The organism is Synechococcus sp. A18-25c (assembly GCF_014280035.1).
Taxonomy (GTDB): domain Bacteria; phylum Cyanobacteriota; class Cyanobacteriia; order PCC-6307; family Cyanobiaceae; genus Synechococcus_C.
The window spans coordinates 767,662-818,393 of sequence record NZ_CP047957.1; the positions used below are offsets into that span (position 1 = coordinate 767,662).

77 protein-coding genes, 3 tRNA genes and 1 pseudogene (2 of these 81 only partly in view) are annotated in these 50,732 nt (G+C 56.7%); 26 read left to right on the plus strand and 55 right to left on the minus strand.

Going from position 1 to position 50,732, the window contains the following annotated elements; all coding sequences use genetic code 11:
- A protein-coding gene (locus tag SynA1825c_RS04030; RefSeq protein ID WP_186471010.1) for an MFS transporter crosses the window boundary here: on the minus strand, positions 1 to 704 show its 5' portion. It extends 613 nt beyond the left edge of the window; 704 of the gene's 1,317 nt are visible here — the first part of the coding sequence; the start codon lies at positions 702 to 704; its stop codon lies beyond the left edge, outside the window.
- Positions 705 to 833: 129 nt separating this feature from the next.
- Between SynA1825c_RS04030 and SynA1825c_RS04035 the strand changes: the two genes are divergently transcribed.
- Positions 834 to 904: transfer RNA gene (locus SynA1825c_RS04035), tRNA-Gly, on the plus strand.
- 16 nt (positions 905 to 920) lie between these two features.
- Here the strand turns inward: SynA1825c_RS04035 and SynA1825c_RS04040 are convergent.
- Entirely contained in the window at positions 921 to 3,047 is a 2,127-nt protein-coding gene (locus tag SynA1825c_RS04040) for a glycogen-debranching protein (RefSeq protein ID WP_186470386.1), read from the minus strand.
- Between the two features lie 72 nt (positions 3,048 to 3,119).
- Between SynA1825c_RS04040 and SynA1825c_RS04045 the strand changes: the two genes are divergently transcribed.
- The 6 genes from SynA1825c_RS04045 (at position 3,120) to SynA1825c_RS04070 (ending at position 6,687) form a co-directional block, all read left to right on the plus strand.
- Positions 3,120 to 3,785, plus strand: a complete 666-nt coding sequence (locus tag SynA1825c_RS04045; protein ID WP_186470387.1) for an MBL fold metallo-hydrolase — start codon at positions 3,120 to 3,122, stop codon at positions 3,783 to 3,785.
- A gap of 153 nt (positions 3,786 to 3,938) precedes the next feature.
- Positions 3,939 to 4,214 carry an HU family DNA-binding protein gene (locus tag SynA1825c_RS04050; protein WP_006043393.1) on the plus strand — a complete coding sequence of 92 codons (276 nt, stop codon included), beginning with the start codon at positions 3,939 to 3,941 and terminating at the stop codon, positions 4,212 to 4,214.
- Positions 4,215 to 4,267: 53 nt separating this feature from the next.
- The gene (gluQRS, locus tag SynA1825c_RS04055; RefSeq protein ID WP_186471011.1) at positions 4,268 to 5,164 is read left to right on the plus strand and encodes a tRNA glutamyl-Q(34) synthetase GluQRS; all 897 of its coding nucleotides are present in this window, start codon (positions 4,268 to 4,270) and stop codon (positions 5,162 to 5,164) included.
- A 430-nt stretch (positions 5,165 to 5,594) separates the two neighbouring features.
- Positions 5,595 to 5,939 (plus strand): hypothetical protein, encoded by a 345-nt coding sequence (locus SynA1825c_RS04060; RefSeq protein ID WP_255478447.1) that lies wholly within the window; start codon positions 5,595 to 5,597, stop codon positions 5,937 to 5,939.
- A 52-nt stretch (positions 5,940 to 5,991) separates the two neighbouring features.
- Complete coding sequence (locus SynA1825c_RS04065) at positions 5,992 to 6,252, plus strand: lactate dehydrogenase (protein WP_255477058.1); 261 nt, start codon at positions 5,992 to 5,994, stop codon at positions 6,250 to 6,252.
- A gap of 84 nt (positions 6,253 to 6,336) precedes the next feature.
- Positions 6,337 to 6,687 carry a hypothetical protein gene (locus SynA1825c_RS04070; RefSeq protein ID WP_186470388.1) on the plus strand — a complete coding sequence of 117 codons (351 nt, stop codon included), beginning with the start codon at positions 6,337 to 6,339 and terminating at the stop codon, positions 6,685 to 6,687.
- Positions 6,688 to 6,692: 5 nt separating this feature from the next.
- Here the strand turns inward: SynA1825c_RS04070 and SynA1825c_RS04075 are convergent, their stop codons facing one another.
- From SynA1825c_RS04075 to SynA1825c_RS04090, 4 genes are all read right to left on the minus strand, one after another.
- A complete protein-coding gene (locus SynA1825c_RS04075; protein WP_186470389.1) occupies positions 6,693 to 7,358 on the minus strand; it encodes an alpha/beta fold hydrolase in 666 nt (221 codons plus the stop codon).
- Between the two features lie 130 nt (positions 7,359 to 7,488).
- Complete coding sequence (locus tag SynA1825c_RS04080) at positions 7,489 to 7,695, minus strand: hypothetical protein (RefSeq protein ID WP_186470390.1); 207 nt, start codon at positions 7,693 to 7,695, stop codon at positions 7,489 to 7,491.
- Between the two features lie 507 nt (positions 7,696 to 8,202).
- Positions 8,203 to 8,388 carry a chlorophyll a/b-binding protein gene (locus SynA1825c_RS04085; RefSeq protein ID WP_186470391.1) on the minus strand — a complete coding sequence of 62 codons (186 nt, stop codon included), beginning with the start codon at positions 8,386 to 8,388 and terminating at the stop codon, positions 8,203 to 8,205.
- 697 nt (positions 8,389 to 9,085) lie between these two features.
- Complete coding sequence (locus SynA1825c_RS04090; protein WP_255477059.1) at positions 9,086 to 9,364, minus strand: DUF3104 domain-containing protein; 279 nt, start codon at positions 9,362 to 9,364, stop codon at positions 9,086 to 9,088.
- Between the two features lie 305 nt (positions 9,365 to 9,669).
- Here SynA1825c_RS04090 and SynA1825c_RS04095 point away from each other — a divergent pair, with 305 nt between their 5' ends.
- The 4 genes from SynA1825c_RS04095 (at position 9,670) to SynA1825c_RS04110 (ending at position 10,641) form a co-directional block, all read left to right on the plus strand.
- Positions 9,670 to 9,858: a hypothetical protein gene (locus SynA1825c_RS04095; protein ID WP_186470392.1), complete on the plus strand. Its 189-nt coding sequence runs from the start codon at positions 9,670 to 9,672 to the stop codon at positions 9,856 to 9,858.
- Positions 9,859 to 9,933: 75 nt separating this feature from the next.
- Entirely contained in the window at positions 9,934 to 10,206 is a 273-nt protein-coding gene (locus tag SynA1825c_RS04100) for a DUF1651 domain-containing protein (protein ID WP_186470393.1), read from the plus strand.
- Positions 10,206 to 10,376 (plus strand): hypothetical protein, encoded by a 171-nt coding sequence (locus tag SynA1825c_RS04105; RefSeq protein ID WP_186470394.1) that lies wholly within the window; start codon positions 10,206 to 10,208, stop codon positions 10,374 to 10,376. The genes SynA1825c_RS04100 and SynA1825c_RS04105 overlap by 1 nt, the downstream gene beginning before the upstream one ends.
- Positions 10,377 to 10,494: 118 nt before the next feature.
- Positions 10,495 to 10,641 carry a hypothetical protein gene (locus tag SynA1825c_RS04110; RefSeq protein ID WP_186470395.1) on the plus strand — a complete coding sequence of 49 codons (147 nt, stop codon included), beginning with the start codon at positions 10,495 to 10,497 and terminating at the stop codon, positions 10,639 to 10,641.
- A 72-nt stretch (positions 10,642 to 10,713) separates the two neighbouring features.
- Here the strand turns inward: SynA1825c_RS04110 and SynA1825c_RS04115 are convergent, their stop codons facing one another.
- Positions 10,714 to 11,139, minus strand: coding sequence for a hypothetical protein (locus SynA1825c_RS04115; RefSeq protein ID WP_222930026.1), 426 nt, complete (start codon positions 11,137 to 11,139; stop codon positions 10,714 to 10,716).
- A gap of 367 nt (positions 11,140 to 11,506) precedes the next feature.
- Between SynA1825c_RS04115 and SynA1825c_RS04120 the strand changes: the two genes are divergently transcribed.
- Complete coding sequence (locus SynA1825c_RS04120; RefSeq protein ID WP_186470397.1) at positions 11,507 to 11,779, plus strand: DUF3764 family protein; 273 nt, start codon at positions 11,507 to 11,509, stop codon at positions 11,777 to 11,779.
- Positions 11,780 to 11,873: 94 nt separating this feature from the next.
- Here the strand turns inward: SynA1825c_RS04120 and SynA1825c_RS04125 are convergent, their stop codons facing one another.
- From SynA1825c_RS04125 to SynA1825c_RS04135, 3 genes are all read right to left on the minus strand, one after another.
- Entirely contained in the window at positions 11,874 to 12,191 is a 318-nt protein-coding gene (locus SynA1825c_RS04125) for a hypothetical protein (RefSeq protein ID WP_186470398.1), read from the minus strand.
- Between the two features lie 403 nt (positions 12,192 to 12,594).
- Positions 12,595 to 12,744: a hypothetical protein gene (locus SynA1825c_RS04130; RefSeq protein WP_186470399.1), complete on the minus strand. Its 150-nt coding sequence runs from the start codon at positions 12,742 to 12,744 to the stop codon at positions 12,595 to 12,597.
- 123 nt (positions 12,745 to 12,867) lie between these two features.
- Positions 12,868 to 13,098 (minus strand): hypothetical protein, encoded by a 231-nt coding sequence (locus SynA1825c_RS04135; protein ID WP_186470400.1) that lies wholly within the window; start codon positions 13,096 to 13,098, stop codon positions 12,868 to 12,870.
- A 175-nt stretch (positions 13,099 to 13,273) separates the two neighbouring features.
- Here SynA1825c_RS04135 and SynA1825c_RS13750 point away from each other — a divergent pair, with 175 nt between their 5' ends.
- From SynA1825c_RS13750 to SynA1825c_RS04155, 4 genes are all read left to right on the plus strand, one after another.
- Positions 13,274 to 13,537, plus strand: a complete 264-nt coding sequence (locus SynA1825c_RS13750) for a hypothetical protein (protein WP_370593779.1) — start codon at positions 13,274 to 13,276, stop codon at positions 13,535 to 13,537.
- Positions 13,538 to 14,149: 612 nt separating this feature from the next.
- Entirely contained in the window at positions 14,150 to 14,524 is a 375-nt protein-coding gene (locus SynA1825c_RS04145; protein WP_186470401.1) for an AbrB family transcriptional regulator, read from the plus strand.
- 656 nt (positions 14,525 to 15,180) lie between these two features.
- Positions 15,181 to 16,461 carry a hypothetical protein gene (locus tag SynA1825c_RS04150; RefSeq protein ID WP_186470402.1) on the plus strand — a complete coding sequence of 427 codons (1,281 nt, stop codon included), beginning with the start codon at positions 15,181 to 15,183 and terminating at the stop codon, positions 16,459 to 16,461.
- 282 nt (positions 16,462 to 16,743) lie between these two features.
- Positions 16,744 to 17,091: a hypothetical protein gene (locus tag SynA1825c_RS04155; RefSeq protein ID WP_186470403.1), complete on the plus strand. Its 348-nt coding sequence runs from the start codon at positions 16,744 to 16,746 to the stop codon at positions 17,089 to 17,091.
- A 97-nt stretch (positions 17,092 to 17,188) separates the two neighbouring features.
- Here SynA1825c_RS04155 and SynA1825c_RS04160 read toward each other — a convergent pair whose 3' ends face one another.
- Entirely contained in the window at positions 17,189 to 17,629 is a 441-nt protein-coding gene (locus SynA1825c_RS04160) for a hypothetical protein (RefSeq protein ID WP_186470404.1), read from the minus strand.
- Between the two features lie 161 nt (positions 17,630 to 17,790).
- Between SynA1825c_RS04160 and SynA1825c_RS04165 the strand changes: the two genes are divergently transcribed.
- A complete protein-coding gene (locus tag SynA1825c_RS04165; protein WP_186470405.1) occupies positions 17,791 to 18,036 on the plus strand; it encodes a hypothetical protein in 246 nt (81 codons plus the stop codon).
- A 133-nt stretch (positions 18,037 to 18,169) separates the two neighbouring features.
- Here the strand turns inward: SynA1825c_RS04165 and SynA1825c_RS04170 are convergent, their stop codons facing one another.
- Positions 18,170 to 18,592: a hypothetical protein gene (locus SynA1825c_RS04170; protein ID WP_186470406.1), complete on the minus strand. Its 423-nt coding sequence runs from the start codon at positions 18,590 to 18,592 to the stop codon at positions 18,170 to 18,172.
- A gap of 99 nt (positions 18,593 to 18,691) precedes the next feature.
- On the opposite strand from SynA1825c_RS04170, the gene SynA1825c_RS04175 reads away from it, so the two are divergent.
- Both SynA1825c_RS04175 and SynA1825c_RS04180 read left to right on the plus strand, forming a co-directional pair.
- Positions 18,692 to 19,042, plus strand: coding sequence for a hypothetical protein (locus SynA1825c_RS04175; protein ID WP_222930027.1), 351 nt, complete (start codon positions 18,692 to 18,694; stop codon positions 19,040 to 19,042).
- Positions 19,043 to 19,958: 916 nt separating this feature from the next.
- Positions 19,959 to 20,189: a hypothetical protein gene (locus SynA1825c_RS04180; protein ID WP_186470408.1), complete on the plus strand. Its 231-nt coding sequence runs from the start codon at positions 19,959 to 19,961 to the stop codon at positions 20,187 to 20,189.
- Positions 20,190 to 21,702: 1,513 nt separating this feature from the next.
- Here the strand turns inward: SynA1825c_RS04180 and SynA1825c_RS04185 are convergent.
- From SynA1825c_RS04185 to SynA1825c_RS04225, 9 genes are all read right to left on the minus strand, one after another.
- Entirely contained in the window at positions 21,703 to 21,996 is a 294-nt protein-coding gene (locus SynA1825c_RS04185; protein WP_186470409.1) for a Nif11-like leader peptide family natural product precursor, read from the minus strand.
- 201 nt (positions 21,997 to 22,197) lie between these two features.
- The gene (locus tag SynA1825c_RS04190; RefSeq protein ID WP_186471015.1) at positions 22,198 to 22,461 is read right to left on the minus strand and encodes a Nif11-like leader peptide family natural product precursor; all 264 of its coding nucleotides are present in this window, start codon (positions 22,459 to 22,461) and stop codon (positions 22,198 to 22,200) included.
- Positions 22,462 to 22,700: 239 nt separating this feature from the next.
- Positions 22,701 to 22,811, minus strand: a complete 111-nt coding sequence (locus SynA1825c_RS04195; RefSeq protein WP_186471016.1) for a hypothetical protein — start codon at positions 22,809 to 22,811, stop codon at positions 22,701 to 22,703.
- Positions 22,812 to 22,836: 25 nt separating this feature from the next.
- Positions 22,837 to 23,112, minus strand: coding sequence for a Nif11-like leader peptide family natural product precursor (locus SynA1825c_RS04200; RefSeq protein WP_186470410.1), 276 nt, complete (start codon positions 23,110 to 23,112; stop codon positions 22,837 to 22,839).
- A 219-nt stretch (positions 23,113 to 23,331) separates the two neighbouring features.
- Complete coding sequence (locus tag SynA1825c_RS04205) at positions 23,332 to 23,592, minus strand: Nif11-like leader peptide family natural product precursor (RefSeq protein WP_186470411.1); 261 nt, start codon at positions 23,590 to 23,592, stop codon at positions 23,332 to 23,334.
- 202 nt (positions 23,593 to 23,794) lie between these two features.
- Complete coding sequence (locus tag SynA1825c_RS04210) at positions 23,795 to 24,055, minus strand: Nif11-like leader peptide family natural product precursor (RefSeq protein WP_186470412.1); 261 nt, start codon at positions 24,053 to 24,055, stop codon at positions 23,795 to 23,797.
- A gap of 217 nt (positions 24,056 to 24,272) precedes the next feature.
- Positions 24,273 to 24,566, minus strand: coding sequence for a Nif11-like leader peptide family natural product precursor (locus tag SynA1825c_RS04215; RefSeq protein WP_186470413.1), 294 nt, complete (start codon positions 24,564 to 24,566; stop codon positions 24,273 to 24,275).
- A gap of 160 nt (positions 24,567 to 24,726) precedes the next feature.
- The gene (locus SynA1825c_RS04220; protein WP_186470414.1) at positions 24,727 to 25,041 is read right to left on the minus strand and encodes a Nif11-like leader peptide family natural product precursor; all 315 of its coding nucleotides are present in this window, start codon (positions 25,039 to 25,041) and stop codon (positions 24,727 to 24,729) included.
- A 278-nt stretch (positions 25,042 to 25,319) separates the two neighbouring features.
- A tRNA-Cys gene (locus SynA1825c_RS04225) sits at positions 25,320 to 25,393 on the minus strand.
- Here SynA1825c_RS04225 and SynA1825c_RS13755 point away from each other — a divergent pair.
- A complete protein-coding gene (locus SynA1825c_RS13755; RefSeq protein ID WP_370593780.1) occupies positions 25,363 to 25,839 on the plus strand; it encodes a DUF1651 domain-containing protein in 477 nt (158 codons plus the stop codon). The two genes, SynA1825c_RS04225 and SynA1825c_RS13755, sit on opposite strands and share 31 nt — an antisense overlap.
- Positions 25,840 to 25,972: 133 nt before the next feature.
- Here the strand turns inward: SynA1825c_RS13755 and SynA1825c_RS04235 are convergent, their stop codons facing one another.
- The 6 genes from SynA1825c_RS04235 to SynA1825c_RS04260 form a co-directional block, all read right to left on the minus strand.
- Positions 25,973 to 26,227, minus strand: coding sequence for a Nif11-like leader peptide family natural product precursor (locus SynA1825c_RS04235; RefSeq protein ID WP_186470415.1), 255 nt, complete (start codon positions 26,225 to 26,227; stop codon positions 25,973 to 25,975).
- A 197-nt stretch (positions 26,228 to 26,424) separates the two neighbouring features.
- Complete coding sequence (locus tag SynA1825c_RS04240; protein WP_186471018.1) at positions 26,425 to 26,676, minus strand: Nif11-like leader peptide family natural product precursor; 252 nt, start codon at positions 26,674 to 26,676, stop codon at positions 26,425 to 26,427.
- Positions 26,677 to 26,885: 209 nt separating this feature from the next.
- A complete protein-coding gene (locus SynA1825c_RS04245; RefSeq protein ID WP_186470416.1) occupies positions 26,886 to 27,179 on the minus strand; it encodes a Nif11-like leader peptide family natural product precursor in 294 nt (97 codons plus the stop codon).
- A 152-nt stretch (positions 27,180 to 27,331) separates the two neighbouring features.
- The gene (locus tag SynA1825c_RS04250) at positions 27,332 to 27,604 is read right to left on the minus strand and encodes a hypothetical protein (protein WP_186470417.1); all 273 of its coding nucleotides are present in this window, start codon (positions 27,602 to 27,604) and stop codon (positions 27,332 to 27,334) included.
- Between the two features lie 424 nt (positions 27,605 to 28,028).
- Positions 28,029 to 28,286 (minus strand): hypothetical protein, encoded by a 258-nt coding sequence (locus tag SynA1825c_RS04255; protein WP_186470418.1) that lies wholly within the window; start codon positions 28,284 to 28,286, stop codon positions 28,029 to 28,031.
- Entirely contained in the window at positions 28,286 to 28,702 is a 417-nt protein-coding gene (locus tag SynA1825c_RS04260) for a hypothetical protein (protein ID WP_186470419.1), read from the minus strand. Before SynA1825c_RS04260 ends, SynA1825c_RS04255 begins: the two co-directional genes overlap by 1 nt.
- 118 nt (positions 28,703 to 28,820) lie before the next feature.
- On the opposite strand from SynA1825c_RS04260, the gene SynA1825c_RS04265 reads away from it, so the two are divergent.
- Positions 28,821 to 29,294, plus strand: coding sequence for a hypothetical protein (locus SynA1825c_RS04265; RefSeq protein WP_186470420.1), 474 nt, complete (start codon positions 28,821 to 28,823; stop codon positions 29,292 to 29,294).
- Between the two features lie 172 nt (positions 29,295 to 29,466).
- Here the strand turns inward: SynA1825c_RS04265 and SynA1825c_RS04270 are convergent, their stop codons facing one another.
- On the minus strand, positions 29,467 to 30,870 hold the full coding sequence (locus tag SynA1825c_RS04270; RefSeq protein ID WP_186470421.1) for an FAD-dependent oxidoreductase: 1,404 nt from the start codon (positions 30,868 to 30,870) through the stop codon (positions 29,467 to 29,469).
- Positions 30,871 to 31,140: 270 nt separating this feature from the next.
- Entirely contained in the window at positions 31,141 to 31,380 is a 240-nt protein-coding gene (locus tag SynA1825c_RS04275) for a hypothetical protein (RefSeq protein ID WP_186470422.1), read from the minus strand.
- A gap of 73 nt (positions 31,381 to 31,453) precedes the next feature.
- Here SynA1825c_RS04275 and SynA1825c_RS13605 point away from each other — a divergent pair, with 73 nt between their 5' ends.
- Positions 31,454 to 31,585, plus strand: a complete 132-nt coding sequence (locus SynA1825c_RS13605; RefSeq protein WP_255478448.1) for a hypothetical protein — start codon at positions 31,454 to 31,456, stop codon at positions 31,583 to 31,585.
- Here the strand turns inward: SynA1825c_RS13605 and SynA1825c_RS04280 are convergent.
- The 10 genes and pseudogenes from SynA1825c_RS04280 to SynA1825c_RS04330 form a co-directional block, all read right to left on the minus strand.
- Positions 31,575 to 31,748, minus strand: coding sequence for a hypothetical protein (locus tag SynA1825c_RS04280; RefSeq protein WP_186470423.1), 174 nt, complete (start codon positions 31,746 to 31,748; stop codon positions 31,575 to 31,577). The genes SynA1825c_RS13605 and SynA1825c_RS04280 overlap by 11 nt on opposite strands.
- Before the next feature lie 18 nt (positions 31,749 to 31,766).
- Positions 31,767 to 32,222, minus strand: coding sequence for a hypothetical protein (locus SynA1825c_RS13505; RefSeq protein ID WP_222930028.1), 456 nt, complete (start codon positions 32,220 to 32,222; stop codon positions 31,767 to 31,769).
- Entirely contained in the window at positions 32,222 to 32,605 is a 384-nt protein-coding gene (locus SynA1825c_RS04295) for a hypothetical protein (RefSeq protein ID WP_186470426.1), read from the minus strand. The genes SynA1825c_RS13505 and SynA1825c_RS04295 overlap by 1 nt, the downstream gene beginning before the upstream one ends.
- 276 nt (positions 32,606 to 32,881) lie before the next feature.
- Positions 32,882 to 33,214, minus strand: a complete 333-nt coding sequence (locus SynA1825c_RS04300; RefSeq protein ID WP_186470427.1) for a Nif11-like leader peptide family natural product precursor — start codon at positions 33,212 to 33,214, stop codon at positions 32,882 to 32,884.
- 117 nt (positions 33,215 to 33,331) lie between these two features.
- Positions 33,332 to 33,463, minus strand: a complete 132-nt coding sequence (locus SynA1825c_RS13760; RefSeq protein WP_370593798.1) for a class IIb bacteriocin, lactobin A/cerein 7B family — start codon at positions 33,461 to 33,463, stop codon at positions 33,332 to 33,334.
- Positions 33,464 to 33,469: 6 nt separating this feature from the next.
- A pseudogene (locus tag SynA1825c_RS04310) lies at positions 33,470 to 33,604 on the minus strand (Nif11-like leader peptide family natural product precursor); the annotation flags it as partial.
- Between the two features lie 178 nt (positions 33,605 to 33,782).
- The gene (locus SynA1825c_RS04315; protein WP_186470429.1) at positions 33,783 to 34,031 is read right to left on the minus strand and encodes a Nif11-like leader peptide family natural product precursor; all 249 of its coding nucleotides are present in this window, start codon (positions 34,029 to 34,031) and stop codon (positions 33,783 to 33,785) included.
- Positions 34,032 to 34,177: 146 nt separating this feature from the next.
- Complete coding sequence (locus SynA1825c_RS04320) at positions 34,178 to 34,450, minus strand: hypothetical protein (RefSeq protein WP_186470430.1); 273 nt, start codon at positions 34,448 to 34,450, stop codon at positions 34,178 to 34,180.
- 3 nt (positions 34,451 to 34,453) lie between these two features.
- Positions 34,454 to 34,726 (minus strand): DUF1456 family protein, encoded by a 273-nt coding sequence (locus tag SynA1825c_RS04325; RefSeq protein WP_186470431.1) that lies wholly within the window; start codon positions 34,724 to 34,726, stop codon positions 34,454 to 34,456.
- Between the two features lie 259 nt (positions 34,727 to 34,985).
- Positions 34,986 to 35,059: transfer RNA gene (locus SynA1825c_RS04330), tRNA-Arg, on the minus strand.
- 67 nt (positions 35,060 to 35,126) lie between these two features.
- On the opposite strand from SynA1825c_RS04330, the gene SynA1825c_RS04335 reads away from it, so the two are divergent.
- Entirely contained in the window at positions 35,127 to 35,915 is a 789-nt protein-coding gene (locus SynA1825c_RS04335) for a helix-turn-helix domain-containing protein (RefSeq protein ID WP_186470432.1), read from the plus strand.
- A 5-nt stretch (positions 35,916 to 35,920) separates the two neighbouring features.
- Here the strand turns inward: SynA1825c_RS04335 and SynA1825c_RS04340 are convergent, their stop codons facing one another.
- Complete coding sequence (locus SynA1825c_RS04340; RefSeq protein ID WP_186470433.1) at positions 35,921 to 36,148, minus strand: hypothetical protein; 228 nt, start codon at positions 36,146 to 36,148, stop codon at positions 35,921 to 35,923.
- Between the two features lie 23 nt (positions 36,149 to 36,171).
- The gene (gene rsmI, locus SynA1825c_RS04345; protein WP_255477061.1) at positions 36,172 to 37,038 is read right to left on the minus strand and encodes a 16S rRNA (cytidine(1402)-2'-O)-methyltransferase; all 867 of its coding nucleotides are present in this window, start codon (positions 37,036 to 37,038) and stop codon (positions 36,172 to 36,174) included.
- A gap of 23 nt (positions 37,039 to 37,061) precedes the next feature.
- On the opposite strand from rsmI, the gene SynA1825c_RS04350 reads away from it, so the two are divergent.
- A complete protein-coding gene (locus SynA1825c_RS04350; RefSeq protein WP_186470434.1) occupies positions 37,062 to 37,979 on the plus strand; it encodes a 3'(2'),5'-bisphosphate nucleotidase CysQ in 918 nt (305 codons plus the stop codon).
- Positions 37,980 to 37,990: 11 nt separating this feature from the next.
- Here SynA1825c_RS04350 and SynA1825c_RS04355 read toward each other — a convergent pair whose 3' ends face one another.
- From SynA1825c_RS04355 to sppA, 14 genes are all read right to left on the minus strand, one after another.
- Entirely contained in the window at positions 37,991 to 40,156 is a 2,166-nt protein-coding gene (locus SynA1825c_RS04355; protein ID WP_186470435.1) for a polyribonucleotide nucleotidyltransferase, read from the minus strand.
- Positions 40,157 to 40,314: 158 nt separating this feature from the next.
- A complete protein-coding gene (gene rpsN, locus SynA1825c_RS04360) occupies positions 40,315 to 40,617 on the minus strand; it encodes a 30S ribosomal protein S14 (protein ID WP_186470436.1) in 303 nt (100 codons plus the stop codon).
- 43 nt (positions 40,618 to 40,660) lie between these two features.
- Positions 40,661 to 41,743, minus strand: coding sequence for an RIP metalloprotease RseP (gene rseP, locus SynA1825c_RS04365; protein WP_186470437.1), 1,083 nt, complete (start codon positions 41,741 to 41,743; stop codon positions 40,661 to 40,663).
- 19 nt (positions 41,744 to 41,762) lie between these two features.
- Positions 41,763 to 43,040: a serine--tRNA ligase gene (gene serS / locus SynA1825c_RS04370; protein WP_186470438.1), complete on the minus strand. Its 1,278-nt coding sequence runs from the start codon at positions 43,038 to 43,040 to the stop codon at positions 41,763 to 41,765.
- Between the two features lie 59 nt (positions 43,041 to 43,099).
- Positions 43,100 to 43,261, minus strand: coding sequence for a hypothetical protein (locus tag SynA1825c_RS04375; protein WP_186470439.1), 162 nt, complete (start codon positions 43,259 to 43,261; stop codon positions 43,100 to 43,102).
- A gap of 72 nt (positions 43,262 to 43,333) precedes the next feature.
- Entirely contained in the window at positions 43,334 to 44,833 is a 1,500-nt protein-coding gene (locus SynA1825c_RS04380; RefSeq protein ID WP_186470440.1) for an AAA family ATPase, read from the minus strand.
- Complete coding sequence (locus SynA1825c_RS04385; protein ID WP_186470441.1) at positions 44,826 to 45,374, minus strand: DUF177 domain-containing protein; 549 nt, start codon at positions 45,372 to 45,374, stop codon at positions 44,826 to 44,828. The genes SynA1825c_RS04380 and SynA1825c_RS04385 overlap by 8 nt, the downstream gene beginning before the upstream one ends.
- Positions 45,371 to 46,516 carry a membrane protein insertase YidC gene (yidC, locus tag SynA1825c_RS04390; RefSeq protein WP_186470442.1) on the minus strand — a complete coding sequence of 382 codons (1,146 nt, stop codon included), beginning with the start codon at positions 46,514 to 46,516 and terminating at the stop codon, positions 45,371 to 45,373. Before yidC ends, SynA1825c_RS04385 begins: the two co-directional genes overlap by 4 nt.
- 75 nt (positions 46,517 to 46,591) lie before the next feature.
- Complete coding sequence (locus SynA1825c_RS04395; protein ID WP_186470443.1) at positions 46,592 to 47,014, minus strand: PH domain-containing protein; 423 nt, start codon at positions 47,012 to 47,014, stop codon at positions 46,592 to 46,594.
- Positions 47,011 to 47,412, minus strand: coding sequence for a ribonuclease P protein component (gene rnpA, locus SynA1825c_RS04400; protein WP_186470444.1), 402 nt, complete (start codon positions 47,410 to 47,412; stop codon positions 47,011 to 47,013). The genes SynA1825c_RS04395 and rnpA overlap by 4 nt, the downstream gene beginning before the upstream one ends.
- Before the next feature lie 18 nt (positions 47,413 to 47,430).
- Positions 47,431 to 47,568 carry a 50S ribosomal protein L34 gene (rpmH, locus tag SynA1825c_RS04405; protein WP_186470445.1) on the minus strand — a complete coding sequence of 46 codons (138 nt, stop codon included), beginning with the start codon at positions 47,566 to 47,568 and terminating at the stop codon, positions 47,431 to 47,433.
- A 53-nt stretch (positions 47,569 to 47,621) separates the two neighbouring features.
- Positions 47,622 to 48,188, minus strand: a complete 567-nt coding sequence (locus SynA1825c_RS04410; protein ID WP_255477062.1) for a DUF2808 domain-containing protein — start codon at positions 48,186 to 48,188, stop codon at positions 47,622 to 47,624.
- A gap of 120 nt (positions 48,189 to 48,308) precedes the next feature.
- Positions 48,309 to 48,689: a chorismate mutase gene (gene aroH, locus SynA1825c_RS04415; protein WP_186470447.1), complete on the minus strand. Its 381-nt coding sequence runs from the start codon at positions 48,687 to 48,689 to the stop codon at positions 48,309 to 48,311.
- Entirely contained in the window at positions 48,686 to 49,498 is an 813-nt protein-coding gene (gene sppA, locus SynA1825c_RS04420) for a signal peptide peptidase SppA (protein ID WP_186470448.1), read from the minus strand. Before sppA ends, aroH begins: the two co-directional genes overlap by 4 nt.
- 53 nt (positions 49,499 to 49,551) lie before the next feature.
- On the opposite strand from sppA, the gene SynA1825c_RS04425 reads away from it, so the two are divergent.
- Entirely contained in the window at positions 49,552 to 50,514 is a 963-nt protein-coding gene (locus tag SynA1825c_RS04425; protein ID WP_186470449.1) for a DMT family transporter, read from the plus strand.
- A protein-coding gene (locus SynA1825c_RS04430; protein ID WP_186470450.1) for a glycosyltransferase crosses the window boundary here: on the plus strand, positions 50,511 to 50,732 show its beginning. Its footprint extends 876 nt past the window's final position; the window shows 222 of its 1,098 coding nt (coding positions 1-222); it begins with the start codon at positions 50,511 to 50,513; the stop codon falls past the right edge of the window. The genes SynA1825c_RS04425 and SynA1825c_RS04430 overlap by 4 nt, the downstream gene beginning before the upstream one ends.

Here is a 50,732-nt window from a genome sequence, read left to right on the forward strand (position 1 = left end):
AGCTGCAGGCCGAACCAGAGCGCCAGATACAGCCCCAGCACCATTAGAAAACGGGGATTGGAGCGGATGCGCTTGAGCTGCGCCAGTGGCGGCTCCGCCTGGTTGATTGGCCGCGCTGATTTCTTGGCGTAGGGGGCCAGACCCCAGCAGCAGGCCAGGGTGGCGAGGGTGGCAATGGTGCCAGTAATCCGCCCCATGCGCAGATAACCATCCGCCCCATCAGTGAGCACCAATGAGGCCACGATCAACCCGCTGAGTCCAGCCACGATGGAGCCGGTGAAACGGGCCGCGTTCAGGCGGGTGCGGATGGCGGTGTCGCTAGTGAGTTCAGTCGAGAGCGCTGCGTAGGGCAGGTTGACGCTCGTGTAAGCCGTCATCAGCAAGATGGCCATCACCACGTAGTAAAAGGTGCGCTGCAGGGTGGTTCCCTCCGGAACCCACCACATCGCCGACAGGCTGATGCCCAGCGGTAGTGCAGCCCCGAGAATCCAGGGGATGCGCGGCCCCCAGCGGCTTTGGGTGTGGTCGCTCATCCAGCCGATCAGCGGGTCGTTGATGGCATCCCACACCTTGATCACCGTCAGCAGCGAGCCGGCAATGAAAGCCGGTAGGCCCGCCGTACATGTGAAGAATGGGAACAGGTAAAACCCCAGCTGCGTCGCGGCCAATCCTGTGCCGGCATCTCCCAGTCCGTACGCAACCATCAGGCGCCGGCGGGATCCCCCGGCCAGGGTGCTCGTGCTCATCGGGCAGGAAGGGGGGCGGACGGACCGCCATAATGGTTAGGCACAACACCCACCAGGCCTCTGCGGCATTGGTACGGATGTTTTGGTGCGGGCGTAGTTTAGTGGTAAAACCTCAGCCTTCCAAGCTGATGATGCGGGTTCGATTCCCGCCGCCCGCTTGCTTCAAGCCGACACTCAGAGCTTGAGTTTGGCGGCCTCATCGCGGGCCACCATCACCACCAGGCTTCGGGCCTCCAGCGGCACACCCTTGGGGCTCCAAGGTTCCAGGGCAGTCGGCAAGTCTTCGCCAGCGGTGAGGGCGGTATCGATGAGTCGGCACCAAGGTGATGACGGCTCGGGCAGATCGAAGTGCATCGCCTTGAAGTAGGCGTTGAATCCAATCCAAAGTGCTGCCCCTTCGCTGCCCCTTTGCACGCTGTAGGCCAGGCAGTGGGACCAACTGGCCCAATCCGGTTTGTTCAGTTCTACGCCATGCCATTGGCGCCACAGCCCCTCTGGCTCACTGAGACGTGGTTCGGGCGATTCGGGCGTTTCGGGCGTGTCCGCGGATGGTGCCGGCGGTGGCGGCGGCTCGCTGTGGGCCACGAGGGGATTGATCAGCTCCGCCAGCTGGGAGCGCACCTTCAGCAGCCTCTGGGCATAGGTCAGCAGAGCTTTATCGCAGTGGGTTTCCGACCAGATCATCCAGCTCAAGGGGGTGTCCTGACACCAGGTGTTGTTGTTACCGCCCTGGCTGCGGCCCACTTCATCGCCCATCAACAGCATCGGGACGCCCCGTGCGAACAGCAGCGTGGTGAGCAGATTGCGCTGCTGGCGCTTGCGCAGCGCCCGGATCGCCGGGTCGCTGGTGGGACCCTCCACGCCATGGTTCCAGCTGGTGTTGTGGTTTTCCCCGTCGCGGTTGTCCTCGCCGTTGGCCAGGTTGTGCTTGCCGTTGAAGCTCACCAGATCGAGCAGCGTGAAGCCGTCATGGGCGGTGAGCAGGTTGATCGAACGCCCAAGGCTCGCCGCTTTGCCGTCGTAGAGATCCGGGCTGCTGCGCAGTCGCTGCGCCAGGGCCCAGGTGCTGTCGTCATCACCTTTCCAGAAGCTGCGCAGCGCATCGCGGAACCGACCGTTCCAGGTGCCGATGCGTTGGGCTGGGAAGTCATTGAGCCGGTAGAGGCCGCCGCAGTCCCACGGTTCGCTCACCAGCTTCAGTTCGCTCAGCAAGGGGTCGGCTTCCATTGCTTCAAACAAGGCCGGTTTGTCCAGCGGTTTGAGCCCTTCGCCACGGCTCAGAGCAATGCCGAGATCGAAACGGAAGCCATCCACCCCCAGTTCCAGAGCCCAGCAGCGCAGCGACTCCAGGATCAGCTCACGGCTGATGGGTTGGTGGGCCGCAATCGAATTGCCGCAGCCGCTGACATCTAAATACTGACCCTTGTCGTTCTGGTGGTAGTACGTGCGGTCGGCGAAGCCCCGCCAACTCAAGGTGGGGCCCTGGCTGTTGCCCTCGGTGGTGTGGTTGTAAACCACATCCAGAAGCACCTCCAGCCCGGCGTCATGGCAGGCCGCCACCAGGGCCCGCATCTGGTCGCGGGCCAGCAGTGGGTCGTCACCACACACATAGCCCTGATGCGGTGCGAACCAGCTCAGCGGGCTGTAGCCCCATACGTTGTCACGTCCGGGAGGGGCGTCCTGGGGGTCGAAGGCCTGCACTGGCAGCAATTCGATCGTGGTGACGCCCAGGCTCTTCAGGTAGGGGATCTTATCGATCACCCCCAGCAGGCTGCCGCGATGCTCCGCAGCGACGCCGCTGTCTTCCGCCTTGGTGAAGCCGCCCACGTGCAGCTCATAAACCACCGTGTTCTGCCAGCTGTGCCGCGGTCGCGGATGCGCATCGAAGTCGAAGCGATTCCGTTCACACACCACACCCTTCAGGCAGCAGTCGGTGTTGGGCGACGCTCCAGTGGCGGCGCCACGTTCGTACACCGACCAGCCGTCAATCGCTCGGGCGCAGGGGTCGAGCAGCACCTTGCCGGGGTGGAAGCCATGTCCGCCGGGGGCCAGAGCACCGAACACTCGGTAGCCGTAGCAGCAGCCGGCCTGCAGTCCTGGCAATTCCACATGCCAGTAATCACCCGAGCGGTGCCGATCGCCTTCCAGATCGATCACCTCGCAGGGGCTGGCGGCTTCACCAGACTCGAACAACAGCAGTTCCACCCGATTGGCGCCCGGTGCCGCCACCGAAAAATTCACGCCCAGCTCACTCAAGCTGCTGCCCAGGGGCCAGGGTCTGCCGCGCAGGATCGTGCTCAAGGCTCCACTCCCGGACCGCTGAACGTGCTGCCATCAAAGTAGTGAGAACTGCGGTGAACCACCGTGTCTGTGATGACCTCCGCTCTGGAGTCGGGCCGTCCGCCCCAGCAGATCCGGCCGGACCTCTGGTTGTTTCCCCCCAACCGCGACTGCCGTGGCGGCTCCTCTTGGTGGGTGGATGTGGATCCGGAACCGGTGCTGATCGACTGCCCGCCGTTGACTGAGGCCACCCTCATGGCCTTGCAGGCGTTGGCGGCGGGACGCCGAGCTCGCATCTTGCTCACCAGCCGGGAAGGTCATGGCCGCCTGCGGCGTTTGCAAGAGCGTGTGAATTGGCCTGTGCTGGTTCAGGAGCAGGAGGCCTACCTCCTGCCCGGCGTTCAGGAGCTCGACCTCTTCGCCGACGAAGCGACCACTGCCTCCGGTTTGCGCCTGCTGTGGACCCCTGGACCGACCCCAGGCCATGCCGTTGTGCATGCGCCTGGGCCTTTGGATGTGCTGTTCTGCGGACGTTTGCTTGTTCCTGTCGCATCGGATCGTCTCGCTCCGCTGCAGCATCGGCGCACCTTTCACTGGCCGCGGCAGCAGCGAAGTCTGGAACGTCTCCGCCAATGGCTTCCCGCAAAAGCCGCGCCAGCACTAGCTTCTGGTGCGGGGCTTGGAGCGCTGCGGGGCGGTCGTCTGGCGCCGTTCAGCAGTTGGGTCGAGGCCGATCCGTCAAAACCGGACTTTTTTTGAAGCGTCGCTGATGCTGTGAATGCATTGCGGCACGGTGTTTTTGGTTGCCGCACCGCGATTGTCTCCATACGATTGGCGCGCTTGGGAAGCCGTGCGGATGCCGACTCCGCATCGTCGATCCAACTGCTTCCGCCACTTTCCCCCTCCCAGTTCATGAACAAAGCCGATCTCGTCAATCTGGTTGCAGCCCGCACTGAGCTCACCAAGACCGACGTGTCCCTGGTGGTAGACGCCGCCATCGAGACCATTATTGATTCCGTTGTCGAGGGCAAGAAGGTGTCCATCCTCGGCTTCGGCTCCTTCGAGCCCCGTGAGCGTTCCGCCCGTCAGGGTCTGAACCCCAAGACCGGTGAGAAGATCAAGATTCCCGCCAAGCGCGTGCCTGCCTTCACCGCCGGCAAGATGTTCAAGGATCGCGTGCAGGGCTGACGTCTCGGCCTCAACGCTTGATTTAGGTGGTCCTGCGGGGCCACCTTTTTTATGTGGACTTCCCCGACCATCTTCAGGCCCTGTTCGAGCAGGGATACCGCGCGCGTCAGCAGGGCTATCGCGGCCGGTTTGCTCCGACACCCTCTGGTCCCCTGCATCTGGGCAACCTGCGCACGGCACTGATCTCCTGGCTCCATGCCCATCTGCAGGGTGGGGAGTGGTTGCTGCGCATCGATGATCTCGATACCCCGCGCATCCGTGCCGGGGCGATTGCTTCAGCGCAGGAGGATCTGCGTTGGCTGGGTTTGCTTTGGGATGGACCGGTTCTGATCCAGAGTCAGCGTCGGGGCCTTTACGGCAGTGTGCTCTCAGCCTTGCGGCGGGCCGAGCTGCTCTATCCCTGCCGCTGCAGTCGCCGCCAGCTCGGGCCGGGTCGGCGCTATCCCGGCACCTGCCGTCACCAGTTCCGCGGTTGGGATTCGCAGAACGGGCGCCTACCATCCTGGCGGCTGAAGGTGCTGGCGGCTGACGAGACCCAGTGTGGCGACCTTGTGCTGCGTCGAGCCGATGGATTCATCGCTTATCACCTCGCCACAGCCGTCGATGAATTGGCGCTTGGCATCACCGATGTGGTGCGTGGTGACGATCTTGCTCCGGTGTGCCGTGCCCAGCGGGCGGTGATTGCCGTGTTGGACCAAAGCCCACCGCGCTACCAACATGTGCCGTTGCTTTGTGATGCTGAAGGCCAGAAGCTGTCCAAGCGTGAGCATGCCCAGGGGCTGGCGCCGTTGCGAGACCAGGGCTGGACTGCAGAACAGGTGCTGGGTCGTCTGGCCGCGTCACTGACCCTGGTCCCTGAGGGATGTGCGCTGTCGGCCACTGAGCTGCTCGAGCACCTTCGGCAACAGCCGCGCTTGCTGCAGCACTGCATCCAATCCTTGGATTCTTAAGGAAAGTTTCGGGATCATGGCGGCCTGGTGATCCCACACTGTCAATGGCTTTAAGGCTGGGTTATGGCGATCTGCTCGAGCTGTGGCGGCAGCGGAATTCAACGCATCAGTCAGCAACAATCCCGCACGTGTCAGACCTGTCTCGGTCGTGGCGTGACCGCAGCGGTTGAGCTCGCTCCACAACCCCTTGATTTGGCGAGGGTGACTGGTCTCCGGGCTGGGGTCAGCACCCAAGAGGCCCCTGCCACGCCTAACGCAGTTGCTTCTTCTTCTGCTGCCAGATAAAGAAAGTGGCAGTGGCCACCACGGCCAGCAGCGGTACCGCGGTGAACAGCAGCAGGGCAACGGCGGTCCAATCGGTGTACATCCGGTGTCTTCAGCGAATCGACAGCATTCTTTCAGCCAGGAGCAGCGCAGCGTGATGGCGTTGATGGTTGAAAACGATCGAGGTGGTTTGGGGCGGTGCACCCCATGGATCGTTTCGCTTGGATGTGCCGCTGCACTGGCTGGGTTGCCATCGCAGGCCTCGTCGCTGTCTGCGGTCAGGCCCTTGCTGTTGCACTGCTTTCGCGCGGCCCATGCACCTAGTTGCGAGCAGGCGCTGTTGCTGACTGAAACGCTGCAGCGTCGTGCTGGAGCTCAGGATCGATATCCCTGTCAGACCTTGCTGTTGGGCCTGCAGGCCGAGGTGGTGATGGTGCAGCTGGATGTGGCCCGTGGTGAGGAGGCCTTCGAGACGCTGCGGGAAAGCGAACAACTCTGCTCCGGACTCTGATCAGCCACAGCCCTCCGATCTCGGCAAAATGGAGGTTGTTGCTTCGCGCACCATGAGGATCTCGGGCTCAGGGCTTACCGCCGCTTTGCTGATTGCCGGAGCGTTGTCCGGTACCACCCATGCCCAGGTGCGCTTTGACGACTGCCAACCCGTCGCTGGTGGTGGGATCACCTGCAATACGGTGCCGACCGGCAACACTCGCGCTGACATGATTGATGGTGAATATGGCCTGATGGATCAGGCCAGCCCCGGCTGGTCGGAGTACAACCCTTACGAGGGGTATGACGACATGCTTGGCGGCAATCAGACCTGACCTTTTGCGCGCCGGCTGACGCTCCCGCAGGCTGTGGACGCCTCAGGGATCTCTGCGCAGCATGGGATCAGATCTTGCTGTCGCATGCGCCCGCTCCACGCCTTCAGAGGACCTGCTAACCCCAGCTTTTCGGGGTGGCTGCTGATCGCGTTGGCCTCCGGAATCGTGCCATCTGCGCTGTTGAATCCTGCACTGGCTCAGAGCCAGAGCAGGGAGGCGATGTTGAATGACGACTTGGAACTCGTGCAGTTTCACTGTGCGCGTGGCGCTGAGGACAATCGCCAGGGCCTGTCGGCGTTCAATGATGCCTGGGTCCAGCAGACGCAGATGCTGCGCTTCGAGGCCGGGGTCGCGCCGGACCGTCCCGATGGCTCCAATGATTTCTTCGCGGCCTTGTCAGCGGCGATGCACGTGCAGTGCCCGAACGTGTGGTGATGGAATCAAGCGCCCGTGTGCTGTTGGCTCAGGAAGCGATCCATTGCTTCGATTGCCAGAGCCCAGTTCGATGCTTCGCTGTGGCCTGAACTCTTGCGAGGCTTGAAGCTGTGATCCCCGTCGGGTAACCAGGCCAGCTGCAGCTGCTTCGACAGCTTGTAAGTGCTCACCTCCTCCTGGCGTCCCATCGCGTCTCGCTCCCCCTGAACGACCAGCGTGGGTGTGCGCAAGTCGGCCAGATGGTCTGTACGCAGCTGATCGGGCTTGCCCAATGGATGGAACGGATAACCGAGGCAGATGCAGGCCTGGATGCGTTGCTCGTCGAACAGAGCATCCGCCAGAAGGCTGGCGATGCGCCCGCCCATCGACTTGCCCCCGATCACCAGGGGCTTGTCGTGCGCCAGCGCCTTCACCTGTTCGCGGAAGCTGTTCAACAGAAGTTCAGCCTTGTCGGGCGGACGCTTCTTGCCGCTGTTGCGTTGCCGTTGCATATAAGGAAACTCGAAGCGCAACACCTGCCAGCCCTGATCGGCAAGGCCGTCGGCCATTGCCGCCATGAACGGGCTGTCCATGCCGGCACCGGCTCCATGGCCCAGCAGCACCCTCAGCGGTGCTGAATCCGCACCCGACACCAGCAGGTTGTCCATCCCATCTCCTTGGAGGACCAGCATGCTCCTTTGCCCTGCGAACCCTTGCTATGCCAAGCAGGGGTTCAGGATGCTGTGCGATGCCCGGCAGGAGCTGTTGCAGCATGCCAATGGCAACAGGCTTCGCATCCAATACCCGCCCTGAACCTGTCTCTCAGGGGATTTTGCCGTCGTGATCGTCATGGGTTGACGTGGCCGCTGGTCGCGGTTTCTCCTGCTCCATCTCCTCGGAGGGCTCCGCTGCCAGCTGTTGTGTGCCGGAATTCATCATCTCGGTGTAGGTGAGCGCCCGGCGTTTCCGGGTTTGCGGTGATTCCGTCATCGCTGGCGACTGGGCTTCGTTGGTTGTGTTTTCAGGCATGCAGTCACGCCAGGAGGTGGTCAGAGTGATGGAACGGAGATGGCCGCCCCACCGGATGGTGAGACGGCTATGGTCGCTCGTTCATGCAGGGTTCAACCCTTTATCAGTGATCTGAAGTCGGGGTCGACACGACTGGCTGGGGCGTCCCTGGGGCCATGGGTTCAAGTGTTGGGTTGATGCAACTCCCGGGCACCTGGGACGGTGCAGTGGAGTGTCGATCGGCGTGGCGGTCCGGGTCATGCCTGTCAAAGGACCAACCTCACAATTCGGTTGAAACTGTTGGAGCAGGGTGCCAAAAAGTCAGACTGCTTCTCAGTTGTGCTGGGGTGGAGTGTCAGCTGTCATGAGCGCCTCCGTTCTCGATGCACTTACTGTCCACCGTCCGGCGGGCATTGCCTACTGGTGTTCATGCTCATTGCCCTGCGGGCGGAATCGGCGGAGAGTTGAAGGGTGTGGATGGACGGTTGTCTGTTAGAGCGCTGTCGTCGTGATTGGCCGTGATGCCAATCAGAGACCGAGGGCCTGCAGCAGTCCTTGTTGCAAACAGGCCTCCGTTACCAGCAGCGCAATGAATCCCAGCATGGCCAGGCGTCCGTTGAGTCGTTCCGCTCGCACAAGTCGCTCACGCCGGATCTGGGCGGCGGCCAGACCCTGCCAGTAACGCTCCTGGGCCTGAAGTGTGGTGGCCGTCATGGTGGTCTCCGAAAGGGACCTGATTGGTCTACGCCTCGCCTTAATCCCAGGGAAGGAGGACACCCGACCGTCTTGGTTCGGTTTCAGGACCTGTGCTGCTGGGTCCTTTCAGGAACAGATTTAGGCATGAATGGTATTCATTGAAATCGTGACGTTACCGCTGCTGTAGGGGGACAGGCCTCACACGGCAGGAACCTTTGGGGCATCAACCTGTCCTGGCAGTCCTGCGTGACAGCTAGCCAGCCGGTGGAGAGCTGCCCATTGGCTTGATTGTTAAGCGGCCACTTTCACCATCAAGGTGGTAATGACCACGGCCAAGAGAACCGTTCCACCGAGGAAAGCAACGTTGACGTGAAGTTGATGCACGCAAATCGTTTCGAGATGGATGAGTATTGCGCTTTTTAATCCTTCAACGACTAAGTCTTAATGCCTAAATTTTCAAATTTGGTGGTTGACTCTGCAGCTCTTTTATTGCGAAAAAATATTTGCTCAGATACGTGTTTTTGCGAAAATGCCTTGTTGGATGTGAATTGTTGTAGAGAATGAAGGTCGTCGTGTGGAGAAAAGAATGGGGCTCACAATTCCAACGCTTTGCTTGACCGTTTTGGGATGTCTGATCGGTTATCTCCTGCTGGCTCCGGTATTGGGTTGATCGTATGTAGGACTCATCGTGTCCACCCCGCCTTGTCTTCAGAATTCAGAGCGCAGGCACGATGTGCGTGATCTGGTGGCCGCTGATCCAACGAATCACGCCGGTGTGAACGTCTATCACCTCAAACAGCGGAGGGTTCTGTGTGGACTCTTGCTGGTCGCTGACGCGTCGCACGTCGGCCATGCTGATGTTTGAGTCTTTTGAGCGGTGGATGACTGTCATCCCCGCCTTGACGTGATGAAACAGCGGGTCAACGTCGTTCGTTGTGAAGCGCGAGTGGCAAGTTGGCATGGAGTCGTGGCAACGCCAGCGCAATTCGAGCACTGATCGAAGTTCTGGCGTGTTTCTTTGGCGACATGACGGCGCATCGCAGAGCACATTTTGCCGAGGTGGCCGGGTTTGTGAGTGGGTAATTGTTACTACCGAGTCTTTGGACGCGAGCCATCAGAATGCAGCAGTCTTCGGGTGAAAACCGGAGATGCGTCGAGCTGAGGAGGGGTGGGACCCTCCTTTTTTTTGGATGACAAACCTCCAGCGGAGCTAATTGTTTGCTGATTTGGAAGTGGGTTGCGAGTGATACGTCAAGTTTTTGGAAAGGCTTGTAACACAGTGTCAGCAAGTTAATTCCCATGGGTGACGAGATCGTCGCGAGCTTCGACTACGACCTGAGGGCGTTGCGGCTCGAATACAAAACCACCTGTGATGCCTTGCGTTACTGGCCCGGTGGTGATGCGCAAGAGCAGGAGTTTCTTGTCTACAAGAAGCAGGAGTTGTTCAGGGTTCTCGTGGAGCAGACGCTTCAGATTGAGGCATTTTGATCGGCTGCGATCGCAGTTCTCAAGTTTCATGCGCATTCGGGTGAGCGTGATCCATCAAGGGAGAGAATTCCCTGCATGCAGGATCTGATTGATTCCAGGTGGCCGGTCTCCGCTCACCACGACCGGGGCACCTGGATGGTGAATGGTATGGATCAGCGCTTGGTGCATTTCCGGCCCGACACCAAAACGAGTCACGGTCAGTGGGTTGAGCTGCGGGTTTACGAATGGATTCGTCCGCAGCCTCCTGTTCCGCGCTACCGCCGACGTCTCTTGAGGACCAATGCGATCGATGTCTGGAACAACATGCTCAAAGTGGGATGGCGTCGTTGTTTTCCCCCTGTTCGCTGATGGAGGAGTGGACGGATGAATTCATCACTCATGCGCAGCGAGAGCTCACGGGGATGGTGGATGATTGGAAATACGACTACGGCGCCGATGACCGGGCCTGCGTCGCAATGCTGCTTTGGATGGTGTTGAAGCTCAACCCCGAGGCCGACATCGACTCCAGCTTGGTCTGAGCTTGTGCAGATAGGGGGCAGGGGTTTGTCTTATAGTTTCGATACGTTGGTCCCCTGGTAGGGGACGCAGTTCGATCTCAAACAAGCAACGGGGTTTGAGACGCTGTCGGTGATGTCCATGAACACCCTCCTTTTGATCAAAGCCAAAGAGCTCAAGGCTCGTCGTCTTCAAAGTGCTCAGCATGTTTTTGCTGCCCACTCCGAGGGCATCGATTACACATCAGCTCATCTGTCCCCTGTGAAGCTCTCTGCCAACGCAGGTTGATCACGCTGCGTTGACCTTCAGCTGAAGTCTCACCCCGCCAATGGCGGGGTTTTTTTGGAACTGCATTCCTCGTCAGGTTCGGCAGCGTGACACGCGCAAGTCAGGATTTTCTGCTGATCTTGTTTTCTGCTGATCTTGACGGAGGCGAGATGAAGGTGGGCAGGCCAGTGCACTACAGGGTTGGTGAGCGGATTCGATGATCAGATGGCCCATCGGTTGAGCATTGGCAGCGTCAATGATGATGGGATTGCCGTTGTCCGCCCCGGTGAACTGTTGACGGGTTGCCTTGTCTGTCTGTTCACGGCTAACCGACAGAACAGTGTCGATCGTCAATCCTGATGGCCGTTGCGAATCGGTTGCGATGGCAAGAAGCAATTGGCTAAAGACTCCGACACGGTGTTCTCCCGCTTCGACCTGGCGTTCGCCCGTTGTGACAACCAAGCCGAGTTTGAGCAGTAAAGCGGCGTCGGCGTCGAAGCGAGCGTTATCGATTCCCATTGTGATGGCGAAGTCCCTGAGACCAGCATCCGTTTGAAGCTCAGCTTGCGGCCTTTGAATGGTCAGAACCACGTGTTGAGTGCTTAGCCAAAGATTGAGGACTTCATCCGTAATCGGCGCGAGTTTGACGTGATGTTTCCTGATCAACCTGTTCGGTCCCTGTAGCAGCAAGCCTGAGGTCTGAACCGCCTCAGTTGAGTTGATGCTGTGTTCGAGAGTTCAAGGTCCATGCCTAGCTCTGAACTGCATTGAGGACGGCTTGGATGTTCGGGTGCGTTTGTGCAACTCCGCTCGTTTTTGTTGTCACACCCGCAACTAACACGGACTCAGCCACAGTGATTGACTAGCGCAACCATTTGATTAAGTCATGGAAACCACCGTGTGGACTTTTAGCCTGAGCGTGCCTTTTGAACAGTGGGCAGCGATTTACGACAGTGAGGATGTGACCAAGATGCATGAATCGATTGGTCTCAAATCGCTGTTCCGCGGAGTGAGCAAAGACGACCCCACCAAGGTTTGTGCCGTTCAGCAAGCCCCAGTGGGTGCAGCTCAAAAACTCTTCGAAGACAACAAAGCGATGATTGCCGGAGCTGGGCACATCATCGAGAGCACGGTAATCACGGCGTATTCCCAAAGCTGAGCAGCTGTCGCATCCAAGGACACAGACCAAGGGCTTCGTGGACGGTTTTGCACCACGCGAAGCCTGCCCCAGGGTGGTCAGTTGCGGAGTGGGTTCAGTCTGGAATCACCGTCAGGCTGTAGTGGCCATCTCGCACGAACACATCATTGCCTTGATGGTCGGAGCGTTCGTAGGTCACCCCTTCCTCATGACTTAAGAAGCTGAAATTGAGGTATAGAAAACCGTCCACATAGGTGTGTCCCTCATGCTCATTGACCAGACAGGGGCCTTCGATAGTGCTGGTGCAATCGTTGTGCCAATCAAGGGTGCAATAGGCATCAACGGGTTCGGCAAGACCATCAGCTCGCAGCAGACTTTCAGAGACGGTGACCAGTGCTGCTGCCGCCGCCAAAACCAGAGTTGTGCTGCGCATTATGAGCTCTGCTGTGGTTGATGCCCCCAATTAACCGTCGGCTGGTTCAGTTGTTGACGGAGGTCCTTCCCGACCCTAACCAGAGATTGCTGATCAAGCCTTGTCGGGACGATCCAAATTGGTTTGGATGGAGAGTCGACACCCGGGAGTCCCCGCTGTGATCGGTCTAACCAGGATCTACTGCAATCAGGGGGAGGAATTCCTTCTCGTTCATGTCCCCGCCCAGGATGCAGCGCAAACGGCTGATGAATTGACTGAAGAGGGGTGGGACATTGAGGCTGAAATCCCTTTGTGATGCTGGTGGATGTTTCAAGGGTGGCCTCCATTGGTGCAGGCATTGACGAAAACAATCCCGAGTCAATCGGGTTGGATTGACCCAGCACTGATTCTTGTCGCAAGGGCTTCAGGCCGCCCGTTCATCATCTTTGAGCCAGATGTTCCGGCGGCTGTCGGGCAGCCGAATGACGGAGCGTTCATATCTTGATCGGCAGCTCTGTTTCTTCAGGTGATTTTCCGCGTCCTGCAGCAGTTGCTCAATTCTTTGATCAGTCATGGTTGAGTGTCAAAGGGGGCAAGGCCATTCAGAAGGAGTTGGTGCAGGCGTCAAGGCCCCAATCTGGTCGGCTTCCTTAAGGCTGTTGGTCCAAAAGACTGTGAAATGTCAAGTTTGGAGTGATCACCAGCATGGATCCCCCAAGCGCGGGCGATAAAAGACATCGGGACCTAACTGATTCGCTTGGCAGGCTTCAACAATCACGCGGGTTCGGTCTTCAGCGATGTTGGCCCCATGGCGATTGAGAAGTTCATAGAGGGCCGGAGTGATCAGGCGCTCCTGGAGCAGTTCTTCATTGGTTTGAGCGAGTGCTGGCATGCCCAGCGCCAAGACCAGGGCAGCGATTGAGAGCATGCTGTTTGCCCTTTCACTGCTTGATGCACAGATCTTTCTAAGCAAGTGATCCATGTTCGACCCTTTGAAAACATGGAGCATTCACCCATAAAAAAGGAGCCCCCTCAGGCTCCCAACGCACGAGGCGTCATTCTCTCAACAAGCTCAAACTACTGACGCATGATGCGTCTCAACCGTGGCGTCTGATACCAACTGTTCTGATCATTTCCGTCGCCCATTGGCTCCCGCCGGTTTGTCCTCAATGGGTGTGCAACGCTCTGCAGGATTCAAAGCCTCGGGGGGCATGACGACGTGGTTGGCTGGGCTCGCATGCCTGATATTGCTGGCGCCTGCTGAGGCACGTGCCCAGAAGCGCATTCCGAAGGCAACCGGTCATGATCAGTTCCCCCTCGATGATGTGAACACGTTGGAAACGACCTGTGTGTTGCCGATCCGCTGAGACGTGAAGCTCACCAACGGTGAGGCTTGCCCGAGCGGTTGGATGAACATCAGCGCCGGCTACCGCCTCAAGAAATAAAGACCCCTTGGTAGGAACGGGGTGCTGAGAGTCCAACCTTTAACAACCCCTGTTGGCCTTGTGGTGGATCGAGGTGGGGTGTCTTCTGGTGTTTGGTGAGAAGGAGAATTCTGAACAACATCCCAGCGCCCTTCCCAAAGTGTTTCGTTGTGGAATTCAGACAAGCCCTCCTTGTTTTCGTTTCATGGGCGCCGTGGATGAGAAGACAGTGAGGCCTCCGCTGATGGATGCGAATCAACGCGGGGTGATGTCTTTGTCTATTCAGGTGCTGAATGATCAATGTTGCGCCAAGGGCTTTAGGTGTTATGAGCAAGGTCGTCAGTGTCGGCTTGGCGCAACCCTCCATCTGAATTCCAGTTGCCCATGACGTCCCGCAGCACGATGCAGTCATGTGTTGGCGGCTTCACTGTTGTGGAGTGCGACATTTCAGTAGTTAAAGACCACCTGATTTTGCCCTTGGGTGTAACGCCAGGAACCTTTGCAAACACTCGTTGATGTGGCAGTTTTCTGGTATTCCTATTGCCCAGCTCAACAATGCTCACCGGAGCCGATCTTCTCGCCAAAGTCAAAGAGCTTGGCGATGTTTCCAAGAGCGACATGGCGAAAGCCTGTGGTTATGTGTCGACCAAAAAGGACGGTGGAGAGCGCATCAACTTCACCTCTTTTTACGAAGCCCTGCTGAATGCCAAGGGTGTTGAACTTGGTGGTGGTTCTGCGGGTGTTGGCAAGGGTGGCCGCAAGCTCTCCTACAAAGCTGTCGTGCAAGGCAATGGAAACCTGCTGGTTGGCAAGGCCTACACAGCCATGCTTGACCTTCAGCCTGGGGATGAATTCACCATCAAGCTTTCCAAAAAGAAAGGTGTTTCGCTGATTCCTTCAGGAGCAGAAGACGAGGAAGGCGAGGAGTGATCGTCTGACTGATTTCATTGAACGGGCACACCTCAGCGTGTGCTTTTTTTATTCAGTCTCCCAGCGCACGGGTTTAGAAGCTTTCTTTATGGGGTACCCTTTGCCTACTCAGGCACGTTTGAAGAGGCTGAGGGGGCTGGAAACGCTCAGCGTTGCTTTCTGTGCCTGATGTTGTTGGAAGGCTTGATCACTTCAGAGCAAGCAGACAAAGCTGTTTTCTTTGTCAGTGAGCTCAATGATCAATTGTTCAATTAATACACCGAAGAGTACGGACGAATGCGATCTGATGCCTATGATTTGGCTTGGATATCGGCAACTGTTGCTACCAACGAGTACGACAGTCGCTGCGAGAAAATTCAACAGCCAAAACCAGTTTTTTTGAATCAACGAATGGTTTTATAAAGAACATCAAACTTCTTACTGCTGGCAATCGTTGCCTAGTGCTACCAGAGAGGTTCAACTAGTGATGATCAAAACAGTTTGGGTTGAAGGTTCTTGTGAGACCTCTCGCTTAGCCTTTCATCATTTGCCTGTCTCACCGTTAGCGCAGATCGATTCATTCCTGTCAATAGCGGAGATGTCTCATGGGTAAACGCAGACTTAGTTGGTCGTGGAATTGACCCAAAGCTATGATTGCGATAGAGTGAGCAAGCAAGATGGATTTTTCTTCGCCAAGTTTGCTTGATAAAAATATATTTTCTGACCCATTCGCAAAGCCAGACTTTTTTGCAGATTTACCACCTTTGGGTATCGATGATGGACTGACTAGTCTTGCAAAAGACTATCTTGACGATTATTTCCAGCTGGCTTTTTCTAATCCGGAAAATAACTCGTATTCTACTGATGAATTTGTCACTTTTGAAGGCGAAACAGCACTGTCTGATGGAAAAGATGACATCATTATCGGCACAGGCCGTGGTAATCCGACGGGACCGTTAGTACGCGTCATTGATCCAGTTACAGGTGCTGACAGATTTAAACCCTTTTTTGCATTCGAGCCGAGCTTCCAAGGTGGTGTTCAGGTGTATGGCGCAGACGTCACCGGTGACGGTGAGCCTGACATCATTACTGCTTCAGGACCAGGTCGACCGGGTGAAGTCAAGGTCTGGGAGCTCATCGACGATAGAGCTGTTCTGAACATCGCGTATAACTTCTTCCCGTTTGGAAGAGGTTATACCGGTGGCGTAGAAATCTCAGTGGGATCGATTACAGCTCCCGGAAAAATTGAGATTGCAGCAGCTCAAGGTTTAGGTGGGCTTGTCAGTATCTTCGGAGTTTCATCGACTGCTGCTGACCCTAATTGGCTAGGAAGCGCCTTCAGTGGTGATTCTGACTGGCAATTGAACTTGGTTAGGCCAAGGCCGATTCGACAACTGCGACCTTTTGGATCTTCTTATCTTGGCGGTGTCAGAATCGAGACGGCTGATGTCGGCACTTTGCGTGGAGGAAACGTGTCATCAGTCAATCCTGATGGCATTATGGAGCTCTTCTTGGGAAGCAGCTTCGGCATTCAGGCTCAGGTCAGGGGATACAACGGCACGACAGCTGGACCGACGCTCTTCAATTCATTCAATGCGATTCGTACTGGATATCGCCGGGGCGTATCAGTCGCACGCCTGCCATCGAGCACAACCAATGCAGCGAATCGCATTCTTGTGTCAAGTGGTTTCGATGGTAACTCGCTGGTTGAAATTTATGATGGAAGAAAATCCACACGTGATAAGAGTTTCTTTGCGTACACTGATAGCCGAGCAGAGGTGTTTAGCGCCGCGATTGATGATGATTCAATCTTCAACGTACAGGGTTTGCTCGGGAAACAAGGTGGTGTACAGAATGCACTCTTGCCATCTGGTGAATCGAAATTCACATTCACTCGCCCTTTGGCACAGTCATTAGTGATCTCTCCACCACTGCAGATTTCTATTCTGAGAAATTAAGGCTGAAATCATTTCTGACCAGGATCTTTTCCACGCGTCGAAGGGAGGTCTTGCCACCGATGGACGTCAATGCGGGACGTTCTACTCTCGATCGCTGAGGAGTTGCATATGTCATCTCCTCAGCGATCCTCTGACACCACGTTTAAACCGTTTGGCTGAACTGTTGCCGCATCGCAGCTAGAACGCAGTCACGCTGCAGCTCCCCCTGTGTTGGGAATGGATGAATTGGCTACATCAAGATCTTCAAAGGCTCTTTTCAATGGCGTGTATTGCCGTGGGTAGATGCCGGAGTCAGGACCTGATCCCTATGTGCAATTTCTAGAGAACTGGATTCCCGGAATTGGCGAGTGCACTGAGCTGCACGATAAACTCCACGATCATTTCGGTCTTGATTTCAGCGTCAATAGCGAAGCCCGTCTGCTGGGGTTTCAGCTAGGTCATCACCCCGCAGGAAATTTTTTTCACGTCATGATCTTTGCTGTCATCAGCACACTGCTATACCCAAGCCAATATCGCAATAGTTGGATAGATTTGAAAGATTTTTTTCGCTCCTATATTTTGGGCAAAAATTTTCAGCTCATTTCCTATTGGTTTATCCCAAGGGGAATCCTGGCATGGCAGAAAGCTTGAAAGCTACTATCCGCTGTTCTGGCTGGCTGTGCATGCGCTTGCCTAATTTGAGACTCTTGTTCACTTGCTAGCACTCATGGATACTTCTAGAGGAAGGCTAGTTCAACCAAAAAGGAGCAGTCCTTAGACACGTCACTTTTGATGTGATTTGCGCATTGTCATTGTTTTGTTGAGTGATATATCCTTCGACAACATCGATAGTCCAACGCTCGTAGATTCCTTCTCTATCTCCCTCCCAATAAATTGCGAGCCCTTCATCTTCTATCGTAAATCCGTCATACCATCCCAGATAATTGTTGAAGGTAAAACGACGATTGTTCCAATCAATTGTGAGTCGCGTCCCTAGCTTTGGAAATTCGTCGCTGATGAATGGATCTCTACATAAATAATGCCTAATATCCTGTTTGGATTGAGCCGGTACAGCAGGACAGCATGAGGCCAGTGTTATTAATATAGCAAGAAAATGTTTCATCATTGTCAAAACCGATAAGAAATTTTTCGTTAAACTATCGGCGTGGGTGAACCAGATGCAGGGCATCAATTCCTTCAGTTATGGGTCTGTGAAGGATGGTCTTGATGAATGCTTTTAATTCTTTCTCTCGCGATGCATTCGATCTGAAGGGTTTTGGACAATTTGCTTGCGCTGGGCCTGGATGAAGGGAGCTAGATCGTCGTGGTTAGCCAACATGGGACTGTCTGGTGCCATTGCTGAGCGAGGAGGAAGCGGATCAGATGGCGTCCTGGCTGGTGGGTGCGATCGAGTTCAATCGCGGCAAGGTTTGTTCTGATCGAGGGATGGAGCAGGTCTGGATGATCAGCCGCGAACCGAAGCCCGCTTGTCGTTATCCGATGGTGGTTTTGCTTGAGCCTTGGACGGCGTCTTGGCAGCCAAGGACGCTTCAAGACGCTGGAGCTGTGCATCGCGCAGTGCCGCTGAGATGCTGATTGCGAGGTCAGTCATTGCTTGGTGTTCCCGGCTGCTGCAGGCCATGAGCGCGTGGCAGCGGAAGGTCACCTGCCGATCAAACAACCGACAAACGATAAACAGCTCTTGGCTCGCCACAAGGAGTGGAAATACTTAGGTGAGCAGTTCATGACACCACGTCTCTTCCCGTTGTGCAAAGCATGCTGTCTTGACACCAGATTGGGCTGCAACAGCAAAAGAAAGCTCTCGTATCTGTACAGGTGGCCACTGTGATGGACCACGTGGATCAAGCAGGGTTTTGCATGCTTCGGTTTTGTGGCGGGTTTTTCCGCGCTGGACGCGCCTCTTTGTCCGCTTCATCGCTTTTGGACACGTCGGCCCATTGTTCTGCAACGGTTGTTTCACTACCTCGGCACTGAAAACCGCATCAATCTGCAGAGAATCGACTGGAAGCAGGTCACTACTCAGTGAGGGGTTTTGGTCGTTGGATTCTTCGATGAAGTCTTGTTTATTGAATCCAAATGGAATGGAATGGTCAGTGGTGTGATGATTAAAGCGACTAGAGAGAATGGACAATGTTTCTGAACTGATGAGCCAGACAAGTGTTGGGACAGTGTTCTCAATCCTAATACGGGCTGAGTTAGCCTAAGATTCTTCCAGGTGTATTCAAAGACAGTGTTCAAACGACTTATCCCTGCAGTTGTATTATTCAGTGCAGCCATGGCGAGCCCAATGGCTTCAGCAAGTGTTCCTGAGGTGCAACTTATTGTGCTCTCTCTGGGATCGCAAACACTGCGTCAATGTGAGCGTTCATCGTTAAGGTTCCTGAACGCCAATGGCTTTGAAACAAGCGTCCGGAGAGAGGGCTCTCAATTTGTGAAAATCTTTGGTGAAAAAGCTTTTGATCGCTTCAGTTTGCAGCTTGAGTGCGATCGTTCACTTAACACCAAAGCCTTGGCTTTTTCGCATCCCCGTCGTGCGAGGCAATCATTAGTCGATGCAATTATTGAGGGTTTGCTTGAGTGATGTCTGCAATAGGCTTATGCGCACCTTGCTTTGCCCTGCAATCGCGATTGCACCTCCCATGTAGCTCCATCGTCGCGGGATTGCGTGTCACTGATGGATCGCGAGCGATCGCAGGATGCAAAATTGCCTGACCCATTCTTGGTTCGACGTGTTGTTCTGCCGAGGCAGCAATCGTGGAGATGGCGTCAATCCGATTGGTTTGGTTCTGCGGAGGTACGTCGTGCTCGTGACACAGCCGGTTTCTGAATCATCAACCGATCGGGTCAGAAGGCGCGGGCGAGGGAACCCGCTAAACATCTGCCTCCTGTCGATGCGTCGAGCGTCCAAGTGCATTTCTACGCGATGTGAGAACGATTATCAAATGAGTCTTAATGCCTGATCCAAAACTGAATCTTGTTTGTCATGACGCTGCGTTGGGTCTCTCAGGGCGGAGAGTGATGGTTGAAGGCGTTGCCTTCATGTGTTGAGACGAGACTGGCTGAGAGGTCTGTCTCTCTCCCTCGGCAAAATCGACGGTCGGAGAGGCGCTAGCCCGCGCTTGCCACGATGCAGCGGCAAGCCTTCCTGCAAACAACTGCTAGAAGACGCGCCGGTATCGGCGCTCATCGGCCGCTCGAGCCATGCGGCGGGGTGGCTCTCCAGCGATTTGATCTCGACGCGAGTGAGTGCACGGATTGAACCGTGACCAAGATCACAGGTCGAATTGATGCTGGTCGCCATCTGTGATGTGGATTCCCGAGAAGGTGATGTCACACGGGGGAGACCCCAAACCACACACCTCTCAACCCATGGCTTGCGCTCTTGTCATTGCTTTCACCATCATCGGCATGCTCGCCACGCACTCCGAGCAAGCATCACTCAACCGCATCGAGGACGGTCTGCAGGTCCGAGTGCGTTGAACAGGATCCATCGAAAGTTGACGGCTGCGGCCAACACATTGGTGGCACACAATGCGGCAGAGCAGGGCATCACGCTCACAATGGACGAGATGACGGGTTCTCTCAATCCAATGGATGAAGTCCATGAGGGCCAATCGATGCTGTGGCCATTCGTTGCCGTTACTCTTGGACGCCGCATCGCGGTGAGTGCTGAGAAACAATCAAGTGGACGACGAGCCCAGAGGGTGGTCGCCCTGGCGTGCGTCTGATGCGCCAGTGGCTCTGGTGGCTCGCCCCAGAGCGCTTGTGACGTCGATGCCGCTACCAGTCGCTGACTTCAGCTCACGCAGTATGCCTATGCCAGTTGGCGAAGGCGGCAAGATTAACGCTCGATGCAATTGTTGATCACCCTGTTCACCTTCGACGAGTTCGTTGATCGTTTTGTATTCCAGTGAACCCTTGGTTACCTAAATACATCTACAGGTGTATTTGAGTGAAGCAATCAGGCAGGAGTTGTTCTCGGTTTTTAGCGTCCAGAAAACAGAATTACTTTCAATGACGCGTGTATCAGGCCGACAACAAATTGCCAGGAATGCTCAGCTTGAACAACTGGCAAAGGAAGCGATTGAAGCAACGTATGGTGATCCATCCAAGATTGCTTGCCTCCGGTTTCTTGCGAATCCTGTTCTGCCACCTATTACGTCTCAACCAAGGTGGAGAGGTCGAAAATTGAGTGACTGATTGCGCAGTCTCTTTGGACTTTGGCTCGACTCACCAACATGGCTTGTTATTTGTAATGGAAAGATGTGTGCTTTTTGATCGATGAAACCCTTGAAAAAAATGGCCTTCAGATAGTTCTGTCATTGCTCGTAGTAACGATTGATGCGTGTCCTGCGGTTCTTCGCCACTTCTAACTGAATTAAGACGATTCAACTGCTTCAAGGTGTCAGTCGACCACCACACTCGTGGATGTTCATGCTGACCTCCCTTCTTTGTCGTCAATGCACCCGCTGCCGGCATGCCTCGGCGATCAATTGCACGTCCTGCATCTTCAGAATCATCGGGTTGCTCTGAATTCGAAACGCGCTTTCCGCTGCAGCACAAGCGGAGACCAAGTGAACCCATCGCCTGTGACCACTCTTGTGACATGAAAAATTATCCTGAAACCCGAGATTCTCGTGCTGGGCTTGGTTTTTGACTGACGCCCTCAGCTGGATTTGAACCACCGACCGACTGCTTAGAAGGCAGAAAATTTTTAGTTGTGGATTGGATATTTGATGATGACTGGGCTCTTGGATGTGGAGGGCGCCACCGGTATCCCTCAAAAGTGCCTTTAGTGATCCCATTTTTGTAGGCTGCACCACTTTTAAAAAGACTGACTACCTGAGAGAAAAGTGCTCCTTCTTCGGCATCCAGTTGATCTAACACCATTGTGCAATGTGGGTTGGATCAAGTTCAGCAATCGCTGCTTGCAACAAACCCGCTGTCATGCCTGACTTCTCAAACGGATTTGATGGACTGATCTTGCTTGAATCAACGCCTGCCATCTTGCAAGCGCGATTCAATCATTGAATCTGTTTCGGTGTCATGATTTACGGGCTGCAATGTCCCTAATTGACACCCTAATTTTAGCGAATGCGTTTTATCTACTTTGACTCAGTTGCCCTTATCTATGCCAAGTATTGAAGGCTGATTGAAGGGGTTAGTCAGACTATTGAAGCAATAAAAAACCCCTGTCAATGCAGGGGGTTTGAGTGTGTGGGATTAGTTGTTCAGCACAGGTCAGCATCCGCATCTAGGGTTAGTGTCCATTGTGAAGTGGGTTATTGCACCCGGAGGGCACCCGCATCCATTCGTGGGGTTGGTTACTGGTCCGTTCCCTCCAGCTGTGCCTTCCAGCTCCTCGTCAGAAAGTTCTGATTGAGCCTTCTTCAAGTCGTCTGCAGAAATCTTAAATCCAGCCTCCTTTGCAATCTCGAGAACAGCATCAACATCACCAGCAGCTTGGAGATTCAACTGCAGGCTCGTGTCGACTTTGATCTTCTCTAGAAATGCATTGAGTTGCTCTTCTGACATGGGAGGGCGTGGAGCTGCAGCTTGGTTATAGCAACGGTCGGCAGCGGTGTCAGTTAGCAATAAAACAGCGCGCTAAATGTGGACGATGGTGCCAGGTATTGAAGGCTGATTGATGGGGTTAGTCAGACTATTGAAGCAATAAAAATCTCCTGTCAACGCAGGGGCTTGGAGGGAGTAGGATCCATTACCAGTCACATCAAGTCAAAGTAGGGGCTTAATCTCGGGCATCATCTCAAAACCCAAGTTCGCCAGTGAGCAGCCGCTAGCTGCAGCTTCCAGCTCATCGTCTGATACTTCTCCCGATTGCGATTGCATTGATTGAATATCTTCTGTGGTAATTGCAAAGCCTGCGTCTTTAGCGATTTCAATAACGGCTTCAGGTGAGGCTGCTGCCTTGAGCTTTTTCTGAAGGCTGGTGTCGCCTTTGACCTTTTCTAGAAAGGCTTTGAGCTGTACTAAGGAGATGGGTGTTAGGCTTTATTGCAGTTATAGCAATGGTCCGCTGCAGTGTCTTTAGCTAATACTTAAAGCACTCAATCGTGCCAGGTATTGGATACTGATTGATTGGCATTTGGGTGTGATTAAAGCTAAAGAGTGTCCCTGGGCGGCTGGGGCATTGATAATAGATGATGAGTAGGCTTAGTACTTAGCCGCTTCGAGTTCACTCGGCATAGTCAACAACCAATTACCCGACCCATCAACCGCTAGCTCCGGATCACACCGACACCCCCAGCCGCGGCTTTCAGTTCTTCATCTGAAGGTTCTGATTGAGCCTGCCTCAAGTCGGCAGTAGAGAAACTAAACCCAGCCTCTATTGCAAGATCAAGAACTGCATCTGACTCATCTGCTCGAGAACAGCTGAGTCATACAGCATGTCCCGGCCCCCGCCGGGCAGGAGTGTCTGACAGGATCACATCCCCCAGACGCTCCTTCCAGCTCTTCATTTGAAATGTAATCAGATTGAGTGTTCTTTAAGTCATCAGTAGAAATACTAAACCCCGCTTCTTTCGCAATCGTAAGAACTGCATCGGAATCGGCTGCAGCATTTAGTTTCTCCTGAAGGCTGGTGTCGGCTTTGACCTTCTCCAGGAACGCTTTGAGTTGCTCTTCTGACATGAAAGGGCGTGAAGCTACAGCTAGGTGATAGCAACGGTCGGCAGTGATGTCTGTATCTAATAAAAAAGCCCGCTAAGTGCGGGCGATGGTGCCAGGTATTGGAGACTGATTAAGGGATTAATCAGACTGTTGAAATAGTAAAAAGCCCCTACGGCAGCAGGGGCTTTGGGAGCGTACAATCTCACAAAGGATCGATGATCCCCATGAAGCTGGGCAATCTTACTCACCACACCTCACAAACAAACGATCCAACGTGTTTTCACGGCTCCTCCTTCCGCCAGCTGCACCTTCCAACTCTTTATCTGATACTTCTCCCGCTGTCGATTGCATTGATTGAATATCTTCTGCGGTAATTGAAAAGCCTGCGTCTTTGGCGATTTCAAGAGCAGCTTCTGGGGACGCTGCTGCCTTGAGCTTTGACTGAAGGCTGGTGTCTGCTTTGACCTTTTCTTGGAAGGCTTTGAGCTGCTCTTCTGACATCGGTGATGGAGGTTGTATGTGCTGTTGATAGCAGTATCGGTTATCAGGTTGTGTTCCTGGATGCACAATTAGCCTGATGAGCAGATTTGATCGATATTTAGCGCCAGGTATTGAAGGCTGATTGATGGGGTATGTCAGACGATTGAAGCAATAAAAAACCCCTGTCAATGCAGGGGCTTTGGGTGAGTAAGCTAGCTAAAAATTAAGGAAAGGATTTGCAACACCTGGTATCACAACCCTGGTATCCCTCGGTGTAGCTCGTACCCGAACCGCCCAAGCCTTCCAGCTCTTCTTCAGAAAGCTCTACCTTAGTGTTCTTCAAGTCTTCAGCAGAAATCTTAAAGCCTGCCTCCTTTGCAATCGCCACAACATCATCAGCATCGGAAGCTGCTTTGAGCTTCTCCTTAAGGCTGGTGTCAGCTTTTACTTTTTCGAGGAAGGCTTTGAGTTGCTCTTCTGACATTGGTGACGGAGGGTGTATGTGCTTTTGATAGCAATATTAGTCGTCAGGTGATGTTCCTAAGAGCACAAATGGCTTGAAAAACAATCTTGAGAAATATTCAGTGCCAGGTATTGAAGGCTGATTGAAGGGGTTAGTCAGACGATTGAAGCAATAAAAAACTCCTGTCAATGCAGGGGCTTTGAGGGCGTATAGGCTTACCAATCTGCAACAGTTGATTTTAGTGGGACCTTCCACACGATGGGCCTCGGACCATCCTGGTCGCAGGTCGGCCATCTCGTCGGGGTGCCGTGAAACCACAATTGTGACCGCCTCCGACAGCTGCTTCTTCCAGCTCATCGTCTGACAGTTCTTCCGATTGCATTGACTGAATATCTTCTGAGGTAATTGCAAACCCAGCTTCTTTAGCGATTTCAATAACGGCTTCAGGGGAGGCTGCTGCTTTGAGCTTTTCCTGCAGGCTGGTGTCGCCTTGGGCCTTTTCTAGAAAGGCTTTGAGCTGCTCTTCTGACATTGGAGGAACTGAAGCTTCAGCTCGGTCATAGCAACGGTCGGGAGCCGTGCCTGCAAGCGATAAAAAGCCACTATCAATGCAGGGTATTTGAAGGCGAAGGCGCTTTTAAAAATGGGGAACTAGAACCCATTTCGTCGCCTCCTCTGGGCCCGGCAACACGCTAATTGCACCACCACTGGGTAGTGGTGCCACCATCGAGCGCAGTACGTTGACACTGGTCGAGGGGCCCACAACCCCTGGCAAGGTGAGTATCGCGAGTACCGCGACCGCATCCACCAGCTGCACCTTCCAGCTCTGCGTCTGACAATTCATTTGCTGATTGCATTGATCGAATATCTTTTGAAGTAATCGAAAAGCCTGCTTTTTTCGCAATCTCCGCAACAGCATCTGCATCTGCAGCTCCATTGAGCTTTTCTTGCAGGCTTGTGTCAGCTTTGACCTTCTCCAGAAAGGCGTTGAGTTGCTCTTCAGACATGGGAGGGCGTGGAGCTACAGCCTTTTGAAGTCACGATCGGCTGCAGCGAATTAAACGATAAGGGATGGGCCACCCGGTTCGATCCGGGTGGCCCATTGCAAGGGCAGTTAGGGAGCGATCACCACGGTGCTCACCAGACCTTCACAGCATCGCTGCTGCCGACCTTCCAGGGCGTCAGGCTTTTGCTGATGGCGATCGCCATGTATGCGGTCGCCTCCGCCATGTGGCTTTTGTCGCCGACCATCCGCTTGGCTTTGCCTGACAAAATTTTTAGACGCCCCCTGATGGATTCGAACCATCGACCCACTGCTTTGTCGGCAGTTGGTCTCTCCAGGTCTCGATCAGCAGATCCCGTTGCAGGTGGAAAAGGCATCGCCCCATCGCGGTGGTGGCCTGCCCCAGGTCGTGCTCTCCGATCAGGGCCATGCATCAGGCCAGGTCGAGATGATCACCCCAATGGTTCGGCATGCCGTAGCAGCTGCAGCGCTCAGTCTGATCAGGGTGCTCGCCAGACTCACCGGCATGCCCAACAAGGACCGCCCCCTCGTTGACCGTCATCCGCCGAAACCCGGCGGAGAGGACTGGCTGGTGAACGCTCAGGAGCAGCTTGTGGTGCAGTTCAAACCCGACAACCCATCGCCTCATGCGGAGTGGGTGTCAGTACGGACTTACAGCTGGATTCCGCCACATCCACCAGTGCCGCAGACACGCAGGCGGATGCTCAGGCACAACGCCATTGATGCGTGGAAGCAGATGCAGAAAACAGGCTGGCAGAGGTGCTCGCCACCAGTGCGCTAATTGATATTTAATGCAGGCAATGGTGCCAGGTATAGGAGGCAGGTGTGTGGGCTTTCAGGTGTAACTGCAGAAATAAGTCGTATCAATGTAGGAGTATTAAGTGTGTAGGCTGGTCCACAAGTAGCCTAATTCTTCACTGACACATAGAGTCGCCAAACCAGCACCATCTATCCCGTTGAGTATCATTATTGCCCCCAGCTGCAATCTCCAGCTCTTCATCTGAAATTTCTGATTGAGCTTTCTTCAAGTCATCATCAGAGATGCTAAAGCCAGCCTCTTTCGCAATCGCAAGAACTGCGTCTGAATCAGCAGCTGCTTTGAGCTTTTCCTGAAGGCTGGTGTCGGCTTTAAGCTTTTCTAGAAACGCTTTGAGTTGCTCTTCTGACATTGAAGGGCGTGTAGCTACAGCCTGGTCATAGCAACGGTCGGCAGCGATGTCTGCAAGCAATCAAGAAAGCCCGCTAAGTGCGGGCGATGGTGCCAGGTATTGAAGGCTGATTGATGGGGTTAGTCAGACGATTGAAGCAATGAAAAACCCCTGTCAATGCAGGGGGTTTGATGAGGGCGTAGGCTAAATCGGATTTATCAGAAGCAGGTTCGAAAAGGTCCAATAAAGGTACAAGTGTTTCCCCCGCCAGCTGCACCTTCCAGCTCTTCATCTGACACTTCTACCGTTGCCGATTGCATTGATTGAATATCTTCTGCGGTAATTGCAAAGCCTGCGTCTTTGGCGATTTCAACAGCAGCATCAGGTGAGGCTGCTGCCTTGAGCTTTTCCTGAAGGCTGGTGTCAGTTTTAACCTTCTCCAGGAAGGCTTTGAGTTGCTCTTCTGACATTGGAGGGCGTGGAGGTACAGCCTGGTCATAGCAACGGTCGGCAGCGGTGTTCAACATCGCCAGATCGAGCTTCAAGATGTACGCTCAGACCTAATAAAAAGCCCGCTTCATGCGGGCTGCAATTTTCTGAGACAATGATTTAATCAACAAAAAAGTATTGAGTCGAAGCTTTTTATCGGAATCAAAAGAGCATCGTCTTAGATCCAAACTTACATGCCAAATGCTCCAGGAGGGGCACCACACCATGCAATAGAAGCCCCAATAGCAGCGGTTACAAGCGCTCCATTCCCAGTGTTGCACATATTGGCAGTACCACCATTCACTACTTCAAGCTCTTCTTGTGTCAGAGGAGTGTTTTTTACATGTTCAGCAGTAAAGTGGTGGCCATGATGTTTGGCAATTTCAACGACATGCTCGGCAGTTTGAGCTGATTTGAGTTTGTCTTGAAGTAATGGGTCGTCTTTGACCTTGGCGATAAATGCCTTGAGTTGCTCTTCTGACATGCGCAAGGAATGAACTACAGGCTTGTCATAGCAACGGTCGGTAACAGCACCAACAGCTCAAATGCTCTGGGGTGAGCCACCAAAGAGCCACTTGCGCATGGGTCGCATGCCAGGGCAACGACCCCAGGGCTCGTCATGCACTTGCTTGTTTCTCAGCACCCTGACCCTTCACCTCTTTTACCACCAGCAATGGCAGCAAGGGCAACCGCATCCAGTTCGAAATCATCGAACTCGTCATCGTCATCCATCTGCCTGAGGAAGCCACGCACCTCCTCTGAGGTGACCGTCATCCCCTTCTCTGCTGCGATCTCCACCATGCGCTGGATCGAGGCATCAGGGTCTGCAGTCATCAGCTTGAACAGCTCACCCTGCACCGCAGCGGGCACCGCATCACGCATTGCCTTGAACTCTTCCAGGGTTGCCATCAGCGGATCTGCAGCGTGACTCCGTTGTAGCCCTGATGCGACAACAGTTCAGCCACCCGGTTCGATCCGATTAGCCCATCGCAAGGGCAGTAAGGGAGCGATCACCACGGTGCTCACCAGACTTTCACAGCATCGCTGCTGCCGACCTTCCAGGGCGTCAGGCCTTTGCTGATGGCGATCGCCATGTCAGCGGTGGCCTCAGCCATGTGGCTGTTGTCGTCGTCCATCGGCTTGGCTTTGCCTAAGAAGATTTTTTAGACGCCCCCTGATGGATTCAAACCATCGACCGACTGCTTAGAAGGCAGAAAAATTCACAGTCGTGGACTGGGTTTTTGAAGCTATGACTGCGCTCTTGGATGTGGAGGGCGCCCTTGGTATCCCCCCAGAATGCCAATAGTGGTCCCGTTTTAGGGGGCGGGACCACTTACAAGGTGGGACCACTTTGCAATCGACCGACTGCCTCCAAGGCAGTTGGTCTTTCTTCTGCATCCAGCCGATCCACCGCAGCAGGACCACCCTCAATCAACTGCTGGCAACGATGCCGTGCCGCAGCATTCTCAGCCGGTGTGTGGAGGGCATCGTTGGCACGCAACTGACTCCAGCGACCCTGTTCAAGGATCTCCGCTTCAGCCTGTGCCCTGGCCTTTGGTGGCAAAGGGCGTCGACGACGCTTGGTCGCCATCAGCGCAGCCTCGCCATCAGCTGAGACATCACCACAAGCGCATCCTGGAGAGAAATGCACACCGGCTCATCCAGTGCTGACTGCTCTGGCATTGCCTCCAATGCCTCGCGTATACGGCTCAGTGATCGGAGTGATGCGGCGCTGCGCAACCGTGGTGTCTCATCCAACTGAGTGATGAACTCACTGGTGGGATTCATGCAATCCGCCTGATCGGCAAATGCATCCCAGACGGTGGACTGAAGAGGAAAGCCGATGCCCCCATCGGCATTTGACCGGGCGCCCATGTCCTCATCACTGCCCCCAGGCGTGACGATGACCTCAGCGGGTGGATCCACCACGGTCTGGATGGGTTTAGGTGCAGCGCAACAGGCTGATTCACAGCCATGGTCACCATGGTGGTGATCGGGCGCGATCAAGCTCAAAAACCTGCAGAAGAAACCCAAGCCTGGCCCTCGGGCCATACCCACCGATGACGCGATCATCAAACTTGTCGATGCAGTCAGAGGCGAGCGTTACGGCTGGTGTATCGCTGCAATGGCGACCTTCGGCTGCAGGACAGGTGAAGTACCCAGCCTGCAACTCAACGATGACGGCACCGCCAGCTGCCTGACGATCAAAACCAAGCTGTCCCTGCCGGAAGAGCGCACCTGTTTTGCGTACCCAGGGGAGTGGATAGAACGCTGGGACCTACATAACGTCGATATCCCAGGTGGTGTCCGCTGGCTAACGCCTCAAAGCTGGGACGCTAAGCGGAGCGAAAACTGGGTCGCAGCATGGCGGCAGTGGAGGTGCAGGTCAGTCTTCAAGGCCATTTCTGAAGAACTCACGCCGGGCTTCGACCTCTACAACCTTCGCCACCGCTGGGCCATGCGCTCCATCGAGGCGAACATCAACCAATCCCTGTGCGCCCAATCGATGGGTCACACCCTCAAAGAGCATGAGCAGACCTGCCACCGTGAGCTGAAAGGGAACACGTTGAGAGCCGCCATGGCGAAGCTCACCATGTAGCTCCGCAGCACCTCGAAAATCGAACACTTAATGGTGTTGGGAGAGGCCTAATGGAACTCGATCCCCCCTTTGTGCGGGAGGAGGCCTAGTGGTCCTCGACTCCCAGCTGCAGACAGATCCCTCACGCCAGCAGAGTCAAGATGCGCCTGCCGCTTGATTCGTCGAGAGGATCTCAGTTTCCTCCTCCATCCAAAGCGGCTGCAGCGCGGTCTACTGCCTGGATACCCGCTTCAATGGCCCCTTCGAAATAACCAGGCCAGCGGGTGGATTCTTCCGTGCCAGCCCAGAAAATTCTGCCGTGAGGCTGCTGCCAGGTTGTGCCGAATCCAGTCCATGCTCCCGGCGTGCGGAAAGCGGTGTAGCCACCGGTGGTCCACTGTTCATCGATCCAGCGCTGAACAACAAGATCGAGCGGTTCGGCAGCCTTTGGCCCCCAGTATCGAACAAGATCTTCAAGGATCAATCGCCGTTGTTCTAAATCTGGGAGACGATTCAGCTGAGATGCTCGATGTCCAGAAACAAATGAAGCCAATATTCCCGGACTTGTTTCTGGGGGACCGCTATCGGCAGTCTGTTCAAGCAATTTTAAGTTTCCTTGGCCTGCCCCACAGAACCCCTGTTCTCTCCAGAAAGCTTCTTTGTAAACCGCTAAAACTTTAAATTTTGTTCCCATTGGCGAACGTTGGATAAATTGCCTGTACTCGCTTTCAAGTCCAGGGTTGAAGGTTATTTTTTGACGTAATACTGGTGGAATTGCAACGATAGCTGCATTAGATGAAATTGATTTATTTGCACCATATCCATAAAAAACTTCAAGACCATCACCTGTTTGAGTAATTTCTTGAACTGGAGCAGAAAGTTCTATATCCTCTCTCATTTCTTCGCCAAGTAGTTTTGCAACCTCTCCCGCACCCTTCGTGATGAGCCATTCCTCTCCACCACCACTTTGAGGCGCAACGTTCTGGCCTAAAGCAAGGTGCAAAATAGAGGATTCACAGGGTTCATACCCTCCTGTACCAGTTCCGCCGGTGCAGTTGTAAGCAAAGAGCCATTGAGCAAGGCGAGACGCGTTGTTTTGCTCGAGCCAATGCGAAACAGTTGTTTTATCTAAAATTTCTGCATCAGCGGCTAGCCAAGGCTGACTTGGATTAATCGTCTTACTGATGGCTAATAGCTTATTCCACAAATTAATTGCAGAGGTTTTCTCTTCTAAATTGATGTTCAAACCTCTTGCAATAAAAAAGCCAATTGATTCAACTTCTCCTGGCATAATGCTGATATCAGCTATAGACTTTTCACCATCCCAAATAAAAACACCCTTGCCGTCGTAAAAACTTGGATGTCGTTGTAGTCCTAGCTCATCAGTCAATTGTTCTAAACGGTGATGAGTATGTCCACCCCACTGTCCCCCGAGATCAATAATTCCGCCGCTGGGGGTGATTTGATTAAACATCCGGCCGCCCACGCGGGACCGGGCCTCAAGCACTTTGACGCTGTAGCCCTTTTTCTTGGCTTCCCTTGCTGCAATCAAGCCAGAGAGACCGGCACTAACGATAGTGATGTCAACTTGATCCATGCTTTGTTATTGAATTTGAAGGGGAGAAATCTGCTAACTGGCCCGAATTAAAGCAACGGGGAAAATCCCAGTAATTGCTTTTGATGACTGGCTTCAGGCAGGCAGACTTGCCCGCATGTGGACAACGTACCCGGTTGGAGTGAACCCGTCAGGAAGTTGCGGTTTGGATTTCTTTGCGATGGCACATCGCTGACTAAAGGCTGATTCTTCGACGTGTGCCAACCGCAGGAGGCACGCCATTGCGCTTCCTCCTCGGTCAGCAGTCGAGGCTCAAACATCGATCGGTCGTCCTTGCTCCAGCTGGGCCATCTGCTCGCGCAGCTTGGCGATGTGTTCCCGCATCTCGCGGTCCAGCACCCCTCGCTCGATGCTGCGGATCACTGCCTCGCAGGCAGACACCGCGGCATAGGACTTCGTCGCCGGATCCAACGCAATCGACAGCAGCCGATCGGCAACAGCTGGGCCTGCACTGATGAGCCTGTTGTAGGTGCCCGCTAGGGCCTCCCTCACCTTCTCCTCGACGTAGGCTTCAGCTATCGGTAGATCCTTTCATTTCAGGAGGTTCCGGTAGCTGGCCCCGGTCATGTCGGAGCACTGTTTCCAGCTGTGGCCGGCGGCCCTGAGGGTTAGGGCTGCCCGCACCTTGGGTGGGATCTCACCGGATTCCTCCCGGGTGGGTCTGCCGGTGTGGCGCGCCAGCGACGTCATTCGCTGATGCCCCATTCCCGCCGGGCTGCTGCCGCCGCTTGGTTATCCATCTCCGCCTGGCTGCGGGACGTCTGATTGCGCAGGCTGGCTTCCACCGCAGTGGCATGGATCACAGCATCACTGACGCTCGCCAGTTGCTCTGACAGCTCATTGGATTTCTCGATCGTCACCACGGTGTCGATCTGTTCCTACCGCCGCTGGAGACCCTCCACCACCGTCAATGCCGTCGACATCTGAGTGCGCAGCGCTGCAATCTCACGCCGATCGGCATCACGTAGATCCAACAGCTGATTGATCATCCCCATCGCAGCGTTGTCATCGCTGTCCTTCTTCAGATCTGCTGCTTTCAGCTCCAGAAACTTTCGCTGCCGTTCTGCTGGCCAGTCATAAATCTCTTCTGGCACCTCCATCCCGCTCGAATGCTTGATCGTTCGACCGCTCAACGTTGGCTTGGCTGGTGATGACGCCCGCGGGGCAACAGGTGTTTTCACTTGCCCTAACGCCCGAGCCCGAGCCCGCTCCACTGCACCAGGAGGTGCTGCATTCAATGCATCTGCTGCACCACGATTTCGCGCTGCTTGTTTCTTTGTTCGCTCAGCACTGATGTCGTAAGCGACCTGTTCACTCTTTGTCAGTTCTGCCATCAGACCCGACCTCCTTGTGCCCACACTGCGCGTTGTTCAGATAGTCGCTGTGTCTCTGCATCCTCAGCTTCAATTCGACGCTTGGCGGCAATCTCATCACCACCCGTCTGATGCAACATGTTCTGCCAACGCTTTTCTGCAGCGCCTTTCTCCAACGCCTTGAACTGCTCCTCCAGGCTGTTGTCACGTTGCTGCTGAAATTCACCGACAAACTCAGCATCGTGATTCCATAAATCCTGCTGTGCTGCAGCACTCAACGGCTCTCCAGATTGCAATTCAGCCATCGTCGCAACACTCAACCCACCACCTGCAGCAACACGCCACCGTGCTGCCTGCGCTGGATCAAGCTCTGCAATCGCTGCTTGCAACAAACCCGCTGTCATCCCTGACTTCTCAAACGGATTAGACGGACTGATCTTGCTTGAATCAACGCCTGCCATCTTGCAAGCGCGATTTAATAATTGAATCTGTTTTGGTGTCATGATTTACGGGCTGCAATGTCCCTAATTGACACCCTAATTTTAGCGAATGCGTTTTATCTACTTTGACTCAACTGCCCTTGTCTATGCCAGGTATTGAAGGCTGATTGATGGGATTAGTCAGACGATTGAAGCAAAAAAGCTCCTGTTAATGCAGGGGCGCATAAGTAAGTAAGCTAGTCACCATGAAGGGCACCCTTTCACCGTCCCATTCAGACTGTACCCCCGATCATATCCTGAACAACACGTATCACCAGCCACTATGGTTCGTCCACCAGGTGCTTCTACGCAAAGTGTTAGGTAGCTCCCGCCCCCGCCCGCCAAGCGTTCCAGCTCTTTTTCAGAAAGCTCTAAAGGCTCGCCTGAAGCCAAGTCTTCAGCAGAAATCATAAAACCAGCCTCTTTCGCAATCGCTAGAACTGCGTCTGAATCAGCAGCAGCTTTGAGCTTCTCCTGAAGGCTGGTGTCGCCTTTGATCTTCTCTAGAAATGCCTTGAGTTGCTCTTCTGACATGGGAGGGCGTGGAGCTACAGCCTGTTTATAGCGACGGTCTCCTGAGATGTCTGTAGCCAACAAAAAAGCCCGCTAAGAGTGCAGGCGATGGTGCCAGGTATTGGAGGCTGATATGGATTATTTCTCTTCTTTCTTGATTATTTCATCCGTAACAACAGTTGCTGCAATCGTAGCAGTAACGGCAACAGCGGTCGCAATTACGGTGCCACCAGACACGCTTTCCAGCTCCTCTTCACTGAGTTGGCTGATGTGTTAAGTGCCAAAATCGTGACCATGCTCCTTAGCAATAGACACCACTTCATCCTGTGACTTAGCTGCTTTGAGTCGGTCTTGGAGGCTGGTGTCGCCATTGACCTTATCCAGAAAGGCTTTGAGTTGTTCTTTGGACATCGCTGGCTAGGTCGCTTCAGCAGTCTTAGCAACGGTCGGTAGCGGTGTCTGTATCCAATAAAAAAGCCCGCTAAGTGCGGGCAATGGTGCCAGGTATTGAAGGCTGATTGAAGGGGTTAGTCAGACGATTGAAGCAATAAAAAACCCCTGTCAATGAAGGGGCTTTGAGGGCATAAGCTCAACAACAAGGGCGCGCATCCCACCAAGTCAAACTTATTCTACCGCCAGCCGCACCTTCCAGCTCATCGTCTGAAACTTCTACCGTTGCCGATTGCATTGATTGAATATCTTCTGCGGTAATTGCAAAGCCTGCGTCTTTGGCGATTTCAAGGGCAGCTTCAGGTGAGGCTGCTGCCTTGAGCTTTTCCTGAAGGCTGGTGTCAGTTTTAACCTTCTCCAGGAAGGCTTTGAGTTGCTCTTCTGACATGAAAGGGCGTGGAGCTACAGCCTTTTGATAGTCACGATTGGCTTCAACGACTCAAACGGTCATCGATGAGCCACCAAAGAGCCTCTTGCGCATGGGTCGCATGCCAGGGCAACGCCCCCATGGCTCGTCATGCACTTGCTTGTTTCTCAGCACCCATTCCAATGACCTCTGTTACCACCAGCAATGGCAGCCAGCGCCACAGCATCTAGCTCGAAATCATCAAACTCATCGTCCTCGTCCATCTGCTTGAGGAAGCCCTTCACCTCTTCCACCGTGAGGGTCATGCCCTTCTCTGCCGCAATCTCCACCATCCGCTTGTAGGACGCTTCAGGGTCTGCAGTGAACAGGCGATACAGCTCGGCTTGCACCTCTGCTGGGACTGAATCGCGGAGTGCTTTGAAGTCGTTGAGGGTTGTCATCGTTCAGCACGAGCCTTTGCCAGTGAGAGTGCCACCAGCAATCGCAGCAAGGGCAACCGCATCCAGCTCGAAATCATCAAACTCGTCATCGTCATCCATCTTTTGCAGGAAGCCACGCACCTCTTCTGAGGTGACCGTCATTCCTTTCTCTGCTGCGATCTCCACCATGCGCTGGATCGAGGCATCAGGGTCTGAAGTCATCAGCTTGAACAGCTCCCCTTGCACACTCATCGGCACCGCATTGCGCATTGCCTTGAACTCTTCCAGCGTTGCCATCAGCGAAACTGCAGCGTGACTCCGTTGTAGCCCTGATGCGGCAACAGTTCAGCCACCCGGATCGATCCGGTTAGCCCATCGCAAGGGCAGTAAGGGCGCGATCACCACGGTGCTCACCAGACTTTCACAGCATCGCTGCTGCCGACCTTCCAGGGCGTCAGGCCTTTGCTGATGGCGATCGCCATGTCAGCGGTGGCCTCAGCCATGTGGCTGTTGTCGTCGACCATCCGCTTGGCTTTGCCTGACAAGATTTTTTAGACGCCCCCTGATGGATTCGAACCATCGACCGACTGCTTAGAAGGCAGTTGCTCTATCCAGCTGAGCTAAGGGAGCAGAGGGCTCATTGTTGCAGTCGATCCCGGCGGCGGCACCTAAGGTTGGATGCTGTGCAACTTTCGCGATGGCACCCAGCCGGCTTACAGACAGTCAGAAGCAAGAGCTGCTGGAGCGGTATCGCGCCGGGGAAACCAGTGCCGTACTGGCAGACGCCTTCGGATGCAGCACCAACACGGTCAGTCGTACGGTGCGAACGCTGTTATCGCCTGACGAGTACAGCGCACTCAAAGCTTTGCGTTCCCGCGGTGCTTCTGCTGCACCACAAGCCAAGGCCGGTGCTGACCTCAGCTCAGCACCGGAGGCTCCGAAGTCCGAAGCTATGCCGTCAGACCCGTCGGATCCAGAGGAACAATCAGCCCAAGAAGACGAGCAGGCTGAAGACGACAGTCCGTCCACTCTGGCTCTCGACGATGCTGATGACTTCGGAGCGGATGAGCCAGAGGACATCAGTGAAGACGACGACCTCGCTCCTGACCCTGATGATGTGTTTCACGAGGTGGCCGTTCTCGCTGTTGACCTGCCTCAGGTCAGCCGCGAGCAAATGAGCTGTCTGCCCTTTGCCGCTGGCGTGTTGCCTGAAAGTGTCTACATGCTGGTGGATAAAACCGTGGAGCTGGACCCTCGACCGCTGAGTGAATTTCCTGAGCTCGGCGTTGCTGATCCTTCTGAACTGTCGCGACAAGCCTTATATCTGTACGCCACCCCCAGGACGGCAAAGCGTCAGTGTGGTCGCAGCCAGCGCGTGATCAAAGTGCCTGACACGCAGGTGTTTGAGCGCACCACGCGTCACCTGGTGGCTCGCGGCATCACGCGCCTGGTGATGGAAGGAGCGTTGTATTCCCTCGACGCCTGATTGACCTACTGCTGAGAGTTAGGCATCAGGAGGGCTGTAAGGCTGCCACCGCTAACAACCCCAAGCACCGCACTCACGCCAACGACAAAACCAGCGGGCAATGGAGCCGTTTCTCCAATGCCAAGTCGCAGGCGATAGCGATCACTCAGGTTCTGGGCTCCTAGACAGAGCACCACCAGCAGGGCTGCGCCTGATCCCAGCGTGATCATCAGCAGTCGCAGGCGCAGCAGCATGCCGCGTGGTTCAAAAGGTGGGCTCAGTCTGCCTGGTTCTCTGCGGTGTGCAGCAGTGCATATAACTCCCGCTTGGATCGGCCACTGCGTTGAGCCAGATCCCGAGCTGCATCACTGGCTTTCATGCCATCGGCAATCAGTTCCTGGAGTTGCTGCAGGCATGCCTCGTCATCCAGAGGGTCTGGAGCCTGCACTTCGGCGCCACCCAGCACCAAAGTGAATTCTCCTTGGGGTGCCTGATGGGTGAAATGAGCCAAAGCGTGCCCGATCGTCGGTCCAACCTGCTCTTCGTGGCGTTTGGTTAGTTCACGGGTTACCTGCAGAGGGCGTGCCGCACCACAGTGCTCCTGTAATTCCTCCAGCAATTTCAGAAGTCGGTGGGGTGCCTCGTACAGCACAGTCGTGCGGGGTTCCTTGGCAAGGGTTTCCAGGCGTTGTCTGCGATCCCTCCCCTTAGCGGGCAGAAATCCTTCGAAGCAGAAACGACCGCTGGGGAGTCCGCTGCTAACCAGGGCGGTGGTGGCGGCGCAAGGCCCTGGGATACAGATCACGGCATGGCCTGCTGCTCTGGCTGCAGCCACCAGCTCTTCGCCTGGGTCGCTAATCCCTGGTAGCCCAGCATCACTGATCACCGCCACGCTGCGGCCCTGGCTGAGCTCATCCAGCAACTGGGGGATGCGGGCGTGGGTGTTGTGCTGATGAAAGCTGCAGCGTCTGGCTGTCGATCCCAGAGAGACGAGCAGCTGGCCGCTGTGACGTGTGTCTTCACAGGCCACCGTGTTTACCGCCGCCAGCAATGCACGCGCCCTTGGCGAAAGGTCACCGAGATGACCGATCGGTGTGCCGACCATATAGAGAACACCGTTCTCCGGTTCGGCGCGCTGCTTCACAATGGCTCCGCCCAGACCTACCCATGATGCCGACTGCTCTGACTTTGCCTGCCGGTGTCAGCCAGGACGCTTTGCTCGCGGCTTTGCGTCCACTCTGTTGGGGAGCTGCAGATATCTTGCGGGCCTATGCCCGCGGTGAGCAGCCACCGCACGGCTTTCCCAAGGTTTTGCGCGTTGATGACGGTGGAGATGGCCCGGTGTCTGCGGCTGATCTAGCTGTGAACCAGTGGTTGCTGGATGGCCTTAAGCAGGGGTTCCCGGAGGTGGATTGGACGCTACTCAGCGAAGAAACGGCCAAGGAGCAGCTCACGGAAGGCCAACCGCTGCCTGCGGAATGGCTCTGGATCCTTGATCCCCTCGATGGCACCAAGGATTTTCTCCAGGGCACCGGCGAATACGCCGTTCATCTGGCTCTGGTGCACGGGCGGCGTCCCGTGCTGGGGGTGGTGCTGCTGCCGGAAGCCGACGAACTCTGGATCGGCCTTGTCGGCGAGGGGGCCTGGTGTGAAGACCGCCAGGGCGAGCGGTCGCCGGTTCGCTTCAGCGACAGAACCACGGTTTCGGAGCTGATCCTGGTGGCCAGCCGTAGCCATCGTGACGACCGTCTGGTGACGTTGATTGACACCCTCGCCCTTGGCGGTTCTAAAGCGGTGGGCAGCGTCGGCTACAAAGTCGCCACGATTCTGCGCGGCGAGACCGATCTCTATGTCTCACTCTCCGGCAAAAGTGCTCCCAAGGACTGGGACATGGCCGCGCCGGAAGCGGTGCTGCTGGCTGCAGGTGGTGCCTTCACCCATGCCGATGGTCAGCCTTTGACGTACAACACTGGCGATGTGCGTCAGGCCGGGTGTCTGATCGCTAGTCATGGAAAAGCCCATGCCGCTCTTGAAGAGAAAGCGACACGGGCCATGGAAAGGATCGATCCTGGTTTTCAGGTCTGAACCTGAGCCCCTCAGGAGAGGGGCGCGACGGGGGTCGGAGCAGGTTCGGGAGCTGCATCCTCTCCGCTCTGGGGCACTCCGCGGAGAGTGAGGTTGATACGGCCGCGGTTGTCGATCTCACGCACGCGCACGGTGACCTCATCGCCCACTTTCACCACATCTTCCACTTTCTCCACCCGCGCCTCGGAGAGCTGGGAGATGTGGATCATGCCCTCCTTGCCAGGAAGAATTTCCACGAAGGCCCCGATCGGAATGATGCGGGTGATCGAACCGCTGAACACTTCGCCTTCATTCACCTTGCGCGTCAGTCCTTCGATGATCTTCTGGGCCTCGTCGGCGGCCGCACCGTCGTGCGAAGCAATGGTGACGATGCCACTGTCCTCGATGTCGATCTTGGTGTTGGTGCGCTCGGTGATGCCCTTGATGGTGCGTCCGCCAGGACCGATCACTGTGCCGATCAGTTCCGGATCGATGCGGAAGCTCAACAGACGTGGAGCATGGGGTGACATGCCTTCACGCGGGGTGTCGATGGCCTCCATCATCTTTTCAAGGATGTGAAGACGGGCAGGACGCGCCTGATTGATGGCTTCAGCCACTGTGTTGATGGCCAAACCGGTGATCTTCATGTCCATCTGCAGGGCGGTGATCCCCTTGTCGGTGCCGGCCACCTTGAAGTCCATATCGCCGAGGAAATCTTCGATTCCCTGGATGTCGGTGAGGATGCGCACCTCCTTGCCTTCCTTGATCAGGCCCATGGCGGCGCCGCTCACCGGTGCCTTGAGCGGAACACCAGCGTCCATCAGCGCGAGGGTGCTCCCGCAGACCGAACCCATGGAGGTGGAGCCGTTGGAGCTGAGCACTTCGCTCACCACACGCACCACGTACGGGAAGGTGTCTTTGGCCGGAAGCACGGGAAGAATCGCCCGCTCGGCCAGGGCTCCATGACCGATCTCGCGCCGTCCCGGAGAGCGCATTGGTTTGGTCTCGCCGACGGAGTAGGGCGGGAAGTTGTAGTGGTGGAGGTAGGTCTTCTCGGTGTTTGGGTTGAGATCATCCATCTCCTGGGCATCACTGGGAGTGCCGAGGGTGGCGGTGGACAACACCTGGGTGAGTCCACGTTGGAACAGGCCCGAGCCATGAACGCGCTTGGGCAGCACGCCAGCCAGAGCGCTGATTGGACGAACCTGATCCAGGGCGCGTCCATCAACGCGCTTGCCGTCCTTAACAATTTGCTGGCGCATCAACTTCTTGGTCAGAGCCTTGAAGCTGGTGGGCAGGGCCTTGCCGTTGGCAGACACCAGCTGACGCACTGGGTCGTTGTCCTTCAGCCCGTCAATGCTCTCTGCGGTCTTGCTACGGATCGCGTCCAGTTTTTCGTCCCGTTCGGCCTTGCTTTGGTCGAACTGGCTCAGCACCTCACCGATCGCCTTGCTGCACGCCTTCTCGAGGTAAACCGGCAGGGTGGTGTCTTCGCTGGGAGCCTCAGGTTTCACCTGCTTGATGCCCGCGTCTTTGAGGATGGTCTCCTGGGCCTTGATCAGCTCGCAGACAGCCTCGTAACCGAAGTCAATCGCTTCGATCACGTCCTGCTCGGGTAGCTGGTTGGCGCCTGCCTCCACCATCACCACACCTTCCGGTGTTCCGGCTACCACCAGGTCCAGATCACCGCGTTCGATTTCTCGGTAGCTGGGGTTTAACACGAAGTCGTCTCCGAGGAGACCGACTCGCACCGCCGCCATAGGGCCGTGGAAGGGAATGCCTGCAAGCAGCGTGGCCAGGGAAGCACCAGTCACCGACAGCACATCAGCGGGGACCCGCTCATCCAAAGACATGCAGGTGGCCACGATCTGCAGGTCATCCCTGAGCCAGCTGGGGAATAGCGGCCGCATCGGGCGGTCGATCAGGCGGCTGATCAGCGTGGCCCGTTCTGGCGGACGTCCTTCCCGGCGCATGAAACTGCCAGGGATGCGACCTGCGGCATACAGACGCTCCTCGTAATCGCAAATGAGGGGCAGGAAATCAATGCCCTCGCGTCCTGCTGAACGGGTGGCGGTCACGAGCACGGACGTGTCACCGCACTCAATCATCACGGAACCACCGGCCTGGGGGGCATACCGCCCTGTGGTCAGTCGAATCTCCCGACCGTCAAAGGAGATCGACTGTGTCTGACCTTGCACTGTTGTTTATGTCTTTCTGTCAAGTCTGATTCTGGCACTTCACCGGATTCAACCGCCAATCCCTCGGAATCCACTCAGTTTGCTGACGACGATTGCATCAAAAAAGGAGGTGATTGCTCACCTCCTTTTTCGTTTAGAAGCGTTTTGACCTCAGCGGATCACCAGCTGGACTTGACCACGCCGGGCAGTTCGCCTTTATGGGCACGTTCGCGCAGCTGGTTGCGGCAGAGGCCGAAATCCCGATACACACCGCGGGGTTTGCCGGTAGCCCAGCAGCGATTGCGCATGCGAGTGGGTGCACTGTTGCGGGGAAGGGCCTGAATCTTGCGATGAATTTCAAGACGCTCCATTGGATCCTTCGCTGCATCGAAGGCGGCCATCAGGGCTGACCGCTTGGCAGCGAAGCGCTCCACAATTTTTTTCCGCTTCGCATCGCGGGCAATCATCGACTTCTTGGCCATGCAGCGGTTGAAAAGGAGCGGTTCGATCAACAACGATACCGTCTCACTGTCCCAGTAACTGACGCACCACCGGCAGCTGGCTGGTGTCGCGCACGATTAGCAGAACACTGAGGCCGAGCACGAACAGCAGGCTCGATTGCATCACCGCCAGTTGGAAGCGCTCGGGCAGCGGTCGACCGCGTAGGCCCTCCAGGAGTAACAACACCGCCTGGCCTCCATCGAGCAGGGGCAGGGGCAGGGCATTGAGCACGGCCAAGTTGATGGAAATCAAGGCCACGAACAGGGCCAAGCCGGAGCCTCCCTGACTGGAGAGTTGAGCGCCCATCTCCACGATTTTGACCGGGCCCGACACCTGCTGCGCTGTGGCACCGAAATTGGTGAACAGTCCGGCATATCCGGCCGCTGTGCGAGTGACCAGTCCGCTGAACTGATGGCTGGACACCGTGATTGCTTCCCAGGGCGATCCCACGGGTCGGCTTTCGCCGGTGAGAACCTCTTGCAACTGAGCGCCGATGCGACCGGTGCCCTGTTGATCTGAGGGGGTGAGCGTCAGCGGGAGTTGCTCCCCGTTGCGTTCAATGCGCAGGCTCAGGGATTGCCCGGGGTGTTGACGGATCGGGTCCACGGCTGCTTTGACCGCCGGCTCGCCGCTTCCTAGAAGAACATTATCGATGCTGAGGATGCGGTCGCCCGCCCTCAACCCCGATGTGGCGGCTGCTTCGCCGCCCTGCACGCTCATCACCATCACCCCAGGGGCTGGTTCTCCAGGCACCCCGGTCACGGCCGTGTGGCTGACGAGCACCAACCAGGCCAGCAGCAGGTTGGCCAGCACTCCAGCACTGATGACGAGCAACCGCTGAGGAATCGGACGGTTGCGTAGCAGATCTGGGTCGTCATCCGGAATCTCGCTGGCCTCGTCATCGTCCGGGAAGGAGACGAAACCGCCGAGGGGTAACAGGCGCAGCGCGTAGGTGACACCATCGCGCTCGGTTTTGAGCAATGCAGGTCCGAATCCCACCGAGAAGCCATTTACACGGATGCCCTGCAGTCGAGCAGCCAGGAAGTGCCCGGCTTCATGGATCACGATCAGCAGCCCCAGAGCCAGCAGTGAGGCCAGAACGTTCATGAGATCCGATTGAGTGGAATCATTCTGGCCGGATGTGGTCGCCACCGAAGTAAGGCACCAACGCCTGGGGGAGTTTCACGCTCCCATCGGCTTGCTGACCGTTCTCCAGTAACGCCGCCATGGTGCGGCCGATGGCCAGACCGCTTCCGTTCAAGGTGTGAACCAGCCGGGTGGCTTTGCCTTCTTTGGTGCGGATGGAAGAACGCCTCGCCTGGAAATCCCCGCAAACGCTGCAACTGGAGATCTCCCGGTAGGCACCCGCGCCGGCAAGCCACACTTCCAAGTCATAGGTTCGGGTGGCGGAGAAGCCGAGATCACCGGTGCAGAGCTCGAGCACGCGGTAGGGCAGTTCCAGGGCCTGCAGCACCGCTTCGGCATCGGCAGTGATCTGGGCGTGGGCCTCAGCCGACTGGTCGGGATGGGCGAACCAGTAGAGCTCAACTTTGTTGAACTGGTGCAAGCGGATCAACCCACGGGTGTCACGGCCATAGCTGCCTGCTTCGCGACGGAAGCAAGGGCTGTACGCCACGTAGCGCAACGGCAGCTGATCCACCGGGATGATTTCTTCACGGTGCAGTGATGTGACCGGCACCTCGGCCGTGGGTGTCAGCCACAGGTCGTCTTCAGCGCAGCGAAAGCTTTCCTCGGCAAATTTCGGAAGCTGACCGGATCCTGTGAGGCTGGCGCTGTTGACCAGCACTGGAGGCAGCACTTCCCGGTAGCCCTTACCGGTGTGCAGGTCCAGCATGAAATTGATCAGGGCCCGTTCCAGCCGCGCGCCCTGGCCGAGCAGGGTCACAAAGCGGCTCTGAGCAATCCGCACGGACCGCTCGCTGTCGAGAAGCCCCAGGCGATCGGCAATCGCCCAATGCTCCTCGAGGCCTCGCTCTTCGCGTGGACTGCCCCAGCGGCGCACCTCAACGTTGTCGGTTTCGTCCTTGCCATCGGGGCTTTCGCTCGACGGCAGGTTCGGAAAGGTGAGCAGCTGGGTCTTCAGCTTCAAGGCCAGCTGCTTTTCCTCGTCTTCCAGCACCGCCACCTTCTGCTTGATGGCGTTGCCTTCCTTGCGCAATTCGGCGATGTCATCCCCCTTCGGATCCGCACCTCCTTTGATTCTCTGGCCCACCTCCTTGCCGATCCGGTTGCCTTCGGCTTGGAGGTTGCTGCGTTGTTCTTCGAGGTCGCGCTGTTGCTGTGCGATCAGTTGCAGGTATGTGAGATCAACATCCATGCCTCGGCGCCCCAGTTGAGCCGCAATCAGCTCAGGGTTCTCTCGCACCAGACGCTGATCGAGCACAGGGATTCAGATGACAGCGCCGGCAGCCTAAGCGTCCGCTGTCAGCGCCTTCCTCGCGCTCAGAGAACCTGTCCCACCATGACAGCTGCGACGGCGGAGAACAGGGTGATTCCCAGTGCGGTAATCGGGTTCTGGCCCTGCGCCACAGCCACCGTGGTGATCACACCGGCCCCGAGGCAGGCTGCTGCCAGCTGAGCAGTGAAATCGGAAGGACGGTTCACAGAAAGATCGCGGTCGATGACCGGAACTTACGGAGTGCACAGGGTTTTGACCTGAGTGCCCCACTCAGATTGTTACGCCGTTTGAGAGTTCGTTACGCCCCGCAATGAAGCGGGTCGTGCGCGCCCTGCGCTCGCCCATTGCTTGAGGCTCTCGAGTTGTTCCCGTGCGGTGCGTGACAGTGGCACCAGCTGTGCCGCTGCTTGAATCAAATCGCTCTCAGACAGCTCCCGGCTGTCTGCGAAGGCCAGGTGCATGGCTTCAATCACCACCTGCTCGAGTTCAGCGCCTGAATACCCATCGGTGCGGTCGACCACGGTGGAGAGAGGCAGCTCGAGACCGGGGCGTCGGCGCTGGAGGTGCAAGCTCAGGATGCTGTTGCGCTCGTCCCGCGAGGGAAGGTCCAGCAGGAAGATCTCATCGAATCGTCCTTTCCGCAGCAGTTCCGCTGGCAGGCGCTCCACGCCGTTGGCGGTGGCCACCACAAACACCGCAGAGCGTTTCTCGGCCATCCAGGTGAGCACGGTGGCGAGTACGCGCTGGCTGGTGCCGCCATCGCTGCGGCTGTCATTGCCGAACCCTTTGTCGATTTCGTCAATCCACAGCACGCATGGGGCCATGGCTTCTGCCCGTTGAATCATGTCGCGGGTGCGCGCTTCACTGGCCCCCACCAGACCGGAAAACAGTCGGCCCACATCCAGTCGCAGTAGCGGCATGGACCAGCTGTGTGCGATGGCACGGGCCGTGAGTGATTTCCCGGTGCCCTGGGGGCCGACAAGCAGAACCCCGCGGGGGAGGGGCAGGCCGAATCGACGGGCATCGTCATTGAAGGCACGGTGGCGTTGATCCAGCCAGTGCTTCAACGTCTCCAAGCCGCCGATGTCGCCCGGTGTGGCATCGGTCCGGCAGAACTCGAGTACTTCGCTGCGGGCGAGGGAGAGGCGCTTTTCCTCCAGCACATCAGCCAGATCGTCACGGCTCAGGGATCCCCGTTGAGCGAGAGCCTTAGCGGCCACATGCCGCACGCGTGCCTCGCTGAGGCCACAGCAGGCGTGGGTGAGTTCTTCCAGCACATCCGCTTCCAGGTCGCGTCCGCTGGCGCGGGCGATATTGGCCAGCAGTGTGCGTAGCTCCTCTTCCTGGGGCAATGGCAGATCCAGCAGTGTGAGCGCTTCATCCAGGTCTGCGGGTGGAGTCCACTGCCCGCAGGTCACGATCAGGGTGTGAGGCGTCGTGCGCAGCTGGCTGGCAAGGTTGCGCAGCATGCGGGCAATGCCGGGGTCATCGCAGAAGCGATGCACGTCTTTCAGCAGCAGCAGCGTGGGGTTGCTGCTGGGGCGATCTTGAAGCCACTGGAGGACGGCCATGGGCTGACGCGCACCCAGCTGTTCTTGCCCCAGCACGCCACTAAGGCCGCCTACGAAGTCCCAGCTGGCCAGGGTTCGATCCGGAAGGCGCTGACAGGTCTGCCTCAGCAGTCCCTCAACGCGCTCTTCTTCATGGCTGCGGATCCAGATCAGGGGTGTGCCCGACCGAATGAGCAGATCCAGTTGACCGATCCAGGTGTTAGCCATGGTCTCCCCTATCCGGTTGCAGGGACGACTGCAGATCCCGCAGTGCCTTCCAGCGAGGATCCACGGCCGCGGCGCTTGATGGTTTGCGAGGCTCGGCCGCGTGAGTTGGCATGCCTGGGCAGAGATCGCCGCAACGGTTGACCACCGACATCTGAAGACTCAGTTGTTCAAACACCCAGCGTTCCGGTTCGAAATCCCCACGGGGATCCAGCACGTCCACCAGACCGTCAGGGGTTTCCGGATCAAGCCCTGCATCGGCCAGTAATTCGTCCGTTGGCTCACCCCCAAGCCAGATCAGTTCTTTGGACTCGGCCTTGAGCTCTTGATTGAAGCGACCCAGGCAGCGATCGCAACGAAGGCAGACGATGGTCTGTAGCGACCCCTCCACCTCAAGCAGGTTGCCGCGGTGCTCAGCCCTGAGGCTGCCACGCACGGGAGTCAGGCTTTGGATCGCCTCGAGTTGCCCCTCCACATTCCAGACCCTGGACGTTCCCAGAGCCTGGAGCTCCCTCAGCGGTACCGGCTCGAGGCCGGGGATCATTTGTTCCCGCCTTTCGGCTCGAAGGGCAGCCGGCTGCCGGCTGCACCGCTGGCGGTGGCGGCTGCAGGTGTCTGGGCCTGTTTCAACTGCTCATCAAGAATGGCCTGGAGGTTGTCAGGCAGGGCCTCGCGGGTGAGCAGGAAGGTTTGCGCAGCCTGGAAGATGTTGGCGATCACCATGTAGAGGAGAACGCCCGCGGGCAATGGGAAGAACAGGAACATGCCCGTGATCATGACTGGCGTGATCTTGTTGGCGGTGGCCTGTTGGGGATTGGCAGGCATTCCCATTCCTGACAGCAGCTGGGAAATGAACAGACTCACGCCAAAGGAACCCACCAAGATGGCGATGTCCCAGTTGATCGAACCATCGGTGTAGAAGCCCACCTGACCCAGGGCCTTGATGAAGAGGAAACCACTGCGGGCCGCTAGGCCGGGGATCTTGCCTTCGACGGTGGCGTCGCCGGGAGCCAAAGCAGTGATGGTGCCGCTGTCCGAGACGGACACGATGGATTCGCCTTTGGTCACCGTCCAGTCGGGGAGAAAAGACTGGCCGTTGTCGACCCCAGTCAGCACCTCGCTAAAGGGCGTGCCGCTTTTGGTCTGCAATTGGATCTGGACCGATTCCCCTGAGCCGATCTTGGTGCCGCCCGGCAGGCTGGCGATCACGGGAACGTGATCGGTTTCGGTGACAAAGATCGAGTGGCTGGCGCTGCTGAAGGGCTTGGGTTCGATGGCAGCGATCTGCTCCGAGGGCAGCACCTTCAGATTGAGGGTGTACGGCACATCCGCGAACGGTGATCCGCGCAGCGTGGCGAACAGGGCAAACAGGATCGGCATCTGCACGAGCAGAGGTAGACAACCGGCCAGCGGGCTGCCGAACTCCTTCATCAGCTTGCTCAGCTCCTCTTGCTGCTTTTGAGGGTTGCTGGCGAAGCGCGCCTTGATCTCGGCTTGCCGCTTCTGCATCACCGGTTGGGCGATGCGCATGCGGCGTGCACTGCGGATGGATCCGGCGCTGAGAGGGAACAGTGCGAGGCGGATCACTACCGTGAGCGCCACGATCGCGAGTCCGTAGCTGGGGACCAATCCGTAGAAGAAATCGAGGATTGGCAGCAGCAGATTGTCGGAGATGTACCCGATCACGATGGCGTTCCGCGTGGTGATGAAAGGTGATGCCAGTGTGCAACAACGGCGATGCCGTTGCGCTCATGCCAAGGGTCAGGCAGCGAATCCCTTGGTGGAAGCGATGTCGCTCTCTGCACCTTTGGCCGCAGGACGGGACTTAATCCGTTCCTCGATGTAAGTCTCGATCTCTCGGAACTTAGGCATGGAGCGAAGTTCCAAGCGCGAGCCGTCTGTTAGCACCAGCACCATGTCCCCCCAAGCACCGAAGCCCCGAGGCACACAGCGCACTTCCTTGATCTGGCTGTAAACAACCTGGGTGCGATCGCGGCCCAGCCAGCCGCCGCTCACGGAGATGCGCCGGCTGGTGACCTTGAAACGCAGCCAGAGGGCACGAACCACCCCGCCAACAGCGAAGGGCAGACCAATCAGGGTGAGGCCCAGAAGGAGGTTGAAAATCAGATCCCCTTTAGCAGGGCCCCCCTCGTAAAAGGTGTCTTCCTGGATCGAACCGTTCATGTCGTCAGCCCTGCCTGTTTAAGCAATCTGTCGCATTCTTCCAGCAAGGCGTGGCTCTCGGGGGCAACCCCTGGCTTCAAACTCACCAAAAGCCAGATGGCACCGTGTTCCGGTGCCTGTTCGAAGCGGCTGCGCAGATGCGCGTGCAAGCGGCGACGCAGGCGATTGCGCACAACGGCACGCTTGCTCACCTTGCTGCTGATTACGACAGCCACGCGGCAACGTGCGCGATCCGCTGTGGACGATGAGGTCTTCAACGCCGCGTTGCGGTTCAGCAATTCATTTCTGGCTGGGGCAGTGCGCAACACCATCAAGGTGCTGTGAAATCGTCTGCCTCGCCGATGAAGGTGGTCGAAACAGCGATGGCCACGCAGGCGCATGGATGCCGGCAAGACCATCGCAGATGTCTTGACTGATCAAGCAGCGAGACGGGCCCGTCCGCGCTTACGGCGACTGCGGATCACGCGCCGGCCAGTATGAGAGCGCATCCGCACTCGGAAGCCTGAGACGCGCTTGCGCTTGCGGCTGGTGCCTCCGAGAGTTCGTTTGGTCATTGGATAGTTACGGCGCCCGGCCTTTCGTCAAGAAGCGAGTTTATCAGCTTGGGTCAGTCAATATCGACGGACCAGCTGCCCAGATAGCCAGACACCGGCACTTCTCCGGGGGCCTGAGCAAGGGCATTGAACTGGAACATGCCCGACTTGGTGGGGTTGAACACATTCATCACCACGGCAACGGTGCCACCGGTCGGGATCGGCGTGTCGGGAAAGACATCAATCGCGGTTTGCTCTTCGTTCACCTCAATCACCGCCGGCAGAACCTCTTCGCAACGACTGCGCGACAGCATTCCGCCCAGTTTCATCCTGCAAAGAGAGAGGTTTTTGGGACGAATGCGGGCGTTGAAGTGCCTGGGCACGCTGATGCTCAGTTTGAGAATGGCGGTCTTTCGATCCTTGGGTCGCAACATGAACATGTACTCAGCCCGTTCCCGCTGACGCTGGCTGCTCTGCACGAAATACAGCTTGCGATAACCGCTGTTGTCATCCCAGCGGAATTCCAAGAGCGACGGAGTGTTTTGTGCCGATGCCGGTGGTGCTGAAAGGGGTTGCAGCAAGGCGGTGGTGCCGATGGCGCCACAGCTGATCAGGGCTGCGATACCAGCGCTTCGGCTCATGAAGGGAAAATGTCGGGTCATCGCGGCAAGAAAGTGATCGGCCCTTGAGCCGTGAGTCGTTTGTGAATTGTCGTGAGAATCACTCCCGGTGAACGGCCGTGGGGGTCGGCCCTTGATCTGTCAGTTGTGACGAGATCGGTCCGGGCGCAGCTTCATCGCCCCGCGCAGATAGGGATGATGCAACGGTTGCGTCGCGGGCAGCCAGGCATGGGCGAGCAGGCGGATGCAGCGGGCCAGATCCCCCTGCACGGCCATCTGTTGGACATCCAGCAAGGCCACGGCGTCCCAGCCGGGACGGTGCCGTGCCGTGGCGGCAGGGAAACTCGCATCCAGATCAGCGGTCACCGAGAAGGTGACAGACACCAGCTGTTGGGGGCTCAAGTGGTTTTGATCCATCAGGGCTTCCACCAGTTCATTGACCGCATGACGGATCGCTTGAACCGTGTTCTCACTGCTGGTGGTAGCGCCGCGCAGCCCGCGCAGTTGCAGGGACTCCGTCATGGTCGATGCATCCAAAGGGGCTGACCGCTGAGTTCCAGTTCGGTGTTCAGGACCTGCTCCAGCCTTGTGAGCAGCCGCGAGCCCGGCAGGTTCTGCAACAGTCGCTTGCGGGGTTTGCCGAGGGTCACCGGCTTGCAGCGCTCCTCATCGAGATCAGCCAGGCGTGCCGCCAGCCTTCGCGCTGCCTCCTCATCGCCCAGCTCATCCACAAGGCCGAGATCCTTGGCCTGGGCGCCACTAAACACGCGGCCATCGGCGAAGCTGCGGACCTTGGTTTCTTCAAGATTGCGGCCCTCCGCGACAGCGGTCACGAACTGGTCGTAGCTGCTGTCAATCAGGCTCTGCAGCAAGGCGCGTTCCTCGGTGCTCAGGGCGCGGTCCGGCGAGAGGATGTCTTTGTAAGCGCCGCTTTTCACCGTTTCGAAGCGGACACCGATCTTCTGCAGCAGCTCAGAGAGATTGTTGCCGCGCAGGATCACGCCGATCGACCCGGTGATGGTGCCTGGGTTGGAAACGATCGCGTCAGCGGCGACGCCCACGTACACCCCGCCAGAGGCCGAGATGTTTCCGAAGCTGGCCACCACCTTGCAGCCCTGGTTCCGGAGTCTCAGCAGCGCTGCATGGATCTCTTGGCTGTCACCGACTGTGCCACCAGGGCTGTCGATGCGCAGCAGCAGTGCCGGGAATTCCCGCTCCTGAACCTCCCGCAGGGCCTTCAGCACTCTCTGTCGCGTCGAGCCGCTAATCGCACCTTCGATTTCGATGCGCGCCATGCGGCGTTTGGATTTCCGGCGCCACAGCCAGCCCATGGCCCTCCGTTCAACTCGTCAGATCTTAAAAAGGACCCTGTCGGCCCAATGTCATGACGTCGCTGCAGCGTGGTCTGCTGATGGTGTTGCCGTTTGCCCTCTGGGGAACGGCGATGGCAGCGATGGCGCCCCTGGTGCAATCCGGCGGCGCACTTTTGGTGGCCTGTCTGCGGCTGTTGCCGGCTGGGGTGGTGATCCTGATGGCGGTGCCATGGCTGGGTCGCTCGTTGGCCATCGATCCAGGAGACCGCATTTGGTTCCTACTGTTCACCCTGGTGGATGCAGTCCTGTTTCAGTTCTGTCTGGCGAAGGGGCTCCAGGGCACCGGTGCGGGTCTTGGTTCAGTTCTGATCGATTCCCAGCCCTTGATCGTGGCCCTGCTGGCCCGCTGGCTGTTTGCTGAGTCGATTAATCCGATTGGCTGGATCGGTCTGGTGGTGGGTCTGGCAGGGATCGTCTGCCTCGGAGTGCCGGCCCCACTGCTTCAGCACTGGTGGCTTCAGGCCGATCTCTCGGCTCTGCAGACGGGCTGGCAGCAAGGCACCGGTTGGATGCTGCTAGCAGCGCTGTCCATGGCCTTCGGCACCGTGCTCAGCCGTTTCGCCTGCAGGCGCAGTGATCCGGTCTCGATCACTGGCTGGCACATGGTGCTGGGGGGAATCCCGCTCCTGCTCCTCCATAGCGCCGACAGCAGCACGGCGCTGCTACCAGCCTGGACCCTCTGGAACTGGGCCCAGATGGCCTATGCCTCCCTGCTAGGTAGCGCCCTGGCCTACGCCTTGTTCTTCTGGTTTGCCAACCGTGAGGACCTCACCGGTTTCAGCACACTCGGCTTCTTGACACCCGTTTTTGCCCTCGCAACGGGCGGTGTTCTGTTGGGTGAGCGCCTGCAACCTCTGCAATGGTTCTCCGTGCTGTTGGTGCTGTTGTCTGTTCTGCTGGTCAGTCAACGCCAACGCCTCTGGGAACCGTGGGTCTCCGCATCGATCAGCAGTCCTGGAGATCTGAAGGCATGACGGATCGGCCTCTGACGCTGGTGCTGGTCAGCACACCCATCGGACAACTCGGCAGTGGCCGCGGCGGTGGCGTTGAACTCACCTTCACCTCGGTGCTGAAAGGTCTGGTCGGCCGCGGACATCATCTGCATGTGGTGGCGCCCTCCGGCTCCCATCTCCCTGCGCTGGATGGTGCCGTGACCCTGCACACGGAGCCTGGTGTGGATCAGCCCAGTTGG

Bases quoted from the DNA above. Each gene is read 5' to 3' on its own strand.
- SynA1825c_RS04045 (WP_186470387.1), top strand. From the start codon at position 3,120: ATGACCTCCGCTCTGGAGTCGGGCCGTCCGCCCCAGCAGATCCGGCCG.
- SynA1825c_RS04050 (WP_006043393.1), top strand. From the start codon at position 3,939: ATGAACAAAGCCGATCTCGTCAATCTGGTTGCAGCCCGCACTGAGCTC.
- SynA1825c_RS04060 (WP_255478447.1), top strand. From the start codon at position 5,595: ATGGTTGAAAACGATCGAGGTGGTTTGGGGCGGTGCACCCCATGGATC.
- SynA1825c_RS04065 (WP_255477058.1), top strand. From the start codon at position 5,992: ATGAGGATCTCGGGCTCAGGGCTTACCGCCGCTTTGCTGATTGCCGGA.
- SynA1825c_RS04070 (WP_186470388.1), top strand. From the start codon at position 6,337: ATGCGCCCGCTCCACGCCTTCAGAGGACCTGCTAACCCCAGCTTTTCG.
- SynA1825c_RS04075 (WP_186470389.1), bottom strand. From the start codon at position 7,358: ATGCTGGTCCTCCAAGGAGATGGGATGGACAACCTGCTGGTGTCGGGT.
- SynA1825c_RS04080 (WP_186470390.1), bottom strand. From the start codon at position 7,695: ATGCCTGAAAACACAACCAACGAAGCCCAGTCGCCAGCGATGACGGAA.
- SynA1825c_RS04085 (WP_186470391.1), bottom strand. From the start codon at position 8,388: ATGACGGCCACCACACTTCAGGCCCAGGAGCGTTACTGGCAGGGTCTG.
- SynA1825c_RS04095 (WP_186470392.1), top strand. From the start codon at position 9,670: ATGGGTGACGAGATCGTCGCGAGCTTCGACTACGACCTGAGGGCGTTG.
- SynA1825c_RS04100 (WP_186470393.1), top strand. From the start codon at position 9,934: ATGCAGGATCTGATTGATTCCAGGTGGCCGGTCTCCGCTCACCACGAC.
- SynA1825c_RS04105 (WP_186470394.1), top strand. From the start codon at position 10,206: ATGGAGGAGTGGACGGATGAATTCATCACTCATGCGCAGCGAGAGCTC.
- SynA1825c_RS04110 (WP_186470395.1), top strand. From the start codon at position 10,495: ATGAACACCCTCCTTTTGATCAAAGCCAAAGAGCTCAAGGCTCGTCGT.
- SynA1825c_RS04115 (WP_222930026.1), bottom strand. From the start codon at position 11,139: ATGGGAATCGATAACGCTCGCTTCGACGCCGACGCCGCTTTACTGCTC.
- SynA1825c_RS04120 (WP_186470397.1), top strand. From the start codon at position 11,507: ATGGAAACCACCGTGTGGACTTTTAGCCTGAGCGTGCCTTTTGAACAG.
- SynA1825c_RS04125 (WP_186470398.1), bottom strand. From the start codon at position 12,191: ATGCGCAGCACAACTCTGGTTTTGGCGGCGGCAGCAGCACTGGTCACC.
- SynA1825c_RS04130 (WP_186470399.1), bottom strand. From the start codon at position 12,744: ATGACTGATCAAAGAATTGAGCAACTGCTGCAGGACGCGGAAAATCAC.
- SynA1825c_RS04135 (WP_186470400.1), bottom strand. From the start codon at position 13,098: ATGCTCTCAATCGCTGCCCTGGTCTTGGCGCTGGGCATGCCAGCACTC.
- SynA1825c_RS04145 (WP_186470401.1), top strand. From the start codon at position 14,150: ATGCTCACCGGAGCCGATCTTCTCGCCAAAGTCAAAGAGCTTGGCGAT.
- SynA1825c_RS04150 (WP_186470402.1), top strand. From the start codon at position 15,181: ATGGATTTTTCTTCGCCAAGTTTGCTTGATAAAAATATATTTTCTGAC.
- SynA1825c_RS04155 (WP_186470403.1), top strand. From the start codon at position 16,744: ATGCCGGAGTCAGGACCTGATCCCTATGTGCAATTTCTAGAGAACTGG.
- SynA1825c_RS04160 (WP_186470404.1), bottom strand. From the start codon at position 17,629: ATGCCCTGCATCTGGTTCACCCACGCCGATAGTTTAACGAAAAATTTC.
- SynA1825c_RS04185 (WP_186470409.1), bottom strand. From the start codon at position 21,996: ATGTCAGAAGAGCAACTCAATGCATTTCTAGAGAAGATCAAAGTCGAC.
- SynA1825c_RS04200 (WP_186470410.1), bottom strand. From the start codon at position 23,112: ATGTCAGAAGAGCAACTCAAAGCGTTCCTGGAGAAGGTCAAAGCCGAC.
- SynA1825c_RS04205 (WP_186470411.1), bottom strand. From the start codon at position 23,592: ATGTCAGAAGAGCAGCTCAAAGCCTTCCAAGAAAAGGTCAAAGCAGAC.
- SynA1825c_RS04210 (WP_186470412.1), bottom strand. From the start codon at position 24,055: ATGTCAGAAGAGCAACTCAAAGCCTTCCTCGAAAAAGTAAAAGCTGAC.
- SynA1825c_RS04215 (WP_186470413.1), bottom strand. From the start codon at position 24,566: ATGTCAGAAGAGCAGCTCAAAGCCTTTCTAGAAAAGGCCCAAGGCGAC.
- SynA1825c_RS04220 (WP_186470414.1), bottom strand. From the start codon at position 25,041: ATGTCTGAAGAGCAACTCAACGCCTTTCTGGAGAAGGTCAAAGCTGAC.
- SynA1825c_RS04235 (WP_186470415.1), bottom strand. From the start codon at position 26,227: ATGTCAGAAGAGCAACTCAAAGCGTTTCTAGAAAAGCTTAAAGCCGAC.
- SynA1825c_RS04240 (WP_186471018.1), bottom strand. From the start codon at position 26,676: ATGTCAGAAGAGCAACTCAAAGCCTTCCTGGAGAAGGTTAAAACTGAC.
- SynA1825c_RS04245 (WP_186470416.1), bottom strand. From the start codon at position 27,179: ATGTCAGAAGAGCAACTCAAGGCATTTATCGCCAAGGTCAAAGACGAC.
- SynA1825c_RS04250 (WP_186470417.1), bottom strand. From the start codon at position 27,604: ATGGCAACCCTGGAAGAGTTCAAGGCAATGCGTGATGCGGTGCCCGCT.
- SynA1825c_RS04255 (WP_186470418.1), bottom strand. From the start codon at position 28,286: ATGGCGACCAAGCGTCGTCGACGCCCTTTGCCACCAAAGGCCAGGGCA.
- SynA1825c_RS04265 (WP_186470420.1), top strand. From the start codon at position 28,821: ATGGCGACCTTCGGCTGCAGGACAGGTGAAGTACCCAGCCTGCAACTC.
- SynA1825c_RS04270 (WP_186470421.1), bottom strand. From the start codon at position 30,870: ATGGATCAAGTTGACATCACTATCGTTAGTGCCGGTCTCTCTGGCTTG.
- SynA1825c_RS13605 (WP_255478448.1), top strand. From the start codon at position 31,454: ATGTCGGAGCACTGTTTCCAGCTGTGGCCGGCGGCCCTGAGGGTTAGG.
- SynA1825c_RS13505 (WP_222930028.1), bottom strand. From the start codon at position 32,222: ATGGCAGAACTGACAAAGAGTGAACAGGTCGCTTACGACATCAGTGCT.
- SynA1825c_RS04295 (WP_186470426.1), bottom strand. From the start codon at position 32,605: ATGACAGCGGGTTTGTTGCAAGCAGCGATTGCAGAGCTTGATCCAGCG.
- SynA1825c_RS04300 (WP_186470427.1), bottom strand. From the start codon at position 33,214: ATGTCAGAAGAGCAACTCAAGGCATTTCTAGAGAAGATCAAAGGCGAC.
- SynA1825c_RS04315 (WP_186470429.1), bottom strand. From the start codon at position 34,031: ATGTCAGAAGAGCAACTCAAAGCCTTCCTGGAGAAGGTTAAAACTGAC.
- SynA1825c_RS04320 (WP_186470430.1), bottom strand. From the start codon at position 34,450: ATGACAACCCTCAACGACTTCAAAGCACTCCGCGATTCAGTCCCAGCA.
- SynA1825c_RS04325 (WP_186470431.1), bottom strand. From the start codon at position 34,726: ATGGCAACGCTGGAAGAGTTCAAGGCAATGCGCAATGCGGTGCCGATG.
- SynA1825c_RS04335 (WP_186470432.1), top strand. From the start codon at position 35,127: ATGGCACCCAGCCGGCTTACAGACAGTCAGAAGCAAGAGCTGCTGGAG.
- SynA1825c_RS04340 (WP_186470433.1), bottom strand. From the start codon at position 36,148: ATGCTGCTGCGCCTGCGACTGCTGATGATCACGCTGGGATCAGGCGCA.
- SynA1825c_RS04350 (WP_186470434.1), top strand. From the start codon at position 37,062: ATGATGCCGACTGCTCTGACTTTGCCTGCCGGTGTCAGCCAGGACGCT.
- rpsN (WP_186470436.1), bottom strand. From the start codon at position 40,617: ATGGCCAAGAAGTCGATGATTGCCCGCGATGCGAAGCGGAAAAAAATT.
- rseP (WP_186470437.1), bottom strand. From the start codon at position 41,743: ATGAACGTTCTGGCCTCACTGCTGGCTCTGGGGCTGCTGATCGTGATC.
- SynA1825c_RS04380 (WP_186470440.1), bottom strand. From the start codon at position 44,833: ATGGCTAACACCTGGATCGGTCAACTGGATCTGCTCATTCGGTCGGGC.
- SynA1825c_RS04385 (WP_186470441.1), bottom strand. From the start codon at position 45,374: ATGATCCCCGGCCTCGAGCCGGTACCGCTGAGGGAGCTCCAGGCTCTG.
- SynA1825c_RS04395 (WP_186470443.1), bottom strand. From the start codon at position 47,014: ATGAACGGTTCGATCCAGGAAGACACCTTTTACGAGGGGGGCCCTGCT.
- rnpA (WP_186470444.1), bottom strand. From the start codon at position 47,412: ATGGTCTTGCCGGCATCCATGCGCCTGCGTGGCCATCGCTGTTTCGAC.
- rpmH (WP_186470445.1), bottom strand. From the start codon at position 47,568: ATGACCAAACGAACTCTCGGAGGCACCAGCCGCAAGCGCAAGCGCGTC.
- SynA1825c_RS04410 (WP_255477062.1), bottom strand. From the start codon at position 48,188: ATGAGCCGAAGCGCTGGTATCGCAGCCCTGATCAGCTGTGGCGCCATC.
- aroH (WP_186470447.1), bottom strand. From the start codon at position 48,689: ATGACGGAGTCCCTGCAACTGCGCGGGCTGCGCGGCGCTACCACCAGC.
- sppA (WP_186470448.1), bottom strand. From the start codon at position 49,498: ATGGGCTGGCTGTGGCGCCGGAAATCCAAACGCCGCATGGCGCGCATC.
- SynA1825c_RS04425 (WP_186470449.1), top strand. From the start codon at position 49,552: ATGACGTCGCTGCAGCGTGGTCTGCTGATGGTGTTGCCGTTTGCCCTC.